48 protein-coding genes and 1 tRNA gene (1 of these 49 only partly in view) are annotated in these 57279 nt (G+C 62.2%); 26 read left to right on the top strand and 23 right to left on the bottom strand.

The features are described 5' to 3' along the window. The 7 genes from GTA51_RS20810 to GTA51_RS00210 form a co-directional block, all read left to right on the top strand. Positions 1-444, top strand: the 3' portion of a protein-coding gene (locus GTA51_RS20810; protein WP_246197864.1) for a hypothetical protein. It extends 45 nt beyond the left edge of the window; only the last 444 of its 489 coding nucleotides appear in the window; its start codon lies off the left edge, out of view; it ends in the stop codon at positions 442-444. Positions 445-447: 3 nt separating this feature from the next. Beyond that, positions 448-717 (top strand): hypothetical protein, encoded by a 270-nt coding sequence (locus GTA51_RS20535; protein ID WP_170300311.1) that lies wholly within the window; start codon positions 448-450, stop codon positions 715-717. A gap of 343 nt (positions 718-1060) precedes the next feature. Beyond that, a complete protein-coding gene (locus GTA51_RS00230) occupies positions 1061-1276 on the top strand; it encodes a helix-turn-helix domain-containing protein (RefSeq protein WP_160957707.1) in 216 nt (71 codons plus the stop codon). A gap of 9 nt (positions 1277-1285) precedes the next feature. Next, on the top strand, positions 1286-3421 hold the full coding sequence (locus GTA51_RS00225; protein ID WP_160957706.1) for a type I restriction-modification system subunit M: 2136 nt from the start codon (positions 1286-1288) through the stop codon (positions 3419-3421). Beyond that, positions 3418-4749 carry a restriction endonuclease subunit S gene (locus tag GTA51_RS00220; RefSeq protein WP_160957704.1) on the top strand — a complete coding sequence of 444 codons (1332 nt, stop codon included), beginning with the start codon at positions 3418-3420 and terminating at the stop codon, positions 4747-4749. Before GTA51_RS00225 ends, GTA51_RS00220 begins: the two co-directional genes overlap by 4 nt. Continuing rightward, positions 4746-6212, top strand: a complete 1467-nt coding sequence (locus GTA51_RS00215) for an ATP-binding protein (protein ID WP_160957703.1) — start codon at positions 4746-4748, stop codon at positions 6210-6212. The genes GTA51_RS00220 and GTA51_RS00215 overlap by 4 nt, the downstream gene beginning before the upstream one ends. Positions 6213-6348: 136 nt before the next feature. Then, on the top strand, positions 6349-9396 hold the full coding sequence (locus tag GTA51_RS00210; RefSeq protein WP_160957701.1) for a type I restriction endonuclease subunit R: 3048 nt from the start codon (positions 6349-6351) through the stop codon (positions 9394-9396). A gap of 96 nt (positions 9397-9492) precedes the next feature. On the opposite strand, the gene GTA51_RS00205 is transcribed toward GTA51_RS00210, so the two are convergent. The 3 genes from GTA51_RS00205 to GTA51_RS00195 all read right to left on the bottom strand — a co-directional run bounded on the left by GTA51_RS00205 (position 9493) and on the right by GTA51_RS00195 (position 11375). Beyond that, entirely contained in the window at positions 9493-10488 is a 996-nt protein-coding gene (locus tag GTA51_RS00205) for a site-specific integrase (protein ID WP_160957700.1), read from the bottom strand. A 25-nt stretch (positions 10489-10513) separates the two neighbouring features. Then, entirely contained in the window at positions 10514-11137 is a 624-nt protein-coding gene (locus GTA51_RS00200; RefSeq protein ID WP_160957698.1) for an HAD family hydrolase, read from the bottom strand. Between the two features lie 151 nt (positions 11138-11288). Next, positions 11289-11375: transfer RNA gene (locus GTA51_RS00195), tRNA-Leu, on the bottom strand. 116 nt (positions 11376-11491) lie between these two features. On the opposite strand from GTA51_RS00195, the gene GTA51_RS00190 reads away from it, so the two are divergent. The 7 genes from GTA51_RS00190 (at position 11492) to GTA51_RS00165 (ending at position 21410) form a co-directional block, all read left to right on the top strand. After that, the gene (locus GTA51_RS00190) at positions 11492-12817 is read left to right on the top strand and encodes an alkaline phosphatase family protein (RefSeq protein WP_160957697.1); all 1326 of its coding nucleotides are present in this window, start codon (positions 11492-11494) and stop codon (positions 12815-12817) included. Next, positions 12796-15030 carry an ATP-dependent helicase gene (locus GTA51_RS00185; RefSeq protein ID WP_160957695.1) on the top strand — a complete coding sequence of 745 codons (2235 nt, stop codon included), beginning with the start codon at positions 12796-12798 and terminating at the stop codon, positions 15028-15030. Before GTA51_RS00190 ends, GTA51_RS00185 begins: the two co-directional genes overlap by 22 nt. A 39-nt stretch (positions 15031-15069) precedes the next feature. After that, the gene (locus tag GTA51_RS00180; protein ID WP_160957694.1) at positions 15070-17274 is read left to right on the top strand and encodes a SpoIIE family protein phosphatase; all 2205 of its coding nucleotides are present in this window, start codon (positions 15070-15072) and stop codon (positions 17272-17274) included. 15 nt (positions 17275-17289) lie between these two features. Further along, positions 17290-17463, top strand: a complete 174-nt coding sequence (locus GTA51_RS20530; protein WP_170300313.1) for a hypothetical protein — start codon at positions 17290-17292, stop codon at positions 17461-17463. 193 nt (positions 17464-17656) lie between these two features. Then, on the top strand, positions 17657-18076 hold the full coding sequence (locus tag GTA51_RS00175) for a response regulator (RefSeq protein ID WP_160957692.1): 420 nt from the start codon (positions 17657-17659) through the stop codon (positions 18074-18076). A gap of 12 nt (positions 18077-18088) precedes the next feature. Further along, entirely contained in the window at positions 18089-18826 is a 738-nt protein-coding gene (locus GTA51_RS00170) for a DUF2231 domain-containing protein (protein WP_160957691.1), read from the top strand. A 727-nt stretch (positions 18827-19553) separates the two neighbouring features. Continuing rightward, positions 19554-21410: a methyl-accepting chemotaxis protein gene (locus tag GTA51_RS00165; RefSeq protein ID WP_246197862.1), complete on the top strand. Its 1857-nt coding sequence runs from the start codon at positions 19554-19556 to the stop codon at positions 21408-21410. Positions 21411-21603: 193 nt separating this feature from the next. Here GTA51_RS00165 and GTA51_RS00160 read toward each other — a convergent pair whose 3' ends face one another. From GTA51_RS00160 to GTA51_RS00135, 6 genes are all read right to left on the bottom strand, one after another. Then, positions 21604-22548, bottom strand: a complete 945-nt coding sequence (locus tag GTA51_RS00160; protein WP_246197860.1) for a UbiA family prenyltransferase — start codon at positions 22546-22548, stop codon at positions 21604-21606. 4 nt (positions 22549-22552) lie between these two features. Next, complete coding sequence (gene cydB, locus GTA51_RS00155; RefSeq protein WP_160957688.1) at positions 22553-23566, bottom strand: cytochrome d ubiquinol oxidase subunit II; 1014 nt, start codon at positions 23564-23566, stop codon at positions 22553-22555. Between the two features lie 288 nt (positions 23567-23854). Beyond that, complete coding sequence (locus GTA51_RS00150) at positions 23855-25237, bottom strand: cytochrome ubiquinol oxidase subunit I (RefSeq protein WP_160957686.1); 1383 nt, start codon at positions 25235-25237, stop codon at positions 23855-23857. A gap of 18 nt (positions 25238-25255) precedes the next feature. Next, a complete protein-coding gene (locus GTA51_RS00145) occupies positions 25256-25858 on the bottom strand; it encodes a class I SAM-dependent methyltransferase (protein ID WP_160957685.1) in 603 nt (200 codons plus the stop codon). 84 nt (positions 25859-25942) lie between these two features. Further along, positions 25943-26632: a ubiquinone/menaquinone biosynthesis methyltransferase gene (locus tag GTA51_RS00140; RefSeq protein ID WP_160957683.1), complete on the bottom strand. Its 690-nt coding sequence runs from the start codon at positions 26630-26632 to the stop codon at positions 25943-25945. 13 nt (positions 26633-26645) lie between these two features. Next, positions 26646-28028, bottom strand: a complete 1383-nt coding sequence (locus tag GTA51_RS00135; RefSeq protein ID WP_160957682.1) for an MATE family efflux transporter — start codon at positions 28026-28028, stop codon at positions 26646-26648. 152 nt (positions 28029-28180) lie between these two features. On the opposite strand from GTA51_RS00135, the gene GTA51_RS00130 reads away from it, so the two are divergent. Then, positions 28181-28639, top strand: a complete 459-nt coding sequence (locus tag GTA51_RS00130; protein ID WP_160957680.1) for a hypothetical protein — start codon at positions 28181-28183, stop codon at positions 28637-28639. 14 nt (positions 28640-28653) lie between these two features. Further along, on the top strand, positions 28654-29967 hold the full coding sequence (locus GTA51_RS00125; RefSeq protein WP_160957678.1) for a ParA family protein: 1314 nt from the start codon (positions 28654-28656) through the stop codon (positions 29965-29967). Between the two features lie 422 nt (positions 29968-30389). Here the strand turns inward: GTA51_RS00125 and GTA51_RS00120 are convergent, their stop codons facing one another. From GTA51_RS00120 to GTA51_RS00095, 6 genes are all read right to left on the bottom strand, one after another. Next, a complete protein-coding gene (locus GTA51_RS00120; protein WP_160957676.1) occupies positions 30390-31232 on the bottom strand; it encodes a polysaccharide deacetylase family protein in 843 nt (280 codons plus the stop codon). Positions 31233-31306: 74 nt separating this feature from the next. Further along, complete coding sequence (locus tag GTA51_RS00115; RefSeq protein WP_160957675.1) at positions 31307-32452, bottom strand: lytic murein transglycosylase; 1146 nt, start codon at positions 32450-32452, stop codon at positions 31307-31309. A 120-nt stretch (positions 32453-32572) separates the two neighbouring features. Beyond that, entirely contained in the window at positions 32573-33529 is a 957-nt protein-coding gene (locus tag GTA51_RS00110) for a nucleoside recognition domain-containing protein (RefSeq protein ID WP_160957673.1), read from the bottom strand. 21 nt (positions 33530-33550) lie between these two features. Beyond that, the gene (locus tag GTA51_RS00105) at positions 33551-34027 is read right to left on the bottom strand and encodes a hypothetical protein (protein WP_160957671.1); all 477 of its coding nucleotides are present in this window, start codon (positions 34025-34027) and stop codon (positions 33551-33553) included. 137 nt (positions 34028-34164) lie between these two features. Beyond that, positions 34165-34509: a carboxymuconolactone decarboxylase family protein gene (locus GTA51_RS00100; protein ID WP_160957670.1), complete on the bottom strand. Its 345-nt coding sequence runs from the start codon at positions 34507-34509 to the stop codon at positions 34165-34167. A 228-nt stretch (positions 34510-34737) separates the two neighbouring features. Then, complete coding sequence (locus tag GTA51_RS00095) at positions 34738-35013, bottom strand: hypothetical protein (protein WP_160957668.1); 276 nt, start codon at positions 35011-35013, stop codon at positions 34738-34740. Positions 35014-35229: 216 nt separating this feature from the next. Between GTA51_RS00095 and GTA51_RS00090 the strand changes: the two genes are divergently transcribed. Then, entirely contained in the window at positions 35230-35448 is a 219-nt protein-coding gene (locus GTA51_RS00090) for a hypothetical protein (RefSeq protein WP_160957666.1), read from the top strand. 155 nt (positions 35449-35603) lie between these two features. On the opposite strand, the gene GTA51_RS00085 is transcribed toward GTA51_RS00090, so the two are convergent. Continuing rightward, a complete protein-coding gene (locus tag GTA51_RS00085; RefSeq protein WP_160957664.1) occupies positions 35604-36407 on the bottom strand; it encodes a DUF169 domain-containing protein in 804 nt (267 codons plus the stop codon). Between the two features lie 461 nt (positions 36408-36868). On the opposite strand from GTA51_RS00085, the gene GTA51_RS00080 reads away from it, so the two are divergent. From GTA51_RS00080 to GTA51_RS00070, 3 genes are all read left to right on the top strand, one after another. After that, positions 36869-38971 carry a PAS domain S-box protein gene (locus GTA51_RS00080; RefSeq protein WP_160957662.1) on the top strand — a complete coding sequence of 701 codons (2103 nt, stop codon included), beginning with the start codon at positions 36869-36871 and terminating at the stop codon, positions 38969-38971. A 65-nt stretch (positions 38972-39036) separates the two neighbouring features. Next, positions 39037-39474 carry a hypothetical protein gene (locus tag GTA51_RS00075; RefSeq protein ID WP_160957661.1) on the top strand — a complete coding sequence of 146 codons (438 nt, stop codon included), beginning with the start codon at positions 39037-39039 and terminating at the stop codon, positions 39472-39474. 242 nt (positions 39475-39716) lie between these two features. Further along, positions 39717-41114, top strand: a complete 1398-nt coding sequence (locus GTA51_RS00070; RefSeq protein ID WP_160957659.1) for an FAD-dependent protein — start codon at positions 39717-39719, stop codon at positions 41112-41114. A 184-nt stretch (positions 41115-41298) separates the two neighbouring features. Here the strand turns inward: GTA51_RS00070 and GTA51_RS00065 are convergent, their stop codons facing one another. The 3 genes from GTA51_RS00065 to GTA51_RS00055 all read right to left on the bottom strand — a co-directional run bounded on the left by GTA51_RS00065 (position 41299) and on the right by GTA51_RS00055 (position 44530). Next, positions 41299-42513, bottom strand: coding sequence for a GGDEF domain-containing protein (locus GTA51_RS00065; RefSeq protein ID WP_160957658.1), 1215 nt, complete (start codon positions 42511-42513; stop codon positions 41299-41301). Between the two features lie 169 nt (positions 42514-42682). Then, positions 42683-43120, bottom strand: coding sequence for a hypothetical protein (locus tag GTA51_RS00060; RefSeq protein WP_160957656.1), 438 nt, complete (start codon positions 43118-43120; stop codon positions 42683-42685). 39 nt (positions 43121-43159) lie between these two features. After that, a complete protein-coding gene (locus tag GTA51_RS00055; protein WP_160957655.1) occupies positions 43160-44530 on the bottom strand; it encodes an SH3 domain-containing protein in 1371 nt (456 codons plus the stop codon). 75 nt (positions 44531-44605) lie between these two features. On the opposite strand from GTA51_RS00055, the gene GTA51_RS00050 reads away from it, so the two are divergent. After that, positions 44606-45442: a M48 family metallopeptidase gene (locus GTA51_RS00050; protein WP_160957653.1), complete on the top strand. Its 837-nt coding sequence runs from the start codon at positions 44606-44608 to the stop codon at positions 45440-45442. 91 nt (positions 45443-45533) lie between these two features. Then, positions 45534-46847 carry a PAS domain-containing sensor histidine kinase gene (locus GTA51_RS00045; RefSeq protein ID WP_160957651.1) on the top strand — a complete coding sequence of 438 codons (1314 nt, stop codon included), beginning with the start codon at positions 45534-45536 and terminating at the stop codon, positions 46845-46847. On the opposite strand, the gene GTA51_RS00040 is transcribed toward GTA51_RS00045, so the two are convergent. Further along, positions 46844-47263: a zinc ribbon domain-containing protein gene (locus tag GTA51_RS00040; protein WP_160957649.1), complete on the bottom strand. Its 420-nt coding sequence runs from the start codon at positions 47261-47263 to the stop codon at positions 46844-46846. The two genes, GTA51_RS00045 and GTA51_RS00040, sit on opposite strands and share 4 nt — an antisense overlap. 125 nt (positions 47264-47388) lie before the next feature. On the opposite strand from GTA51_RS00040, the gene rnr reads away from it, so the two are divergent. Genes rnr through GTA51_RS00020 form a run of 4 tightly spaced genes read left to right on the top strand, consistent with a single transcriptional unit; the run spans position 47389 to position 53147 of the window. Next, positions 47389-49665: a ribonuclease R gene (gene rnr / locus GTA51_RS00035; protein ID WP_160957647.1), complete on the top strand. Its 2277-nt coding sequence runs from the start codon at positions 47389-47391 to the stop codon at positions 49663-49665. Continuing rightward, positions 49662-50075: a hypothetical protein gene (locus GTA51_RS00030; protein WP_160957646.1), complete on the top strand. Its 414-nt coding sequence runs from the start codon at positions 49662-49664 to the stop codon at positions 50073-50075. Before rnr ends, GTA51_RS00030 begins: the two co-directional genes overlap by 4 nt. 13 nt (positions 50076-50088) lie before the next feature. After that, positions 50089-50946, top strand: a complete 858-nt coding sequence (locus GTA51_RS00025) for a substrate-binding domain-containing protein (protein ID WP_160957644.1) — start codon at positions 50089-50091, stop codon at positions 50944-50946. Beyond that, positions 50946-53147 carry an ATP-binding protein gene (locus GTA51_RS00020; protein WP_160957642.1) on the top strand — a complete coding sequence of 734 codons (2202 nt, stop codon included), beginning with the start codon at positions 50946-50948 and terminating at the stop codon, positions 53145-53147. The genes GTA51_RS00025 and GTA51_RS00020 overlap by 1 nt, the downstream gene beginning before the upstream one ends. Positions 53148-53215: 68 nt before the next feature. Here the strand turns inward: GTA51_RS00020 and GTA51_RS00015 are convergent, their stop codons facing one another. From GTA51_RS00015 to GTA51_RS00005, 3 genes are all read right to left on the bottom strand, one after another. Beyond that, positions 53216-54505: an ABC transporter substrate-binding protein gene (locus tag GTA51_RS00015; RefSeq protein ID WP_160957641.1), complete on the bottom strand. Its 1290-nt coding sequence runs from the start codon at positions 54503-54505 to the stop codon at positions 53216-53218. A 129-nt stretch (positions 54506-54634) separates the two neighbouring features. Further along, complete coding sequence (locus tag GTA51_RS00010) at positions 54635-55201, bottom strand: lytic transglycosylase domain-containing protein (protein WP_246197858.1); 567 nt, start codon at positions 55199-55201, stop codon at positions 54635-54637. A gap of 42 nt (positions 55202-55243) precedes the next feature. Further along, positions 55244-56515, bottom strand: coding sequence for an L-type lectin family protein (locus GTA51_RS00005; protein WP_246197845.1), 1272 nt, complete (start codon positions 56513-56515; stop codon positions 55244-55246). Positions 56516-57279: the final 764 nt, after the last annotated feature.

The following is a 57279-nucleotide window of genomic DNA, read 5'->3' as shown; positions in this document are numbered from 1 at the left end:
ACCCGGCAGCAATTCGACGCCTTGAGCAAGAGCTTGCAGCAGTCGTCGACCGCCGCGCTGCGTACAACCGAAGCCGCTATCCAGGAAAAGCTTGGGAAATTGGAAGAGCACATCGCCTCACGCTGCCAAACCCTGAGCTGGACCTTCGGCCGCAAATGGCTGCAAGCCCTGCTCCTGAGCATGGCCCTTCTGGCGGGGACGGCCTTGGGCGGTTGGGGCGTGGTGACCCTGCTCACACACAGGGTCAAGGCATTACAAGGGGAGATTCAGAGCCTAAATGTCAGCAAAACCGAGCTGGAGAACACCGCCGGCCAATTGGAAAAGCGGACCTGGGGATTGAAGCTCCTGGAGAACCAGGAGGGCCGGTTCATCATCCTGCCGCCGAAGACTTCGGCCCACACTGGCTGGACGGTGGGCAAACAGCAAGCCGTGAAATTGGAGTAGATAATGACGGAAATAGAACGCCTCATCACCTCCACTTTGACCGCATTGGAGCAGGAACTTCGCCAGATACAGGAAGAACAGGCTCAAAAACTTACAGAACAAGCGCGGGCTCTGACCTCCCATGCGGATGCCTTGCGCCAAATCCAGCAGCAGGTTTCGAATTTAAAAGCACAGCAGCGAGAATCAATGCAGCAATTGCAGTGCTTGAACGAGCTGTCAACGAGACTGGAGCCGTTATTGACTCGCTTAAACGTTATGCTGAGCCAAAAGTAGAGGAAATTAGCAGATGGCTCAGTCGAGAAAAAAATTTTGGTCGTTAAAATTCAACGGCAAAGGGCTAATTTGCATCTGCATGCAATTTCCCATAATTCCGGCTTGAGGAAATCAGATTGCCGTTGAAACGCGATACTGCTTTCGATGGCGTCCTTGGACTGATTGCTCATCTACCGGAGCCACCATCAAACCCCTCTCATCGGCTCAAATCGGCAAAGATCGATTGACATCACACAATTCGGTTCCCTATTCTACGCCACCTGCTTGGGGAGGTCGCGGCCTGACCTCGCGCCTGTCGTCGGCGAGCGTGGGCTCTTCACCCAAACACCTTTCGGAGATTGAAATGGTCGAAATCGAAGACCGCTGGTTGTCGATGACCGAGATATGCCAGCATCTCGGCGTCAGCAACGACACGGTATACAAGTGGATCGACAAGCATGGGATGCCGGCCCACCGTATGGGGCGTCTTTGGAAGTTCAAAAAAGACGAAGTGGACGGGTGGGTAAAGGCCGGCGGCGCGGCCGAACCTGTTGAGTCGGACAACAAGCGTAAGGAGTAGTACCGGATCATGGATCATGCGATGCATAACACCATTGTCAGCTTCATTTGGGGCATCGCTGACGATGTTCTGCGGGATGTCTATGTGCGAGGGAAATATCGCGACGTCATCCTGCCCATGATGGTCATTCGACGTCTTGACGCCGTGCTTGAGCCGACCAAGGAAGCCGTGCTCGCGATGAAAAAGCAGCTCGACGCGGCTGGCATCGCCAATCAGCACGCCGCTCTTGCTCAAGTTTCCCGGGAGGCCTTTTACAACGCCTCCCCCTTTACCCTGCGCGACCTGAAATCCCGGGCCAAGCAACAACAGCTTCGGGCCGATTTCGAAGCCTACCTGGACGGGTTTTCCCAAAACGTGCAGGAGATTCTCGACAAGTTCAAATTTCGCAATCAAATACAAACGCTTGTCGACGCGGACATTCTTGGCAGCCTTATCGAAAAGTTCCTGGACACCAAGATCAATCTGAGTCCCAAGCCTGTGCTTGACGACAAGGGCAATGAAAAACTGCCCGCCCTCGACAACCATGCCATGGGCACCATTTTCGAGGAGCTGATCCGCCGGTTCAACGAAGAAAACAACGAGGAGGCCGGGGAGCATTTCACGCCTCGCGATGTGGTCAAGCTCATGGCCGACCTGATCTTCCTTCCCGTGGTGGATCGGATCGAGTCAGGGTCGTTTCTTGTCTACGACGGAGCCTGCGGCACTGGCGGCATGTTGACCGTGGCCGAAGAACGCTTGAAAGAGCTGTCGCAAAGCCATGGCAAGGCGGTTGAAACGCACCTTTTCGGTCAGGAGGTGCAGCCGGAAACCTACGCCATTTCCAAGGCGGATTTGCTGCTCAAGGGAGAAGGCGAGGAGGCCGAAAACCTGAAATACGGCTCCACCCTGTCCAGCGACGCCTTCCCCTCCCACGAGTTCGATTTCATGCTTTCCAATCCGCCCTATGGCAAGAGCTGGAAGACCGATCTTGAGCGCCTGGGCGGCAAGGGCGACATTACGGACCCCCGTTTTGTCGTGCAGCACGGCGGTGATCCGGAATTCAAGATGATCACCCGCTCAAGCGACGGGCAGCTCATGTTCCTGGTCAACAAGCTGTCCAAGATGAAGCATGCCACCAAGCTCGGCAGCCGCATCGCCGAAGTCCACAACGGGTCTTCTCTGTTCACTGGCGACGCAGGCCAGGGTGAAAGCAACATCCGTCGCTGGATCATCGAGAACGACTGGCTGGAGGCGATCATCGCCTTGCCGGAAAACATGTTCTACAACACCGGTATTGCCACGTACGTCTGGATACTGACCAACCGCAAGTCCGAGGCGCGCAAAGGCAAGGTGCAGCTCATCGACGCCACGGGCTGGTCCGTGCCGCTCCGCAAGAATCTTGGCAAAAAGAACTGCGAGTTTTCCGAGGAACATATCCGGCAAATTTGCGAGCTGATCGTCAATCCCGTTCAAACCGAACAGTCCAAGATTTTTGCGAACGAAGCTTTTGGGTTCTGGAAGATCACGGTGGACCGCCCTTTGCGTCTCGCCACCGACTTGAGCCCCGCAAGGCTCGATCTTTTTGAAAAAGTCTGCAAAGCGGCCAAGGAAGAGCCCCTGCCCAAGCTGGCGCGGCGGGTTGCGAAGCTCCTTGGCGCTGGGCCGCATCTTGATTTCAACGTCGTCATGGACGCGGTTGAAACGGACGCCGACAAGCATGGCGTCAAGCTCACGGCCAAGCGCAAGAAGCTCCTCCAGGTCGAGCTTACGGTCACCGACGCATCGGCCTCACCCGTCGTCAAGAAGGTGCATAAGCCGGGGAAAACCCAACCAGACCCGCTGCACGGTTTGTATCCGGTCGAGATGGACGGCAAGACCCGGGTGGTGGAATACGAGTCGGACACCAGCCTCCGCGACACCGAGCAGATACCGTTGCTCGAAGAAGGCGGCATCGAGGCCTTTTTCAAACGCGAGGTTCTGCCCTACACACCGGACGCCTGGATTGATCCTGACAAGATTCTGATTGGTTATGAAGTTTCCTTTACGCGACATTTTTACAAGCCTATCCCCATGCGCACACTGGAGGAGATCAAGGCAGATATCTACGCGTTGGAGCAGGAGACTGATGGATTGCTTGAACAGATTGTCGGAAAGGTGGAAAGATGAATTCCAAGCTTTACCGACAGCACAAGGACTCTGGCATCACATGGCTTCCAACGATCCCTTCGGAATGGCAGAGTGAAAGAGCCAAGAATTTATTTTCTGAATCAAACCTTCCAGTCCGCGAAGAAGATGAAATTGTTACGTGTTTTCGTGATGGACAAGTTACTTTGAGAAAGAATCGTCGTGAACGGGGTTTCATGAATGCTTTACTCGAAGGAGGATATCAAGGCGTTCGGGTTAATCAACTTGTTGTCCATGCGATGGATGCCTTTGCAGGAGCTGTCGGCGTATCTGACAGTAACGGGAAATGCACTCCAGAATATGTTATTCTTAATGCAAAACATCCAACCATTAACCTTCAGTATTATGCTCTCCTCATCAGGGAAATGGCTAGACTGGATTTTATCAGAATAATATGCCCAGCTGTACGAGAGCGAGCCCCAAGGCTTAGATATCCGAATTTGGCTCGCATGTTTTTTCCTCTTCCGAGCAAAGAAGAACAAGACGATATTGTTCAGTATGTCAATAGCTGGAAGAAGAAAATTAATTGTTTTATTCGAAGAAAACGTCGACTTATCGCCCTCCTCAAAGAGCAAAGACAAAACATCATCAATAAGGCCATCACCCGAGGAATAAATCCTGATGTCACACTCAAACCTAGCGGTGTGCCGTGGCTTGGGGATATCCCGGAACATTGGCCAGTCATGAAACTCAAGAGATTGGTTTCAATGAAAAGTGGTGATGGCATTACCTCGTTGTCAATCTCTGAGCGCGGCGCTTATCCTGTTTATGGCGGGAATGGCCACCGTGGTTTCAGCTCCTCATACACTCATGATGGTGATTTTATCCTTGTTGGGCGGCAAGGGGCCTTGTGCGGAAATGTGCATTTAGTCAATGGCCGATTTTGGGCGTCTGAGCATGCTATAGTAACAACATTAAATGGGAACGATGATATACGTTGGCTTTCAGAGCTTCTCCGCGTGATGAATCTAAACCAATACTCTGAATCCGCAGCGCAACCAGGGATATCCGTTGAGAAAATAATGAACCTACAGATTCCTGCACCTCCACTTAATGAACAGTCTGATATTGCTTCCTATTTTTGCAATGAGTCTAAGAATATTGACATTGCTATCTCGAAAACAATGCGTGAAGTAGAACTTATGCGCGAATACCGTGCCCGCCTTATATCCGACGTCGTCACCGGCAAGGTGGATGTACGAAACATCGAGCTTGCGCCGGTACCCGAAGAAGAATTACTCGCTATCGAAGATGACGTCGAATCCATAGACGATGCTGAACAGGATGACATACCGGAGACGGAAGAATGAACCTCGACCGGCAGGCCGAGTATTACGTCGGTCTGGTGCATGAGCTGCGCAAACTCCCGGCTGAAACCGAGTGGGTGGAGTTCAAGCACAACAACGACACCCCGGATATGATCGGGGAATACCTCTCCGCCCTGGCCAACTCGGCGGCGCTGCTGGGCAAGGTCAATGCCTATCTGGTGTGGGGAGTGGATGACACGACCCACGACATCATTGGAACCACATTCAAGCCCGGCGCTGCCAAAATCGGCAATGAAGAGCTGGAAAACTGGCTGCTGCGGCTGCTGGCTCCCAAAATCAACTTCCGTTTTTTCGAGATATCAGTCGAGGACAAGCCCGTCGTGCTGCTGGAAATCGGCGCGGCGTTCCGGCACCCCGTGCGGTTCAAGGATCAGGAATATATCCGGGTCGGCTCCCATAAAACAAAGCTGAAAGAGCATCCTGAAAAGGAACGGGCGTTGTGGCGCGTTTTCGACCAGGTTCCGTTCGAGCGCGGCATTGCCTCCGAGCACGTGGGCGCGGAAGAGGTGCTGCGCTTGCTCGACTACCCCGCCTTTTTTGATTTGCTGGAATTGCCCCTCCCCGATGGCCGGGCGGCGATTCTTGAGGCTTTGGAGCACGACGGCATTATCCAATCCTGTCAGGCCGGCGATTGGAACATCACCAACATGGGGGCGATCCTTTTCGCCAAGAAGCTGGACGACTTTCCGAGCCTCAAGCGAAAGGCCATGCGCGTCATCCATTACAAGGGCAAGGGGCGTGTAGAAACCCTCCGCGAGCAGGTTGGCGGCAAGGGCTACGCCAGCGGGTTCGAGGGACTCATCAGCTTCATTATGGCGCTGGTGCCAAGCAACGAGGTCATCGGTCAGGCCTTGCGCAAGACCGTGCCCATGTACCCTGAACTTGCCGTCCGTGAGCTGGTGGCAAACGCACTCATCCACCAGGATTTTTTCATTACCGGCGCGGGACCGATGGTGGAGCTTTTCGACGATCGGATGGAAATCACCAACCCCGGCGTGCCGCTGGTTTCTACCGACCGTTTCATCGATACACCGCCCAAATCCCGCAACGAGACGCTGGCGTCGCTCATGCGCCGCTTCCGAATCTGCGAAGAACGAGGAAGTGGCATCGACAAGGTCGTATCCCAGACCGAACTTTTCCAACTGCCGGCCCCACTCTTCGAAACCGTGGAGGAGCACACACGGATTGTGCTCTTTGCCCACCGCGACCTTCGGGAGATGGATAAGGGCGACCGGATATGGGCCTGCTATCTGCACGCCTGTTTGCGCTACGTGCAGCGCGACTTCATGACCAACAGCACCCTGCGGGAACGGTTCGGCATCGACGCCAAGAACAGCGCCATGGCCTCGCGGATCATCCGCGACACCCTGGAGGCCGGGCGCATCCGCTGCCATGACGACACGGTGGGGAGCAAAGCGAAAAAGTACCTTCCCTGGTGGGCTTGATGCGGCTTCCGGATTTGTTTGACCGTTGCTTGACTGGCGAGGCCGCCAGAAGCCACCCAATGGGTGCAATGCTTTTAATTCTAGCGGTTAGCTTCGCAAAATTTGTTTGACGGTTGCTTGCTCGCAGGAGAACGGCATGCCCACGGATACCAGCGAAAAGGGCCTGGAGACGTTGATTTTTCGAGCTATGACCGGCCGGTCAGGCCTTTGCCGGAAAGCCTCCGAAGAGCCCGCCGAGCTTGCCGCGCCCTCGGAAAACACCGGATGGGTTGCCGGCGATCCGGGTGATTTCGACCGGGAACATGCCGTTGACCTGGCCAAGCTGCTCGCGTTTCTTAATGCCACCCAGCAGGATGTGGTCGAGAGCCTGGGAATTGGCGTTGAAGGCCCCAAGCGCGTCCAATTCCTGCACCGATTACAGGGCGAAATCGCCAAGCGTGGCGTGGTGGACGTGCTGCGTAGCGGCATCAAGCACCAATCAGCCAGCATCGAGCTTTTCTACGGTACGCCAAGCCCGGGAAACGCCAAAGCCGTCGAGCGGTTCGCAGCGAACATCTTCAGCGTCACCCGTCAACTCCGCTACAGCCGGGACGAAACCCAACTCGCCCTCGACATGGCCGCCTTCATCAACGGCCTGCCCGTCATCACCTTTGAACTGAAAAACAAGCTCACCAAGCAGACCGTAGACGATGCGGTGCAACAATATAAGCTCGATCGCGACGCAAGAGAGGTCTTGTTTCAGTTCGGACGCTGCCTTGTGCATTTCGCTGTGGACGATCACGAAGTGCGGATGTGCACCTATCTCAAGGGCAAACAGTCATGGTTTCTCCCCTTCAACAAGGGCTACAACGATGGCGCGGGCAATCCCCCAAATCCAGACGGCATTGCCACCGATTATCTTTGGAAGGAAATCCTTACCAAGGAAGGGTTGACCGACATTCTTGAGAACTATGCCCAGGTGGTGGTGGAAAAGGACCAGAAAACCGGCCGAAAGAAGCATAAGCAAATCTTCCCCCGCTACCACCAGTTAAAAGTGGTCCGTATGCTCTTGGCGGACGCCGAGACGTCAGGCCTCGGGAAACGCTACCTGATTCAGCATTCGGCCGGCAGCGGCAAGAGCAACTCCATTGCCTGGTTGGCGCATCAACTCGTTGGCCTGGAGAAGGCGGGCAACACGCTCTTCGATTCCGTCATTGTCGTTACGGATCGGCGCGTGCTCGACAAGCAGATTCGGGACACCATCAAGCAGTTTGCCCAGGTCTCGGCCACAGTCGGGCACGCTGAACACTCCGGCGACCTGCGAAAATTCCTCAAGTCCGGAAAAAAGATCATTATCACCACGGTCCAGAAGTTCCCCTTCATCCTCGACGAGATCGGAGACGAGCATCGGCGGAGCCATTTCGCCATCATCATCGACGAAGCGCACTCCAGCCAGGGAGGCCGGACGGCTGCCATGATGAACATGGCCCTGGCGGAGGGCCAGGAGACTGCCGGCACGGATGAGGAGGAGACGACCGAGGACAAGATCAACAAGATCATGGAAGGTCGCAAGATGCTGCCCAATGCCAGCTACTTCGCCTTCACCGCCACGCCGAAGAACAAGACCCTGGAAATTTTTGGTGAGCCGAGGCCGGAAGGCGACAAGGTCAGACACCTGCCGTTTCACGCCTACACAATGAAGCAGGCAATCCAAGAAGGCTTCATCCTGGATGTGTTGCAGCATTACACCCCGGTGGAGAGCTACTATCGTTTGGCCAAAAAGGTAGAGGACGACCCGCTTTTCGATGCAAAACGAGCGCAGAAAAAGTTGCGTCGCTACGTGGAGTCGCACCGGCACGCCATCCGGGAAAAGGCCGAAATCATGGTGGACCATTTCCATGAGCAGGTGGTCGGCCATCGTAAAATCGGCGGCCAGGCCCGAGCCATGGTCATCACCAACGGCATTGAGCGGGCCATCCAGTATTTCCATGCCTTTCAAGAATATCTCAAGGTGCGGAAGAGCCCGTACCAAGCCATCGTGGCATTTTCCGGCGAACAAGAGTACGGCGGGAAAAAGGTGACCGAAGCGACACTGAATGGGTTTCCGAGCAGCCAAATTCCGGACATGGTGCGCCAAGACCCATACCGCTTTCTAATCGTCGCTGATAAGTTTCAGACTGGCTACGATGAGCCCCTATTACATACAATGTATGTAGACAAGGCGCTATCCGGCATCAAAGCTGTGCAAACGCTCTCGCGCCTCAACCGAGCCCATCCATTAAAGCACGACACTTTTGTACTGGACTTTTATAACGACGCCGACACGATACAAAAATCGTTCTCCGATTATTACCGGACAACCATCCTCTCGGAAGAGACTGACCCGAACAAGCTGCACGACATCCGAGCTGACCTGGAAGGCCATCAAGTCTATTCCCAGGAGCAGGTTGGTAACTTCGTGAGTCGCTATCTTGCCGGTGCGGATCGCGACGCTCTTGACCCGATCCTGGATGCCTGTGTCGCCGGTTACAACGCCGACCTGGATGAAGATGGCCAAGTGGACTTTAAAGGGAAAGCCAAGGCCTTTGTGCGGACATACGGTTTTTTGGCTTCGATTCTTCCCTACAATAATTCAGATTGGGAAAAACTTTCGATTTTTCTGAACTTTCTCATCCCGAAGCTCCCCGCCCCCAAGGAAGATGACCTGTCCCGAGGCATTCTGGATGCCGTCGATATGGATAGCTACCGAGTCGAGGTGCAATCCGCACTGCAAATCGCACTCCCCGACGCGGACGCGGAGGTTGATCCCGTTCCCACCAGTGGCGGAGGCAGGATGCCGGAACCGGAGCTAGACCAACTCAGCAACATCATAAAAGCGTTCAACGATCAGTTCGGAAGCGTTGAATGGAAAGACGCCGACAAAATCCGCAAGGTCATCGCCGAGGAAATTCCCGTCAAGGTGAGCGCTGACATTGCCTACCAGAACGCGATGAAGAATTCCGACAAGCAAAATGCCAGGATAGAACATGACAAGGCCTTGCAACGTGTCGTCATCGATCTACTGGCAGACCATACAGAGCTTTTTAAACAATTTAGCGATAATCCTTCGTTCAAGAAATGGCTGGGTGATACGATTTTTGGGGTCACCTACCAAACATCAATACCTGTAAACGCAATAAGCACTATTGGGGGCCAATCTCAATAACTATCCAACGACAAGTGATTTGATTCCCAATACACACAGACACACCTTCTGACGCTTGTCGGATAATAGGCTCTGATCTTTAGGTTATTAAGATGTTCATCCTCGCTTCATCCCAGCCAACCTATCCGCCAGCCGTGCCGTTCTCAAATGCGTGTACCGTGCCAACATTTGCAGCGTTTTGTGTCCGGTGATGGCCTTGATTTCCATAACGTCCAAATCCGTAAGTTCAAAGAAACGGCTGGTGGCTTCGTGCCGCAGGTCATGAAAACGGAGATTCTCAAGCTTTGCCCTCTTGCACGCATATCTCATTGACGCCGTAATCTGCTCCGCTAAAAGGCCAAACACAGGCCCCTGATCCAAGCTTCGTGGCAGCTCGCGTAGGACAGCCAAGGCCCCTTCTGCAAGGGGGACTGTCCGGGCCTCGCTGTTCTTGGTTTCGGGTAAGAGGACGTATCGCCCTCGAATATTGACGTTCTTCCAGTGTAGGCTGGCGATTTCCTCCCGGCGCATAGCGGTTTCCAGAGCAAAGAGGATGACCGGCCTAAACCTGGGCGCAGCCGCAGCCAAGAGGCGCTCTTCCTCGCCATCTTCCAGGCGTCGGTCGCGGCCTTTGGCAGGCCTGGGCTTGGCGGCCAGCTCCACGGGGTTCTGCAGGCTTTCCATGCCCCAATCCGAGCGGGCGTAGTTGAAGAGCTTGGAGAGCAGGGCGAAATCCAGACGGATGGTGTTACCGCTCACCCCTTCGGCCTCGCGTTCCCGCCGGAAGTCGGCAATGTCCCGGGCGCGGATCGTGGCCATGATCCGATGGGCGATGGTCCGCTTCTGGAGGAACCTAGCCCGGTCGGTTTCCCGCTTAGCGTGCTTCAGGCGCGGGATATACTCCTCAATGTAGCGCTCAAGGCACTCGCTCAGCGTATATTGCTCGGCCTCCTTGGCGGACACGAAGAGGCTCTTGTTCATGGTCGTTTCGATGTCCTTGGCCCAGGCTTCGGCTTCCACCTTGGTGTCAAAGGTCTTGCATGTCGTGGGATAGCCCCGCTTGCGAATCCGGGCTTCCCACTGCGCTGCACCGCGTTTGCGTATGGTCGCCATGCTGCCTCCTTGGAAAATTCTAATCTCAACCGATCCCCAGGTAGCCAAGGACGCCCTGAAGGGAATGGACAACATGCCCATTTTCGCTCTCAAGCGAGCCGGCCTTTCGATCAAGCCATAAGGCGTGAAGCCCAAGATCACGGGGAGCCTGATAATCGTTTTGTAGCGAATCGCCGACCATAAGGAGCGCATCTGGGGCACAGCCGAGCCTTTCCCAGGCATATCGGTAGATGGGCACCTCGGGCTTGCGCGCGCCGACCTCGTAGGAAAAGGCGCACGCATCCAGGTCGAAAGGCAGGAGCTTGAGAAATGGCGCGCCGTAGGGCTTGGCGAGATTGGAGACCACCGCGATCTTGAGGCCATGTCCACGGAGCGCTTGCAGCGTTTGCGGGACCTCGGGGAAAAGGCGCATGGAGTCCGTTTCCTCGGCCACATGCGCTTCAAAGAAAGCGGCTTCCTCGTGGGACAACCCCGCTTCCCCGGCGAACTCCGCCAAGGAAACATCCCGCGTCATGATGGCTTGATAGCAATCGGCCGCCCCTTTCCCCCATCGCTTCATGATCAAGCGGTAAGGGAGCCGGGGGGATTCGATGTGACACAAGGTGCCGAAAGCGTCGAAAAGCACGCCCTTGATGTGCCGTTGCTCCATGCTCGCCCCCCGGGCATGCCCCTGGACCAAAAGGGTTTTCCAGACGGGAATTCCTGAGACATTTTCTGGAGCGAGTGGAGCAAAATTGGAGCAAAAAATCAAGATAACGAAAAATGGGCTACCGACAGAGTCAGTAACCCATTGAAATTTATGGTGCCCGAGGCCGGAATCGAACCGGCACGTCCCGAAGAACAAGGGATTTTAAGTCCCTGGCGTCTACCAGTTCCGCCACTCGGGCACCGAGACGGCTTTCTTGCCTTGAATCCGGCCGCACGTCAATTCCGCGTCTCCCAATGCACCGCACGCCCACCCACCGCGTAGCCAGACCCGCCCTTTCCTGTTACACACCCGGCCATGCCGCACGAACGAAAACAACTCGTTGTCCTGGGCCTCGACGGACTGCCGCTCTCCCTGGCCCGAACCCTGGCCGCCTCCGGCAGACTCCCCAACCTCGACCGGCTGCTCGCCATCGACGCCGCCAGCATCGAGGCCGAACTGCCCGAGCTCTCACCCGTCAACTGGACCTCGTTTTTAACCGCCGCCGGCCCCGGCCGACACGGCATCTTCGGCTTCGTCGGCATCGATCCGGCCAGCTACCGCCTCGGTCCTGTGGACGCTGGGACCATCGCCGCCCCGACCCTCATGGAACGCGCCAGCGCCGCCGGCCTTGTCGCCAAAATGATCAACATCCCCTGCGCAGCACCGGTCAAGCCCCTTAACGGAGCCATCATCGCCGGCTTCCCGGAAACCGACTTCGACCGGGCCGTCTATCCGCCGGAGTTGGCCCAAAATCTCAAGCTCGCCGGCTACCGCCTCGAAGCCGACACCAGCCGGGGCGCCGCCGATTTCGACGCACTGGCGAGAGGGCTTCGCGCCACCCTGGCCTCGCGCCGGGCCGCCCTGGAAATGCTCTGGGCCGGCGGCGACTTTGACCTCTTTATGCTGGTCGCCACCGAAACCGACCGGCTGTTTCATTTCTTCTTCCCGGCGGTTGCCCATCCCGAGCACCAGCTCCATGGTGCTGCCCTTGATCTGCTCACCGACTGGGACAAGCTCATCGGACTCGTTCTGGACCGCTACGAAGCCCTGCCCGGCCCCAAGCGCTTCATTGCCCTGGCCGACCACGGTTTTGTGGAGCTTGAGACCGAATTTGATTTAAACGTCTGGCTGGCCTCCAAGGGCCTTTTAAAGACCGAACCCGGGGCCAGCGGCGAATACGACGCCCGCATCGTGCCGCACCACACCGCTGCCTTTGCCCTGGACCCAGGCCGCATCTACATCAATATCAAGGAACGCTTCGCCCGGGGCGTCTTTCATGAGCACATAGCCGAACGGCTCGCCAACGAATTGCGCGACGAGTTGTTAACCGTTGTCCTTGACGGCCGGCCGGTCTTTGAGTCCATCCATCTGCGCGGTGAAATCTATGCCGGTCCGCAAGTGCGCCGTGCCCCGGATCTCATCTGCGTCGGCCGGGCCGGTGTCAGCCTCACCGCCAAATACAACCGCACGGAACTGACCGGACGCTTCGGCCGCTTTGGCTGCCACAGCCCCCATGACGCCCTGTGGTGCGACAGCGAGGGCTCCCGCCCGGCCCGCACCTCCGACGCCGGGGCCGTCGTTGCTTCGTATTTCAATCTCCCCGAACCCAAAGAGCATCCATGGATTTCGAGCGCGAGCTAAACTCCGCCCAGCACCAAGCCGTTGTCACCACCGAAGGTCCGGTCCTGGTCATCGCCGGAGCCGGCAGCGGCAAGACCCGCACCATCGTCTACCGGCTGGCCCATCTGGTGGCCAGGGGGGTGGAGCCGGCCTCCATCCTGCTCCTGACCTTTACCCGCAAGGCGTCCCAGGAGATGCTGACCCGGGCCGGGCTGCTGCTGGCCCTTGGTTCCCAGGGCATTTCGGGCGTGGCCGGCGGCACCTTCCACGCTTTTGCCTTTGCCACGCTGCGCCGCTACCACGAGGCCGCCGGTTTCCCCACCGGCTTTACCTGCCTGGACAGTTCGGACTGCGAGGATATCCTGGGCCAGTGCAAGACCAAGCTGGGCCTGGGCAAGGGCGACCGCTCGTTTCCCCGCCGCAGCGCCATTTTGGGCATGCTCTCCAAGTCGCGCAACAAGGAGCTCGATGTCGGCGACATCATCTCCCGCGAGGCCTTCCATCTGCTCCCCTACGCCGAGGGCATCGACAGCCTGGGGCAGGCCTACACGACCTTTAAAACCCAGCACAATCTCCTGGACTACGACGATCTGCTCTTCTCCCTGGAACGCATGCTGACGGAGTCGCCGGAACTGGCCGAGCATCTGCGCCAGCGCCACCGCTACATCATGGTGGACGAATACCAGGACACCAACAAGGTCCAGGCCCGGCTCACGCGCCTTTTGGCCCCGGCCTCGGGCAACGTCATGGCTGTTGGCGACGACGCCCAGTCCATCTACGCCTTTCGCGGCGCGTCCGTGGAAAACATTCTCGATTTTCCGACCTATTTTCCCGGTACCACGCTGATCAAGCTGGAACGCAACTACCGCTCCACCCAGCCGATTTTAAATCTCACCAACGCCATTCTGGACGGGGCGGCGCGCAAGTTCGACAAGCGGCTCTATACCACCCGCGAGGACGGCCCCACCCCGGAGTGCATGCGGCCGTTTTCCGATCTCACCCAGGCGGCCATGGCTGCGGCCAAGGTGCGCGAACTGACCGCCACCTATCCGCTGCATGAAATCGCCGTGCTCTTTCGGGCCGGCTACCAGTCCTATCCCCTGGAAGTGGAACTGGGCAAACTCGGCATCCCGTTTCAAAAATACGGCGGCCAGAAGTTTTCCGAGGCCGCCCATATTAAAGACGTGTTGTCGTATCTGCGGCTGGCCCGCAACACGGCGGATTTTCCGGCCTGGTCCCGGGTGCTGGCCTTTGTGCCGGGCATTGGTCCCAAGACCGCCACAAAGATCTTTGAGGCCATCCGGGCCGGCGACCGGGCGGTTTTGGGCAAGCTGGCGGCCAAAACAGCGGAATTTAAGGCGCTGATCGAATTTCTCGACGCTCTGCGCGCCTTGCCGCCCCATCCGGCCGAACTGCTCTCCAAGGTCATCGAGGCCTATGCACCGCTTTTGGCCGAAAAGTACCCCGAGGACTATCCGCGCCGCCAGGCCGGCCTGGAGCAGCTCGAACAGATCGCCGCCAGCTACGCCGACCTCGACGCCTTCCTGGCCGATCTGGTCCTGGAAAACCCGGACCAGGACCATAAAAAGGCCCGCGAAGACCATCTGGTCTTATCCACCGTGCATTCGGCCAAGGGCCTGGAATGGTCGGCGGTGCTTTTAATCGACCTCGTGGACGAGCGTTTCCCCTCGCGCCACGCCTTGTCCCGGGCCGACGATCTGGAAGAGGAGCGCCGACTACTCTACGTGGCCTGCACCCGGGCCAGAGAGTATCTGGGCCTGTTTGCCCCGGAGACGATTTACCAGCGCCAGGGCGGCGGCTGTACCCCGGCCATGCCGAGCCTGTTTTTGCGCGAACTCCCCACCGACGTCCTGGACGAACGCCGCGAACGCTTAGGTGGCAACCGGGCGGCCAGCTTTGCGGCCTGCCCCACGCCCCGGACCGGGGCCAGCGCCGGCCAGACCTCCCAGCCACCGCTGCGCCAGCCCATCCGCCGGGCCACCTCGGCCCCGCTTTCAGCCAAGGTCGCGGCCCCGGGCACCGGAGCGGGTGGCGGGTCGAGTGCCGGGTCGCCCGCCACCTCGGCTGCCGCCATGGGCTATTGCCAGCACAAGATTTTTGGGCGCGGCAAGATCATCGCCATCCTGGATGACGGCAAATACCGCATCAATTTCCCCAATTTCGGCCCCAAGGTCATCCTTGCCGCGTATTTGAAAATGGAGGATGCTTCCTAACAACGCACATCCCGCCACCTGTCGCCCTTTGGAGTCGCCGTGCGCATCCGCTGGAAACTGTTTTGGCTCTTGGCCGCCCTTTCGCTCGTGCCGCTGCTGGCGCTGCGCGTCAACAACCAGCGGGCTCTCTCGCATCTGGCCGAGCGTCTGTCCGCCCGGGTCGGCGCGCATCTGGTGGCCGAGGCCCAGTCCCGCTTGCAGCGCACCGTGGAAGACCACGCCCGGCTGCTGGCCGCCCGCCGCCAGACCCTGGTCCTGGCCGTGGCCATGCAGGCCGACGTGGTGCGGCAAGCCCTGGCCGCCGCCCCCAACGACACTCCCCCGGACCTGTCCGAAGCCGTCGTCATGCCCCCCGAGAGCCCGGGGATGGGGATGGGCCGTTTCCAGCCGCCCCCGGCCGAGGCCGGTTTCAGCGAAACCCCGGACTATTTTCGCATCCTGCCCGACGGCCAACGACTGCCCCTGCCCATTGCCGCCGAGCGCCTTCTGCTGCGCCTGCCCCAGGGAACCGACGCGGCCAAGGCCCCTCCCCAGGCCGTTGCCCTGGCCGCCCTGGCCAAACCTATGCGCCGCATCGCCGCCCTGGCCGGCCCACTCGTCCATTTCCAAACCACCGTGCTGGCCGATGGGCTGACTGCCGTCTTCCCGGCCATCCCCGGCTTTCCCCGGCGCTACGACCCGACCCAGGCCCCGTGGTATCGGGCCGCCCTGGCCGCAACCGGCCCGGTCTGGACCCCGCCCCAGGCCGAACCCGGCACAGGCCGCATCGCGGTGGCCGTGGCCTGTGCGGTGCCGGCCCCCAATGGCACCATGGCCGGGGCCACGGCTGTCTTTACGCCGCTCGATGACCTGCTCGCCTCGGTCTCCAGCCCGGGCCACATTGCCGGCGACGTGGAAACGCTGCTTGTCCTGGCCGAGCCGGGCGGGTCTGGCCCGGCGCGCCTGCTGGTCGAAGCCGGCGAAGTGGCCCGAAACCCGCGCCACGGCGGGCACGGCTGGCAGACCTTCGTCACGCCCTCGCCCCTGGCTTCGCCCGATGCCGAAGTCCTCTCCGCCATGGCCGCCGACGTGGCCGCCGGCACTCCCGGCGTGCGGCGTCTGACCTACAACGACCGCGACTGTCTGGCCGCTTACGCCCAAACCGGCGAGGGCGAGGCGCTGTTGCAGATCGCCCCGGTGGCCGAGCTTTTGGCCGAAGCCACGGCCGTGGCCGATGACGTCAAAGCCAGTATCCAACAACTCTACATCTTCGGCACCGTCATCGCCCTGGCCGTCATGCTGGCCCTGGCCTTTATTTCGCTCTACGCCTCGCGCGCCGTCACCCGGCCCATCCTGGCCCTGACCGACGCCGCCAGACGCCTGACGGCCGGCGATTTTTCCGTGCGCGTGCCGGCCCGGGGCAGCGACGAGATCGCCGCGCTTGGCCGGGCATTCAACACCCTCGCCCCCACCCTCGACGCCCATCTGCGCCTGTGCGAGAGCCTGTCCCTGGCTAGCGAAATCCAGCGCAGCCTGCTCCCGGCCCACCCGCCGGCCGTCCCCGGACTGCGGCTTGCCGCCGTGTGCCGCTACTGCGACGAAACCGGCGGCGACTATTTCGACTTTTTGCCCTTTGACGGCCCCAAAGCCGGCCTCGTCGGCCTGACCGTGGGCGACGTCACCGGCCATGGCCTGGAAGCCGCCCTGCTCATGACCACCGCCCGGGCGCTCTTGCGCCCACGCGCCGCCGCAGCCGGCACGCCGGCCGACGTACTCGTCGACGTCAACCGGGAACTGGCCCGCGACACCCTGGGCACCGGCCGGTTCATGACCCTTTTTTATATGGAGATCGATCCGGCCGCCCGCACGGCGGCCTACGCCCGGGCCGGACACGATCCGGCCCTGCGCCACAATCCGGCCACCGGCCAGACCACGGAACTGACCTGCCGGGGCATGATCCTCGGCGCCACCGACGACGCCCGCTACGAAACCGGCCACGTCGCCGGGCTGGCCCCGGGCGAAATCCTTTTGATCGGTTCCGACGGCCTGTGGGAGGCGCGCAACGCCGCCGGCGAAATGTTTGGCAAGGCGCGCACCCGGGAAGTCCTGGCCGCCGCCGCCCCGCACGGCCCCCAGGCCGTATGCGATGCCCTCATGGCCGCCCTGGACGCCTTTCGGGGCGACATTCCCCTGGCCGACGACGTCACCCTGCTCGCCGCCACTCTGGCCGAATCCGGCCCAACCACTCCAACCGGCACCGCCTGACACAAGGAAAACGCCATGCTCATCAACGAAAACGACGCCAAATTCAAATACTGTCCGCTACTCAAAACCCACGACGACAAGATGAAATTCTGCCAGGGTGCCATGTGCATGCTGTGGCGCACCGCCGAACCCGACACCGGCTACTGCGGTCTGGCCGGACCGCCTGCCGCCCTGGCCGCCAAAGCCTGAACCCGGTCTTCCCACGGCCTGGGCCGCCCGCGCCACGACTTGGTCGTGTCGCGGGCCGGCCGTTCACGGCGGGAAGCGGCGCTATTAAGGAGCGAAACCGTCGGAAATACCCGGAAGAAGTTGACGCGAAGGGCTTTTCTGGTAGGCTTTGACAATTGCTGCGCCTTTAAACGCTCCAACAGAAGTATGGTCCATGCTGCGTGCCCTTATTGTCGATGACGATCCCGTCAGCAAACGCTTCCTGACGGAAATCCTTGCACCCTACGCCGCCTGCGATATCGCGAACAACGGCCGTGAAGGGCTTGATGCCTTCGGCCAGGCCCTGGCCGACAACCGGCCCTACGATTTCATCTTTCTCGATGTCATGATGCCCGGCATGGACGGCCACCAGGCCCTGGAAGGCATGCGCCATCTGGAACGCCAGCAGAGCATCGGCGTGACCGACGCCGCCAAAGTCATCATGATCTCGGCGTCTGACGACTCCCGAAACATCTACCGGGCCTTTTTCCAAGGCCAGGCCATGTCGTTTCTGTCCAAACCCTTCTCCAGCGACTCCGTCCTTAACGAACTGCGCCGCTTCGACATCATCGAGCCCGAAGCCCTACGTCTCTAAAGGAACCTCCCCATGAGCCAGACCCCGGACAAACGGTTTACCCCCCAGGAATTGGCCGCCTTTGACGGCAGCGACGGCAAGCCCGTCTATCTCGCCTACAACGGCATCGTCTACGACGTCTCCACCAGCCGCCTGTGGAAAGCCGGCAAACACATGAACCGCCACCACGCCGGCGGCGACATGGGCCTCGAACTCTCCCAGGCCCCCCATGATCCCGCCGTCCTCGAACGCTTCCCCCGGGTCGGCGTCCTCGACGCCGAAGTCCTCAAGCCCGAGCCGGCCGCCGAACGCGTGCCGCCCTGGCTCGCACGCTTTATCAAGCGCTTCCCAATGCTCAAGCGCCATCCCCACCCCATGACCGTCCACTTTCCCATCGCTTTTTGCGTCGTTGCGCCGCTGACCCTGCTGCTGGCCCTGGCCACGGGCTGGCCGGGCTTCGCCGCCGCCTTGCCCGTGCTCCTCGGCGCGGCCCTGCTCTTTACCCCCGTGGCCATCGCCACCGGCCTTTTCACTTGGTGGCTCAACTACGCCACAGCCCGCATCCCGCCCATCCTGATCAAACTCGCCGCCACACCCGTGCTGTTCCTGGCCGTGCTGTGGGCCTTTATCGAATGCGTCAAAACGCCCGATATCGCCGCCCACCCCGGCGACCACCTCGGTTTCGTGCTGGTCGTGCTGGCCCTGCTGCCGCTGGTGTCCCTCATCGGCTGGTTCGGCGCAGCCCTGACCTTCCCGCCCCACGACGACTAGGGGGGAGAAGAGAAGACAGAAGGCAGAAGATGCCTCCGGCGGCCGGGGGGGATCATCCCCCCCGGACCCCCTGGAAGTGAGAAGTATTTCAAGGGAGTATGGGCGTTGGCTGGCAGGCTGGCCGGCTACGGGCTTGGCCAGCCGCGTTCGTGCTTGACGGGAATCACCGTTAACCGGCTCAGGGGAAGCCCCAGGCACCAGAAGAGTTCCGGTCTGATCCGATTCACCGTGACCATTCCCGCATCCCCCGCCACGCGCTCGGGGTATGCAACGCGCGCGATACCCTGACGCGACCGGCGCAGCAAGCTTCGCCATGGCCGTCGGGACAGACCCAGCGTTGCGGATTCCCATTCCGCCCGCCAGGCGGCGAGGGGCTTTCATTTCGATCTGAAGCCTTTCGGTCCCCGCCTTGGGCAACTTCAGGAAAATCCGTGCCGTGCCGCAGCCGCCAGCACCGTTTCCCGTTGTTCAAATTTCTTTTCTTCGCGCTATTGCGGGTTCAACAACAGCAGTTTTTTCCCTGCAACGTCGCATCACGCAATTCTTCCATCCACTCTTGGGCCGCATCAGAGCACGCGTGACACTCTCCGGCCAAAAGCGCTCACCCCTGTCAATTTGACATATTTGTGACGATCAGGCACCATCCCATTTCTATAACCCGCACATATAAAAAAGAATTCGGTTGGAACAGTCTCCAACGGAAATATTTACAAGAGGACAGATATCCATGCACATCACAAATTTCAAGATCAGCAGCCGTCTCTTTGCCTTGGCCGCAATTGCCATCATATCTTTAATAGTCGTTGCATGGTATGGTTTTTATAGCGTATCCGTATTTGAAAAATCCTACTCCGTAGCGCTTAATGATTTAAAACTTGCACAAAATGCCACCGATCTCGCCAGATCGTCACAGGTTTCCTTTAAAAAACAAGTCCAGGAATGGAAAAACATCCTCATCCGGGGCAATGATCCCAAAAAATTTCAGCCGTATCTTGATCTCTTTAAGCAAGAGCACACTGCCGTCGTCAATGACTTGACTCGTTTGAAAGCAACCATGCAGCAGTTGAGACTTCCGGCCACTAAGCTAGACGACGCTATTTCCATTCATACGCTGCTACTCGACAAATACTTCGCTGCTTTAGAAAAATTTGACAAAAACGATAGCAACGCAGGCAAAATTGTGGACGCCCTAGTCTCCGGAATCGACCGCGAACCGACCAAAGCTATCGATGATATCGTCAAAGACATCAACACTGACTGCGATAAAATATTGCAAACAACAACAGAAAAAGTTAACGCCACAAAAAATGACATATTCCTTGCATTTTCCGCCATCATTTCTGGCGTAATAATTTCTATTTGCGTTTTATCTTTTATCATCATTCGCTCAATTACCATCCCCTTAAATAAATGTGTCGCATTTTCAAAATCTGTAACAGCTGGGAAGTTTGATACCATTTTAGAAGTTGCAAGCACTGATGAAATTGGGATTCTGGCAGACGCGCTCCGATCCATGGTCGCGGATTTAAAGACCCAAATTGACATCGCCAAGCAACGATCCGACGAGGCGCTTGCAGAGTCTGAAAAGGCCAAGCAGGCTATGGAACAAGCCGTCTTTGAGGGAAAGTTGGCCGAGCAGGGACGGAAAACCATGCACCAGGCAGCGCATAAAATTGATGGCGTCGTTGCCATAGCCACCGCAGCCTCGGAAAAGCTTGCGGCGCAAATCGAACAATCCAGCCGAGGGTCCGAAGAACAGTCCCGCCGCGTCGGCGAAACCGCGACCGCCATGGAGGAAATGAACGCCACGGTCCTGGAGGTTGCCAGAAACGCTGCCCAAGCCGCCGCAACGTCCACCCAGGCCAAGCTCAAGGCCGAAGAAGGTGCCAGGATCGTCGGGCAGGTCGTCGATTTCATGACCCAGGTCAAGGAGCAGGCCCGTCAATCGCTTACGGATATGGGAGCCCTTGGCAGCCAGGCCGAAGGAATCGGGAACATCCTCAGCGTGATCTCCGACATCGCTGACCAGACCAACCTGCTGGCGCTCAACGCGGCCATCGAGGCCGCCCGGGCCGGCGATGCCGGACGCGGCTTTGCCGTTGTCGCCGATGAGGTGCGCAAGCTCGCGGAAAAGACCATGACCGCCACAAAGGAAGTGGGAGAAGCGATTCGTGGTATCCAGCAGGGGACGAAAATGAATTATTCCAGCGTGGAACAAGCGGTCCACGCCATAGAGGAGATGACGGTTCTGGCCGGAAAGTCGGGCGATGCCCTCAGGGACATCGTCTTGTTGGTCGACCAGACTTCGGATCAGGCCCATTCCATCGCCACGGCTTCCGAAGAGCAATCCTCGGCGAGCGAGGAAATCAATCGCTCCATCGAAGAGGTCGCAACCCTCTCGGCTGAAACCGCCCAGGCCATGGGGCAGGCGGACCGGGCTGTTTCCGATCTCGCCGCCCAGACGCAGGTGCTGCAAAACCTCGTCGCCGAAATGACCACACAGAGCACGACGGCCGATGCGGCGTCGCCAAAGGCCATTGCTTCTGCCGGGAAACCCGCCCTGACCCAGCGGCGCGCTTCTTAACAAACGGCCGTATTCCTGACGCAAGAGCGTTGTATTGCAGTTTGCCGGCCCGCTTCCATACAGACGCGAACTGCGGCTACGCCATACGCGTCAGACGCCGCGCCCCCGCAGCGCGCAGGACAACGCAGCCCGGGCCGGCGGTCCAGGATCGCCCGGCCGCTCGTGTTGACGGTGACGCGGGACAGTTGCGGGCTCAGCCTGTGAGCAGGGCGACGACCAGGACGGCCAGCACCAGGGCCGGGTAGGCGCTGGCCCGGTTAAACAGCGCCGCCGCCTGGGCATCTTCGAGAGTTGCGGCCAGGGTCAGGGCCGGCGGCAGGACGAGCCAGGCCCCGCCCAGGCCGGCGGCCAGGACCAGGGGCGCAGACACCCCCAGCGGCGAGAGCGCCAAAAGCGGCACGGACAGGATGAGGCTTACCGCCAACAGGACCACGGCCAACCGGCTGGCCCGGGCATAGCCCAGGACCACCGGCATGGTGCGTGCGCCGGTGATGGCGTCGCGGCTGGCATCGTGCCAGTCGGCCGGGATGTTTTGGCCGCCGATTTCCCAGGCAAACACCCAGGCCACCAAGCCGGCCAGAAACCAGGGAGAGGGGTCCGGGACCACGGCATAGGCAGCGGCCAGCGGCCCCAGAGCCTTGACCAGGCCGTTTATGAGCGCCCGCAGATGGGTGACGGTGAGCAGCAGACAGTAGGCGGTTTCCAGGACACAGCCAAGAACCAGCAGGACAGCGCAGACGGGATTTAAGGCATAGGCCCCGATAAAGGCCACCACGGCCCAGCCGAGAAACCAGGCGATGGCCCCAGGCAGGGACAGGCAGCCCCGGGCCAGGGGATGGCGGATAAAGGCCGCGTCGAGGTAGTTGACGCGCTCGTCGGCCCCGCTCGCTTCGAGCTGGCGCTTGTCGGATCGGTAGTCCACGATGTCGTTTAAGGCATAAACAGCGGTGTAGCCGGCAAAGACGACGACGATGCCCAGGGCCACGACCGGCAGCGGCGGCAGGCCGCCCCGGCACAGCAGGGCGGCGCAAAACGGGCCGGCCAGATCCAGCAGGCCATGCGGCGTGCGGGACAGGGCCAGATACACGGTCAGGGCAAAGCCCCGCTTTCCAGATGCGGCGCACGAAACGTCTTTCAAGCGGCTAGGCCTCGTTCTCCGGGACCGCCTTGCCGCGAAACACCCGGTACTGGTAGGCGTTGTAGAAAAGGACCACCGGCAGCATGCCGCCAACAACATAGAGCATGATGCGCAGCATTTCCGGCGGCGAGGCGGCGGACGCGGCAGTCACTGCGGGCGGCACGATCAAGGGGAAAAGGTTTACGCCAAAGGCCAAAAAGACAAAGAGCAGCATGACGGCGCAGTAGAGCAGCGGCCGGCGTTCCCAGCCCTTGCCCAGCGCCCGGAAATACAGGGCGGCGTTGAGCACCGCCACCACCAGCAGCAAAATAAACAGTGGCCCCAGGCCCCCTTGGCCCGGCCGGCCGACCAGATGGCCCAGATGGCCGTCGAGTGCGATGCAGCCCACCAGCAGCACCAGACAGCCCACCGCGCCCGAGCCGAAACGCAGCCCCCACAGCCGGGCGGCGTCCTGGACTTCACCTTCGGTCTTAAGGACCAGCCAGGCGGCGGCGAACATGGGATAGAGGCACAAAAGCGTGGCGCACACCAAAATGACAAAGGGCGAAAACCAGTCCCACATCCCGCCCAGATAGCGCAGACCGTCAAAGGGCATGCCTTGCAGAATGGCCCCGAGCAGGATGCCGTGGGCAACAGTCACGGCCACACTGCCCCAGCCAAAGGTCTTGGTCCAAAAGCCCTTGGAGCCTTCGACCTCGGCCCGGTATTCAATGCCGATGCCCCGGGCCATCAGCGCAAACAGCAAAAAACCGGCCGGCAGATAGAGAGCAGCCAGCACCGTGCCGTAGACCAGCGGAAACGCACCGAAAAGCACCCCGCCCAGCATCACCAGCCAGGTCTGGTTGGCATGCCACACGCCCTCGATGGTCTCGATCATGACACTTTGCCGGGCTTCGCCTTTCTCCAACAGACACAGGATGCCGACGCCCAGGTCGAACCCGTCGGTGAAGACATAGAGCCACAGCAGCAAAGCCATAATCCAGTACCAGACATCGGCCAGGCTTGTTTGTCCGTCCATGTTCGCCGCCTTTCTCCTTGCTCGCGGTTCCCCAAACGAGCGGTGCTCCACATGTTGCGTCTCTTGCGATGAGAAGAGTGCCTCCGGCGGCCAAAGGGGTGGCCCCTTTGGAATCCCTCCTGGAAGGCAAGGGGGGGGCTGCCGCCCTTGCGCGCTCACGCTGGCTGTCCGGGCCGGTAGCCGGCCAGTCTGCCAGCCAACGTCCAATACCCCTTGAATACTTTTCCCGATGGGGGGTCCGGGGGGATCATCCCCCCGGCCGCCGGAGGCATCTTCTGCCTTTTCTTCTTACGCTCCAAGCCGCCTATGGGCGGGCGGGGGGAGTTCTTCCATGTTTGGCCCTTTGCGCAGCAGTTTGCCCATGAAATAGACGAAGGCCAGGGAAAGCAGCGTGTAGGCCAGGACGAAGCCGGCCAGGGACAGGCCGACCTGCCCGGCGGTCAGGTTGGTCGAATGGCCATCGCTGGTGCGGATCAGTCCGTAGGCCAGCCAGGGTTGCCGCCCCACTTCGCGGGTGACCCAGCCCATGACCACGGCCAGATAGGCTCCGCCGGCCATGGCCACCCAGGCCAGATAGAGGAGCTTATTTTCCGGGGCGCGCTCCAGGGTCAGCCGGCCGCGTTTCCAGCACAAAAGCGTCCAGGCCATGACGGCGATCATGATGCCGCCAACGCCGGCCATGACGCGGAAGGAGTAAAACGGCAGCACGATGGGCGGCCGATCTTCCTTGGGAAAATCTTTAAGCCCCGGCACGGTTCCGGTCAGGGAATGGGTGATTAAAAGGCTGAGGCCGTAGGGAACGGATATCTCGAAGAGATTGCGTTCATTTTCCGGATCAGGCCAAGCCAACATGTGCCAGGCCGCGCCCTGGCCGGGTTTGTTGGTTTCCCAATGGGATTCGATGGCCGCCACCTTGGCCGGCTGGAGATGGCCGATCTCCTGGCCGTTTAAGTCGCCGACCAAGAGTTGCAGGGGGGCGACGACCAGGGCGGCCACGGCGGCAAATTTAAATGAGCGCAGGAAAAAGGCCGTATGCCGTCCCAGCAGGATATAGATGCCCGACACCGCGCCGACCACAAAAAGCGTCACTTCCAGGCAGGCCACGTACATGTGGGAAAAGGCCAGGGGCAGATCCGGGGAGAAAACGGCGGCCAGATAATCGTCCACCACGAAGATGCCGCCGGCCAGATGGCCGCCGGCCGGGGTCTGCATCCAGGAGTTGGCCACGAGAATCCAAAAGGCCGACAGTGAAGCGGCAAAGGCCACCATGATGGTGGCGAAATAGTGCATTTTCGGCCCGACCCGCTTCCAGCCAAAGAGCATGATATAGAGGAAAGCCGATTCGAGCATAAAGGCCATGGTCCCCTCGAAGCCGAGGATCTGGCCGAAGAAGTTGCCAACCGTGGCCGAAAACGGTCCCCAGTTGGCTCCGAACTGAAACTCCAGCGGGATGCCCGAGACCACGCCCACGGCGAAATTGACCGCGAACAGCCCGGACCAGAAGCGGAATTGGCGAAAATAGGTCAGATCGCCGGTTTTCAGCCACAGCCCTTCCAGGACCACGAGATAAACGCCCAGGCCGATGGTCAGGGTCGGGAAGGTGATGTGAAAGGCCGTGGTGAAGGCGAATTGCAGCCGGGACAGGAACAGCGGATCGGTCAGGTAGTCCATGGCGGCTCCAAGGTATGGTTAGGGGCGCGCGGTTTTGATGGCGACGCCGAGAATGAAAAGGCTCGATTCATGGTAGCCCGGCCGCAGGCTGAGGCCCTCGTCGGCCAGGGCGGCCCGGAACTCGGGGCCGTGAAACCGGTTTTCCCTCGGGTGGGCCAGGATACGGCGAAACAGGGGATTGGCATAGAGCGGCGGGTAGATTTCCTCGAAATAAAACACCCCGCCCGGCCGCAGCACCCGGGCCACCTCGGCCACGCCCCGGCGCCAATCGGGCAGGTGGTGGATGATGCCGAAATTGACCACCGCATCGAAGGCGGCGTCGGGGTACGGCAGATGCTCGGCGTCGCCCAGCACAAACAGGCGGTTGTCCCAGGCCGGCCCCTTGCGGCGGCCGGCGGCGATGGTGACCATGGCCGGGTCCACGTCCAGACCGTGGTAGAGGGACGGGGCAAAGCTGCGGGCAAAGATGGCTGCCCCACCGCCGTCGCCGCAGCCGATTTCCAGGACTTTGGCCCCGGGCGGGATGGGGTGGGCGGCGCGAAAAAAGGACACTTCGCGCCATTGGGCGATCTTTCGCACGAAGCTGCGGCAATAGAAACGTTCCGGCCAGTTGACTTCCATGGTTCCCCTCTGCGCTGCTGCGGTCAGTCTCCCAGGTTGCACCAGACAGACGGGGGCGCTGTCAAGGACAATCTCTATTATCGGCTAGAGTTTGCGCCCGGTAAAGATCCGGGCCACGCCGAAGGTGAGGTCCGTGACCCGGCATTGGCCAAACCCGGCCTCGGCCATCTGGGCCAGGAAATCGCGGTCGCGCGGGAAGGCGTCCACCGATTCGACCAGATAGCTGTAGGCGTAGTCCGTGCGCGACAGGAAGTTGCCCACCGGCGGCAGGATGCGGTCGAAATAGAAACGATAGAGGGCGGCGGCCAGCCCGTTTCGGGGCAGGCCGAATTCCATAATGTGCATCTGCCCGCCGGGTTTGAGCACCCGGTGAAACTCGCTCATGACCGCCACCCGCTCGGCGATGTTGCGGATGCCAAAGGCCATGGTCACGGCCTCGACGCTGGCCCCGGCCAGGGGCACGTCCCGGCAGTCGGCCACGCCCAGGTGATAGCCTGAAACGTGCTTGCGGGCGGATTTGGCCGCAGCCACGGCCAGCATGGCCGGGGAAAAATCCAGGCCGATCACGGTCAGCCGCGGCCGGCGGCGGCGGATGGCCAGGGCCACTTCGCCGGTGCCGGTGGCCGCATCAAGCACGAGGCCCGAAGTGGGTTCCAGCAGGCCGACCAAGACCTTGCGCCACCAGATATCGATGCCCAGGGACAGGGCGCTATTTTGGAAATCGTAGGAAAAAGCGATGTCTTCAAACATCCGCCGCACGAGGGTGTCGCGCATGGGGGCTCCTGTGTTACGGGCCGCTGCCAGCCGGTTTGACCAGCCGCAAGGTTTGCCACGTCCCGCCCCGGTAGCGCAACCACAAGACCACGGCCATGACAGCAGCGTAAAAGGCAAAAAAGCCCCACAGCCCGACCACCCCGACCCAGCCGTAGGCCACGGCGCAGGCGGCCGGGATCACCAGGGCGAAGACAGAGACCGCTGCCGCGGCCCACATGAGGTAGCGGGTGTCGCCGGCCCCGCGCAACACGCCAAACCCCATGTGGATGACGATGTCGCAACAGCCGAGCACGGCGGCCCAGGCGAAAAGCGGCCGGCAAAATGCCACGGCGTCGGCAAAGGAGGCATCGGGATCGTTTGGCGCAAAGATGCGGGCCAGCTGGTCGGGCACGGCCAGAAAGATCACGGCCATGATGGCCATGTAGACGGCCATGACACGCGCGGCGCTGCCGGCGGCCCGCACGGCCTCGGCCGGTTTCCCGGCCCCCATGGCCTGCCCGACAATGACGGCCAGCCCCTGGGACAGGCCGATCAGCGGCAAAAAGGCCGGCGTATTGGCCGAAAGCACAATGCTCGTGGCGGTCAGCTCGGCCCGGCCAAGTCGCCCGGACAGGGCAATAAAGACCATGGCCGCAAAGACATCCAGAAAGACCTGGGCACCACCCGGCATCCCCAGCCGCACCAGCCGGGCAAACAGAGCGGTATCGAACCGAAAGCCGCGAAAGACGCCGTAGAGCCGGTCGTTGTCCCGGGTGAAAATCAGCACCCCGTAGGCGGCGGCCATGGTTCCCCAGGCCGTGGCCGTGGCCAGGGCCGAACCGGCCACACCCAGGGCCGGCAACCCGAGCTTCCCGAAGATCAGTATATAATTGAGGGGAATATTGAGCAGCGCGCCGCCGAAATTGACGAACATGATGACCCGGGTCAGCCCCCGGCCGCTGAAAAAGGCGGCCAGTGAGGCCTCCAGCACCATAAGCCCGGCCCCGAACATCAGCACCCGGTAATAGACGACCTCCAGCCGGCGCACCGGCGGGGCATGGCCCATGGCCTCAAAGATCGGCTCGGCGGCCAAAGCCAGGAGCAGCAGCGGCACAAAGGACAGCACCGCGAAATAGATGCCCTGCCAGACCACCCGGCCAACCATGGCCGACAGCCCGGCCCCGACATGCTGGGCCACCAGCACCCCGGCATAGCCGGCCGTGCCCAGGAAAAACGAGGTCAAAAGGAAAAAGGTCACGCCGGCCGGCAGGGAGGCGGCCAGGGCGTCCTGGGAATACCAGCCGAGGAAAATGCGGTCGGTCAGGTGCATGGCGGTCAGCGACCCCATGCCGGCCAACAGCGGCAGCCCCAGCCGCAACACATGGGCGATGCCGCCCGGGCCGTGCCAGCGTGTCATAACGCATCTCCGCTGGCCCCGAAAAAGCGGGAGCCGGGTTTGGCGGCCGGGTCCGGGACCGGTCGTTCGTTGCAGGGTGCGGGTTCTGGCAAAGTTTTTGCTTGGCGTCAAGGAGGCGGACCACTGTCCGCAGCCAAACCCAGGAGCCGACCATGTCAAGCGCACCACCGGCCGCCGTCGATATCATGGACGCCTTGCTGCGCGCCACAGACGAGACGCCCTACCCCGGCCACGAAGGCCTGGAGCGCCTCATCCGCCGGGCCGCCGTCCCCGGCCCTGCCCCCAAGGCGGCCCCGGTCCCGACGCCCGAAGCAGCGGCGATCCGGCCCATCCTGCGCCCTGTGCCGCCAAAAGCCAAGCGTCCGTCCAAGCGCAAGGCCACCCACTATATCGAGGTCGGAGCCGCCATCCGCCTGGACGCGGCCCGGGACGCCCTGGCTGAAATGGCCCGGGACAGCGCCCCAACCGCCCGTCGCATCAGCAAATCCGCCATCCTGGAAGCCGCCCTGACCCTGGCCTGCGACGCCTTTGAAGCCACCGGGCCGCAAAGCCCGCTGGCCCGTCGCCTGCTGGGCCAGCCCGGCCAAAGCGCTCCCAAGACGCCCGCCTGACCCCGGAGGAAACCATGATTTCCATTTGCCCCTTTTGCCGGGCCAGACAAACGCTTCCCGCCGATGCCGATGCCGCTGGCGCGACCTGCAGCACCTGCCACCGCCGTTTTCGCGTCAACCGGCCGGAACCGGCCCTGGCCGAAGCTGCCAGCCCGGTACTGCGCCTGGAACGGCCCCACGGCGCGTTCGAGCGGCCGACACTCATCGAACGCCGGCTCCAGGCCGTGGCCAGACCAGCTCTGGCGGCCGCAACGCCAGCTCCTGCCCTGGCCGACGGGCCAGCCGCCGCCCAGGCTGCCGCCCAGGCCGTGGCCCAGGCCACCCAGTCGGCCGCCGCGTCCCTGACCGCGCCAAGGGCGGCACCAATCCCCCCGGACAGGGCTGCAGCAATCGCTCCACCCCAACTCGCCCCAGCCGCCCAACCGGCTGTTGAACTTGAGGAAGAGGCCGGTCCGCCGGTCATGGCCGAACCCGACGCGGCCGAGGAACGGGCCGCCGCTGCTGCTCTATCGGCCATCAAGCACCAGCTTGCCGCCGACCCGGCCCCGGCTCCTTCCAGGCTGCCGGCTCCCGGTCCGGGCACAGCCCGGCGCATCGGGGTCATGCTCAGCAAGGGCGGGGTCGGCAAGACCACCACGGCCGTCAATCTGGCCGCCGGCCTGGCCGCCCTTGGCCAGCGGGTGCTCCTGGTCGATGCCGATACCCAGGGCCAATGCGCCTATGCTTTAGGTGTCGCGCCGGCCAAGGGGCTGGCCGAACTGGTCGAAGGCTCGGCCGATGCCGAAACCGCCCTGTTTATGGCCCGGGAAAACCTGTGGCTGCTGGCTGGCGGCAAATCGCTGGCCGGCCTTAAACGCCTGATCAGCCGCAAGGATTTCGGCGGCGAGCGCACCCTCGACGACGCCCTGGCCCCGCTCGATGACCGTTTTGACATCATCGTGGTGGACAGCGCCCCGGGCTGGGACGCGCTGACGGTCAACGTGCTCTTTTATGTGCGCGAAGTGCTGGTGCCGGTGGCGCTGGAAGCCATGTCGCTGCAAGGTTTCTCGGAATTCTTGCGCAGCTTCGCTGCCGTGTCGCGCTACCGGCCGGAACTCTCCCTGGCCTACATCGTCCCGACATTTTTAGATAAGCGCGTGCGCGGTCCGGCCGCCCTGGCCCAGGAGCTGGCAACGCTCTACCCCGAGCGCATCTGCCCGCCGGTGCGCTACAACGCCAAACTGTCCGAAGCCCCGGCCGAAGGGCGCACCATCTTCGAATTCGCCCCGCGCTCGCCCGGAGCCAAGGACTACCAGACTCTCGCCCATCGCGTCGCGGCCGGCGTGTAAGGGCGATGCGGAGAAGAGAGTAAGAGAAGAGAAGGCAGAAGAGGCCTCCGGCGGCCGGGGGGGATCATCCCCCCCGGACCCCCCGAACGGAGAAAGTACTTTAAGGGGTTCGTGTGGCTGGCCCCCGGAGCACATTATTTTCTCCTTATCTCGAAAAAAAACCACATTCCAAAAACAAAAAAGAACGGCCGCTCCACGTATTGTGGAAAACGGCCGTCCAAATCATTTTTTCAGAGATCACCAGCTACGCCAGGAATACGGCACAGTTGCCACTTCAGGGCGGCGCGCCTCCTCCACATTGCGTGGAATCCGGCCGGCAGTGGCGGGCAGATTCCCCCGGCAGCCAGACGGCTCGGCTACTCCACGGCGTGGGGCGCTCGCCGGCAACGGCGGGAAACCCCCTGGCAGCCAGCGCGGCGCGGCTACTCCACGTTATGCGGAATCTGCTCGGCCGCCTTGGTGGCGCTGACCAGGGTCGTGTCAGTTGCCGGGGCAGCCGGAACCGCAGCGGGCGCGGCCTTGGCCATCATGGCCCGCTGATTGCGCAGCACCGAGGCCAGCACCGGCAGCGACATGCGGTGGGCGGCGATGCGCGGGATGGCCTGGATTTTGGTGGCGGCGGATACCGGACTCTCGCCGGTGACGAACAGGTATTCGTAGCCGGCCTCGCGCAAAAGCCGCGTGTAGGCCTCGCTCACCGCGCCGTAGGGATAGACGAAATATTTGGTGTCAAAGCCGAACACCTGCCGAAAACGTTCCCGGCTTTTGCGGATGTCATCCCGGGCAAAGTCCTCGCTTTTGGCCAGCTTGGGGGAGTGGCTGAAGGAATGGTCGGCAAAAACCACTTTGGGATAGGTCTTGATTATGTCGATATCGGCCTGGGACAGGGTGGCCTTGCAATAGGGGTTGGCCGTGTAGGCCATGGGCAGCGACAGGCTAAACGGCAGATTGCGGCGCTTTAAGATCTCAAAGGCCTGCATCACCGTGGCCCAGCCGTCGTCGATGGCGATGACCACCGCCCCGTCCGGCGGGTTTTGCCCCGCTGCCACGGTGCGCACGAGTTCGTCGATGCCGATGACCGTGTTGCCGTTTTTCTCCAGGAAATCCAACTGGGCTTCAAAGGCGGCCAGGGAAATGGACATGGAGGTTCGCACGCCAAAGCTGTGGTACACCAGGACTGTGGCAGCCCGAGCCGGCAGCGCCACGCCAAGGATAAGCAGGCAGACCGCCGTCGTAACGGCGCAAAAAAGCCCTCTGGCGCGCATAAGCACCCCCGATGCTGCGAACCGACAGACGCTCGATCCACCGGCCCAACGCCGGCGGCGCGCCCCAGGTCGCCTTATGGTTTTGTCGTACCAGAGGCGGGGGCTTCACGCAAACGCCGCGCCGCATCCATAATCGTATTCACGTACACCTGGCTATGATTATAGCCGTAAAAAACCTTGCGCATGGCCTCTTCCGACATGGGCTGCTTCCAGCCCATGGCCCGCAGGATGTTGCCCAGGCTCGCCAGGGCGTCCGGGACATCAAACAGATCGGCCTTGCCGTCGCCGTTGCCGTCCACGGCGTACTTGAGCGCATTGGAGGGCATGAACTGGCAGATGCCGATGGCCCCGTAGATCGATCCCGGGATGGAGAGCGGGTCGATGCCCTGGGCCTCGGCGTAGCGCAACAGCGCCCGCAGTTCGCCGTAGGCCCATTCGCCCTTTTCCAGGGCTTTTTTATTGAGCCAGGCCTGCCGGTCTGCGGCGGGTTTTTCATAGGCAAAGGCCGGGGCCAGCCGGGCCGGGTCTTCGCCGGCCACCAGCGAGGCCAGATTGACCACCGCCACCTCGTCGCCCAGATACCGCCCGACGCGGGTTTCCACGGCGAGCAGCGCCACCAGATATTCCTCGGGAACGCCGTAGGCCTCCCGGGTCCGGGCCAGGGCGGCTCGGTTTTGGGCGTAAAACTCCCGGGCTTCGGCCATTCGCTCGGCCGAGAGCACCACTTCGTGGACCTCGGCCGTGGGGAATTCGGGGAAAACAAGGCCGGCCGGGGCGCGCCGGGGGGTCGTCCCAAGTTCGCGCAGCAAGGCTTCGGTGGCGACAGGGTCCGGGGGCAGGCCCACGGCGGACTGATACGTTTTGATCGACCAGCGGGTCATCCGGTCGAGCTTGCCATCGACCGGACCGGGATACCAGCCCAGAGCGGCAAGCCCGGCCTGGACATCGGCCACCAGCCGCAGGCCATATTTGCGCATATACAGGGCGGTCAGCTTGTCGGCCATGGCCCTGGGCGAAAAGACCAGCTCGGCCCGGGCGAACAGCCGGCGCAGCTTCGATTCGGGCAGCCCGTCGGCGGCAAGGCGCCTGAGGATCGGTTCAAAAGCCGGGTCCACGGTGGAAGCGGCCAAGGCCCCGCCAAGGGCCAGGGCCACCACGGCCAGACTGGCGGCCAAAGCACACCAGCGCCGCAGGCGCATCATGGAAAACGCAGTCTTCATAAGCAAACAAACGTCCCTGCAGTCGTAGCGGCGCAAAACGCCAACGCCGCGTCCTAAAATAGGATCATGCCGTGCCTGCGCCCGGCCGGCCCGCTTGGCCCAACCAAGCCGGGCACGGTGTCAGACGGCCGCTTGCGGCCGGGCCAAAAGAGCCATCAGCCGCGACAACACGGCCACCACCACCAGGGAAAAGGCCAAGCGGCCGACAAAGGTGCCCCACATGGTGGCCCCGATAAGATACATCAGCAGCGTGTCCTCAATAAGCGCATGGGACAGGCTCATAAGGCTTATGGCGGAAAAGACGTCGCGCTGTTCCACCTTGCCTTTCTGAACGTCGTGCAGAATAAGCCCGCCGCCGTAGGCCAGTCCCATGACCAACCCGATGACGGTGATGGTGGCCGCCCCGCCGCCGATGCCCATGAGCCGCAAAAAAGGCATGAGCGCCTTCTCGAACAGCCGGGTGACGCCCAGGGCGTCCAACACCCGCATGGTCCCCACCAAGGCGGCGATGACGCAATAGATCAGGCCGAGATTTTTGACTTCGCCCAAAGCCCAGGTGGCAAGCGTTGCGTCGTCGGACGACGGGCTGAAAAGCAGCGGGGCCGGAGCAGTGAAAAGGCCCAACCCGGAAAAGACGCCGTTTAGGAGCATGCCGCAGGCCAGCCCCCCGGCCAGACGCAAAATCGCCTGCCCCCAAAACCCCACGCCGCAGCGCTTGGCTATGGCCCCTTCCACGAAAAGATTGTGGGCAATAAGCATCATGGTGGCAATGACGGTGGCCTGGGCCACGGTCAGCGGGGCCATGTCCGGGACCAGGGCGGCGTGGACGGCCAGGGCGGCATAGAGATTGTTGGCAATGGCCGTGGCCCAGGTCAGGCCGCATTCCGCCGGCAGGCCCACCAGTTGCATCAGCGGTGCCAGCGGCTTGGCCAGATAGGTGATCCAGCCGAGTTCTTTTAAGATCTTAACGGCAATAAGGATCGGCACCATGACCTTGAACAGATCCAGGCAGATCCGGCCAGCATCGACGACCACGGCCCGGGCGGCCTGGGGCAGGGAGGAAAACGTGCGTTCCATAGGTGCGACTATCCGACCCGCCTAGGGCAGCACCTTGCCGCCCCGGGCCATGTCCACATAGCCGGCGTAGGCGGCGTTGGTCATGATGCCGGAGCCGACATAGACGGCCTGCCAATCCTCGGCGGAAAGGGTTTTTCCTTCCATGGCTGTTTGCAGCTGGATGTCATAGACCATGATGACGAGGTATTCCCGGGCGGTGGAATTGCCGGCCTTGGACTGGGCCAGGGCCGTTTCCGTGGTGGCGGCGGCATCGTATTGGCCGGCCCAGGAGGCGACATAGACGCTTCGGGCCAGCCGGACGTAGTCGTCGCGGCTTTCGACCCGGGGAGCCTTGGCTTTGGCCGCAGTCACACTGGCGCGCACCTTGGCCACGTTGTCCGGGGTCAGGGGCATGGCTGTCGTGGCGGCACCGGGGCTTGCGGCCTTTGTACCAAGCGAGCCGCAGCCGCCAAGGAGCAGGGCCAGGGCCAGGGTGAGGAAGAGTGCTTTTGCCGCCATCTACGCCTCCGGGAACGTCTGCGTTTGCCCTGGGTCGGGCAACCGGTCGCGACAAAATCATTTTCCCGAAACTTTGTCCATGGCAGCAAGGCGGGGGCGGTCTGGCCGCCCCCCCCCGGGAACTGGGTTTTGCGCCGTTATTTTTTGGAGAAGGCGTCGAAGGCTTCCAAAACGCGCGAGGAATAGACAAAGGCCGCGCCGGAATTAAGCGTGATGGCCACGGCCAGGGTTTCGAGCAGTTCCTCGCGGCTGGCTCCGGCTTCGGCTGCGGCCTGGGCATGCACGGCGATGCAGGTGTCGCAGCGGGTGGTGGCGGCCACAGCCAGACTGATCAGCTCCCGGGTTTTGGCGTCCAGGGCGCCAAAGGCGCTGCCGGCACCGTCCAGGCCTTTATACCCTTCCATGATGCCCGGATTGCCCTTGGCCAACCCACCCAGCGTCTTGACGGCTTCGCCCAACATTTCCTGCCAATTGACAACCATTGCGGCCTCCTGCTGTTTGCCGTCGGCGACGGCGTTGGCCGGGAACACGGACCCCACCGCTCCCGGTCCGATTGTGGTGGCCGAGATTGCCGTCCCGGTCAAGGCGGCGGCGCAGGGCGGGCGCAGCCAGTGGGGGAAGCAGACGCCCCGGTCGCCCCCCCCTTTCCGGCCCGCCCTGCTTTTTGTGTTGGCGTAGAGCGCAGCATCAGGCTGTGCCGGCCGGCAATCCTATCTGGCCCAGTACGGCCTCGGATAGTACGGCCTCGGATAGACCGGCCTCGGGTAGACCGGCGGCGGCAGATAGGCCGGCCCCACATAGACCGGTTGCGGGGCATAGGCCGGTGCCACATACACCGGCGGCCCCACGTAGACCGGCGGCGGCGGGGCGGCGTAGAGGGGGACGCTTATGGCAAAACCCGGCGTCACCACGGTAAAGGCCTCGACCGAACCGGCCAGGGCGGCCACCCAACAGGCCGTGGCCAGGATGATAAAGAGTCGGCGCATACAAATTCCTCCTTATGGGGAACAACACAGCTCGCCGGGAGAAAGCCAGAAGCGTGCCAATGCGCCTGGCTGGCCGCTTTCCGGGCATTTGCCCGGCCTTGCCCGGCTGGCCGCCCACAGCCCTGCTGCCCATTTCGCCGAAATATCCGAAAATCCCTTGCCGAGCGGCGGCCGGCGCACTATTTTTATATCCAAGCAGCAGCCCAGGGAGCGGACATGGCCATATCCGACCGCATGTGGGAACGCGCCCAATTCCTCACCCGCTTCGATCTGACCTCCTCGGCGGATCTGGTGGCCTCCCTGGCGGCCAGCCATTTCGCCGCCCAGCGTCAGGCCCCGGACATGGGTTCCAATGTCCCGGACAACACGCCCGCGCTTTTTTCCACCCACTTTCTCGACACCGGACTTGGGGCGATTATCCGCACCGCCGTCTGAACGGCCCGGCCGGACCGGCTCCGACGCCCCCGGCCGCGTCACGTCACGTCAAGACGGGCCGGACTGACAGCCCGCCGCCCCGCCCCTGCCCACGCAACGCAAAAAAAGCGGCCCCGAAGGACCGCTTTTTGTACGTTGCCTGTGGCCAGCCCGGATCAGGAGGCGGCGTTGGTATCGGCGGCATTGCCCTTTTTGAAAACGATCAGCGGACAGTTCTTGCAGATGTCGGCCCCGGGGAAGGGCTCGCCCGAGCGCGTCACCGACGCGCCGCCGGTGGCAGCCTTGCGCTCGGCCAGACGGGCCACCACTTTGCCGATGTCGGCCCCGGGAATGGCCACGTTTATTTCGCCGCGCTCGGTCTTGCCGGCGTTGTAGCTGCCGCTGCAGGCCAGAAACACGTTGGCTTCGCCGGTGTTAAAGCACTGGACGTTGCCACCGCAGGCCGCCGAATTCATCGTCATGTTGGGGCGAAGGGGATGGTGGTCCAGGGCGGACATCCAGTCCACCACCAGATGGTAGGCCTGCATGTTGTCGCAGTAAAAATGCACCACGTCGGGCGGGTAAACAGTCTCGGCCAGGGGCGAAACGGCAACAGCCAGCAGTTCGCCGGCCAGACGCGGCTTGCTGCGCACAAACCGCTCGGCCTGCTCCAGATCGCGCACGTACTTCAGATGCCCCTTGATCTCGGCGGCGTCGATTTCCTTCCAGCCAAAAACGCACTTGGCGTTGCCGCAGCCAAGCTGCTCCCGGCCCATGAGCACGGTCAGGCCTTCCATGCGCGCCCCGAGCTCGGCCTGGCAAAAGGTCAGGGCCTTGGCCGACTGGTAATACTCCGCCTTGGCCTTAAAGGCATCCAATTCAGCCTGATCAAAAAAGTATTTGATGGCGATAGGATAGTGCATAAGACGCAGCTCGTCCATCAGTACGCGCTGCATTTCCTGATAGGTCATTGTTTCCATGACGGCTCCTTTTTCCCGGCGTCAGACACACCGATAAACACCCGTCGAAAACACCGCAATGGACGTTTCATCGGCTGATCCAGTCGCCAGATAGACGCTATGCTAGAAATTTTCCAAAGGACTTGTCAACTTCAAATACGAGAAGGAGGTACAACAAAGACTGCTGCCCGCGACAACTGCAATCATGCCTTCGGTTCGATTCGTGAAGTTGCGGTGCATTTTGATCCAATTTCCCGTTTTTTGCACAAAACTTGCCTCTGCGTTTCAGACGGTATCGGCCGCTGCGACCGTGCGCCCCACCGCCGGCTGCGTGTTCATAACGCTGCCGGCCCAGCCGGGCAAGCCCGCCGCAGCCCTCCTACTGTCAGGCTGACACCGCACAGTCTGACACTTGCCCCGGGCGGCCAAAGGCCATAAGCTGTTTGAGTGTTATCGCCTCCCGTGAAAAAGCACAGAACGCCATGACGCAACAACAGCCCCCGCCAACGACTGAAGTCACCCCCGACGCCGATCGCCTGCGGGACGCCCTGCTGGAGTCGGCTGGCGACGTGGTCGTTGTGCTGACTGCCGCCGGCCGGGTTGCCGCCATAAACGAGCGGGGGTTGGCCTTTCTGGGGCGCACGCGCCAGGAGATGCTCGACCAGGATTTTTTCGGGCAGACCCTGGCCGCAGCCAACCGGGAGCAGGGGCGGGCGGCGTTTCACGCCTGCCTTGCCGGCGACAGCGCCCCCCGGCCCGGCCAGATCGATCTCGACGCCCTGGTTGCCACGGGCGGCCACCGACGCCTGAGCTGGCTCTTTACACCCCTGGCCGGGCCGGATGGCAACGGGGCCACCGTCCTTGGCTGCGGCCGCGACAACTCCGGCATCCAGGCCGCCTGGGAGTGCCTGCGCGACACCCAGGCCGATTACCGCGCCATTTTCAATGCCGCCAGCGACGCCATCATCATCCAGGACGCTGCCACCGGCGCGTTTCTGGACGCCAACGACCAGACCGTCTCCCTGTACGGCTATCCCAGAGAGGCCTTGCGCAGCCTGACCGCCGGCCAGCTCAGCGCCGGCTATCCGCCCTACGGCGCAACCGAAATCATGGACAGGCTGCGGCAAGCCGCCAGTGGCCAGCCCCAACTCTTCGAGTGGCTGGCCCGGGACAAAAACGGACGGCTGTTCTGGGTGGAGGTCAACCTGCGGGCCATGGAGACCGGCCGGCCGGGACGGGTCATTGCCGTTACGCGCGACATCTCCGAGCGCAAGATGGCCGAACGGACCCTGCGCAAAAGCGAGAAAAAATTCCGCCAACTGGCCGAGACCATCGGCGAGGTATTCTGGCTTGGCTCCACGGACTTCAAACGCATTTTTTACATCAGCCCGGCCTACGAGCGCCTCTGGGGCCGCTCCACCAAAAGCCTCTATGAAGCCCCCCTGTCCTGGATCGACGGCGTGCACCCCGAAGACCGTCCCCAGGTGTTTGACTACATCGCCGCCCTGGCCGGCCGGACCATCGCGCCCGGGGCGTTCCCGGAATACCGGCTGCAGCGTCCCGACGGCAGCCAGCGCTGGGTCCAGGCCCGCATTTTTCCCGTGGCCGACGAAAGCGGCCTCGTCTACCGGGTGGCCGGCATTGCCGAGGACATCACCGACCGGGTGCTGGCCCGCCAGGACCTCGAAAGCGTCAATGAGCGCCTGGAAGTCATGGTGCGGGAACGCACCCGGACACTGAACCGCATGAACCAGGAACTCATCCGCGAAGTGGGCGAGCGGCGCGAAGCCGAGGCGGCCATGGCCGTGGCCAAAGAGGCGGCCGAAGCGGCCAGCCAGGCCAAATCGGAATTCCTGGCCAACATGAGCCACGAAATCCGCACCCCCATGAACGGCATCATGGGCATGGCCCAAGTGCTGGCCGCGACCGAACTTGACCCCACCCAGCAAAGCTATCTAGCCGACATCATGGATTCTTCCGCTTCCTTGCTCTCACTTATCAACGGTATCCTCGAATTTGCGACCATTGAGGCCGACCACCTGGAACTGCGCTGTGCTCCCTTGAGCCTGCGCGCGTTGCTGACCTTTATCGAGACCAACCCGGGAGCCCAGGCCCGGGAGAAAGGTCTGGGGCTGGCCGTGGAGGTGGACGCCGACGTGCCTGACGCGCTGCTTGGCGACGCGGACCGGCTGCACCAGGTGCTGGCCAATCTGGTCGGCAATGCCGTCAAATTCACCGCCCGCGGCGGCATTGTCGTCGGCGTGCGCCGCGGCCGCGACCTGCCCGACGCCCCCACCGAGCTGGAACTCGTCTTCACCGTCAGCGACACCGGCATCGGCATCCGGCCCGAGGACACCCGGCGCATCTTTGAGGCCTTTACCCAGGCCGACGGCTCCTATACCCGCCGTTTTGGCGGCACGGGCCTGGGGCTGGCCATCACGCGCCGGCTGGTCGAACGCATGGGCGGGGCCATCACCGTTGCAAGCGAACCAGACGTTGGCTCGGTCTTCACCTTCACGGCTGTTTTGGGCCAGGACCTGACGCCCCAAGCAGCCTCTGGCGACCCGCCCCTTTCGACCTCCTAACGCCACGCGGCATCTTCCTTGCATCTCGACCCCTGATCGCGCCAAGGCGCGATCAGGGACAGACCATGGCACAAACAACGCCTCTGCGCCGCTCCGCCGCCTTCCTGGCGGCCTGTCTGGTCGTCATCTGGGTCGGCGGCTCGTTTTTAACCGCCCTTTTCAAACTCGCCACCCGGCTCTGGTTCGGTGCCTGGCCCGACACCCGGCTCTACGGCCTCGTTCCCGAGGGGTGGACGCCCGGGGCCGCCGCCCTGCTCCAGGACGGCCTGCCCGGCCGGTTGTGGGCGGCGCTGCTTGGCTATGACGTCCTGCTCTGCCTGCTGGCCCTGCCGCCGCTGCTCCTTGTGCCTTGCCTGCTGCTACTGCGCGCCGAGCACGGCGGCCTGCTCCCGGCCCTGCGCCGTTCGGCCAAACCCTTTGCCCCGCCAGGGCCTGCGCCTTCCCGGATCATCCCCCCCATGCACCGGCCGGGACGCTTCGCCTCTTCCACAAAAAATCGATAGCCCATCGCCAGCCGGCACCGTTTGTGGATCGCCGCCCTGTGGCGCGTTGCTCCCCCAGCCCCGCTCCCTGGACCAAGGCTCCAGCAAAGGCGCGAGGCCGGGCGGTTGGCGGTTGGCGGCAAAGGGGCTGGCGACGCTACCGGGGCAAGGCGGGCGGCACGGCTCCTTGCCAGACACCCCGCCCTCCGGGTATGTCGTAACTATGCCCCGCCAGCGTGCGGGGCTTTTTGCGGAGGTTCCCCGTGACCCACAAAGCGCGCACCAGTTTCGACGTCATCATCGTCGGCGGCGGTCCGGCCGGCCTGTTCGCCGCCTATTGGCTGAGCCTGCACAGCGACCTGTCCGTTTTATTGCTCGAAAAAGGCAAGGCCCCGGGCAAACGCCGCTGCCCCATAAAGGGCCGCACCGACTGCATCAAATGCTCGCCGTGCAACATCCTTTCGGGCATCGGCGGGGCCGGGCTTTTTTCCGATGGCAAACTCAATTTCATCCCCAAGCTCGGCAAGACCGATCTGACCCAGTTCATGCCCCTGTCCCAGGCCGCAGCCCTTATCGATGAAACCGAGGCCATCTTCACGGCCCTTGGCATGGACGGTCCGGTCTATCCCACGGACATGGACAAGGCCCGGGCCATCCGCAAGGAAGCCCGCAAGCTCGGCATCGAATTGCTCCTCATCCGCCAAAAACACCTGGGCAGCGACCATCTGCCCGACCATATCGCGGCCATGGCTAAGGGGCTTGCCGCGCGCGGCGTGACGATACGCACCGGCGAAACCGTTGGCGATGTTATCGTTGCCAACGGGCGCGTCACCGGCGTGACCACCGACCAGGCCGATTATGAGGCCCCGGCCGTGATCCTGGCCCCGGGCCGGGTGGGTGCGGAGTGGATGGGGCAGCTCGCCCGACGCCACGGCCTGCCGTATAGCCAGCGCGGCATCGAGGTGGGGGTGCGCGTGGAGGTCCACAACGAGATTCTGGCTGATCTGACCGACGTCATCTATGATCCGACCTTTTTCGTGCGCACGCGCAAATACGACGACCAGACACGGACGTTTTGCACCAATCAGGGCGGCTTTGTGGCTCTTGAGAACTACCAGGATTTCGTGTGCGTCAACGGCCACGCCTACATGGACGCCAAATCCGACAGCTCCAACTTCGCCTTTCTCTCCAAAGTCGTTTTAAACGACCCGGTCTCCGACAATCAGGCCTACGGCGAAGCCATCGGCCGGCTGGCCACCATGATCGGCGGCGGCAGCCCCATCCTGCAACGGTTTGGCGATCTCAAACGCGGCCGGCGCAGCACCTGGAGCCGCATCCGCCGGGGCAGCGTCGAGCCGACGCTGACCTCGGTCACCTGCGGAGACATCGCCATGGCCCTGCCCGAGCGCATCGTGGCCAATCTGGTGGACGGGCTGGAACAGTTAAACGCCGTTGTGCCGGGCGTGGCCAACGACGAGACGCTGCTCTACGCACCGGAGATCAAATTCTTCGCCACCCAGATCGACACCACGTCTGATCTGGAGACGGCCATTGCCGGCATGTACGTGGCCGGCGACGGTCCGGGCGTGGCCGGCAACATCGTCTCGGCCGCCACCACCGGGCTTATTCCGGCCAAGGCGATTATCAAGGGCAAGGGGTAGGGGAGAAAACCTCCCTCAATCGGGGTGCCGGGCCGTATGCGCCACGCCAACCCGGCCAAGCTTGCCTGCCCTGGCGTCTCGTGTCGCGTTCGGCAATTGCTGTCATGGCTTACCTGGCGTCAACACTCTGCATTTATTATTCTTATTCACTAAAAAACATAAATGTTTTTTAGTGAACGCTGCACTAGTCCTTGACCGCCTGGCACTGCACGCAATTGCGGCCAGAGGATTTGGCTGCATACAAGAGCTTGTCCGCCGCCGCCACTACTTCAGAAAAGGTCCGGTCCTTGGTGCAGCGCATCGTGGCGACGCCAAAGCTCGCGGTGACAACGCCTGCCGTACTTGATCCCTTATGGGGAATGGCCAGGGCCTCAAAGGCCCGGCGGATCTGTTCCGCTATGGCGCAGGCCCCGTTAAGGTCAGTCATGGGCAGGATGCAGGCGAATTCCTCGCCGCCGTAGCGGGCCGCCAGATCAGTGGCCCGGGAGGCGTTGGCGGCCAGTAGGCCACCGATGCGGCGCAGGCACTCGTCCCCGGCCACGTGACCGTAGCAGTCGTTAAAAGCCTTGAAATGGTCGACATCGGCGAGAATCAGCGACAGCACCTCGCCAGACCGCGTATGGCGGGCATATTCCCGGGCCAGCACCGCGTCGAAATGCCGTCTGTTGGCAATGCCGGTCAGATCATCGGTCTTATTGAGCCGTTCCAGCTTGCGGCGGTACTGCTCGTCCTTGTTGCGCAACGATGCCTGGGCCGCCTCCAGCTCGCTGTCGCTTTTGTCCTTGGCTAGAAGCAGCATGCTAAAGCCGCTCACGATCAGGATACCGTAAATCGAGGGCACCATGACGGCATAGATGATCGCGCCGAAGCGTTGCCAGCTCTGGGCCACGTCAACGGCCAGCCACAGGACTTGGGCCAGAAACAGCAGGGACACCAGCAGATAGCTCGCCCCCAACACCCAGCGCAACAGGGAGCCGGCCCGGTTTTGCCGCAGCAGGACCACGGCCGGCAGGGCGTAAAAAACAGTATGGACGGCAAATACCACTTGGGCCCGGTTGGGCGGTGCCAGGCAAAAGGTCGCCAGACACACGGCGACGATGGCCAGGGCCACGGGCACATGGACCCGCCGGCCAACCCGGTAGCCGACCAGATAGCAGACCGCCCAGGCTTCGTAGGCGCAGCCGAGCAGCAGCAGGGTGTTGGCGCTGGCAATGGTCGCGAACTCGGGCGTTGGTCCTCGCACAAAGAGAATGAGGGAGCCGACGGCCTGGAGAAATTTCGCGCCGGCCCAGTAGGGAATGCGTTGCGCGGGTGCTTTGCGGAACTGGTCAAGCAGCAGCAACAAAAAAAAGAGGAACGAGCCAATAGCCAACAGCAGGATGATCGTTCTGGTGTCCATCGAGTACGTCATGACGGATTCTGGTCATCGCTCCAAGCCGGGCAAAAAAGACGGCTCACGGTTTCTGCCACTCTGTCCACAGGGGCAACACGGCGCTCCTGCTTCCCACGCCCCAGCCGACGAGTTTTCAGGCCCCAAGCAGACCTCCCCCACACGCCAGCCGGCCGCTCTAGCGCAATCGCCGGCTATACATGTGGCGGTCTTCGTCAGCCATGAGAATCCACACGGCGGCGGCCCAGCCCCAGACGGCGTTGGCGAGAACGACCACCAGCGGCGTCAGGTTGCCCAGATCAAGACCGAGATACCCTTTGTCCAACTGGTTGGGGAACACAATGAGCAACTGGACCAGCGTCGGCCCCAGACTCACGAGAAGCCCCCGCCAAAAAATGGAATTGGGCATGAAACGCGGCATAAAAGCCAGCCCCCACAACCCGCCCCAGACGAGCCGCTGGTAGAGCCACGGCCGGGTCCACTCCGGGGCCAGGGTCACGCCCAGAGCCGCTGTCCAGCCGTAAGCCCCGGCCATCCACAAAAACACGCTGTTGGCAAAAGCGCCAAAAGCGCCGCCGGTCACACAAACACTGGCCCAGGCGAAAAGATTGCGCATGCTGTTCTCCGCTTCCTGCCGTCGCGCGCGACGTCAGGGTCAGTAGGGTCTGCTTAAAATCGAGAGCGAACGCACCCGGTTGAGCAGGATGTGGCTTGGCCCCACGGCCGGCACTTCCTCGCCGGCCCGAAGCGTTGTAATAACGGCCCGGCCAATGACCAACCGGCCGTCACGCCCGTTTTCGCCAAAGGTCCGAAATCCCCACATGTTGTGAAAAACCACCGGCCGCCCCTTGTACTGGCCCACATAGACCATGATGTGGCCCTGCATCCAGACCAGGGTGGCAAAAGGCACGCCCTGGCTGATGACGGCGGCCTCCTTCTGGTCCCCGGGCATATCGCCAAGGGGCACGGAACCGCCATAGGCCGCCTGGCTGGCCGAGTTGCGGGGCAGATAGAAGCCAAATGGCACGTAGAGATCATGGGTGAGGGCCGAGCAGTCGCGCCGGTCGTCAAGGCCGCCCCAGCCGTAGGGCTGGCGCAGCATCACATTGCCGACGGTGGCCACGTTTCGCGGCGTCATGGGCATGGGCATGGCAACAGCCGTGCCGGCCGGCAGCCGCACCCGGCGCAGCTCGGCCAGACCCGACGCGCCGCGCACCGGCACCGACACCGTCACCCCCCCGGAATCCGGCGGCCCGGCCAGGGGAAAAACCGCGCCGATGTCCACGCCCTGACCGATTTCAGCCACGGGCACATTGTCGCGGACAACCGCCGCCAGACGCGGGGTGGAAAATTCGCGGATAACGGCGTCGTCCACAGAGGCCACGTCGGCGGCCGGCACCCAGCCATGGGTCAGGCTGGATTCGGTATACAGCCACGAGCCGTCCCGGCTGGCGTGGATGACCAGGAGCGGCGTGCCCGGCGGCAGCGATGTGTGCTGCAGATAATCAAAGGGATAGCCTTCGCCGGGCTTATTGGGATCGAGAAAGCGCGGTTCAGTGGTTGGCATGCCGCGCTGGCTGGTGTTTTTAATGGTTATGGCCCTGCGCATGGCGTTGGGGAAGGTGCGCAAATCGGCTCCGGCCAACAGCGCTGCCGCCGAACCCGGCTCATGTCGGACGTTTCGCGGGCCGAACCCCGGGTTCTTCTCATAGGCCTGAAAGATTTTTTCCACATCCCGGCGCTGGGGTCCGGGCCTGGTCAGATTCCAGGGCTTGAGCCACTCCTGCAGGAACCCTTCCATACGCAGCGTCGTCTGTTCTTTGGGGACCAGTGGCCGGTCGGCGGTGTCCGGGCGCAGATAGGCATTGAGATCCTGGGGCAGGACGCGGATATCCTCGACTTCACCCGGTCCCGTGGGGACGGGCGCAACGGGCGGGGCCGGCGGCGGCGGTTTGGCGCAGCCAAAGGACAGCAAAAGGGCCAAAAGCAAGGCATAGGCGGGAAAACGCTTGATCAAAACACGCATGGCGGCTGGCTCCCCTGACCGGCTTGACGGCCGGTGCGTCGGCCGATTAACCGGCCCTGCGGAGGGTAGACGTTGATGCAGGCGAAAACAAGCCCCGAACAGGGGTGCGACACGGCCAAGAGAGCCCTGGCCCGGCAAAAAGCGGTGTTCGACCCGCTGGAAACCGCTGCTTTGCTGGCCAAGGAGCTGCCCCTGGAGCTGCCGGTGACGGTGCGGGTCAGTTCCCGGGCCAAAAATGTGGTGCTGCGGCTGCGGCCGGGCCGGGGGCTGGAAGTGGTGGCTCCGGCCGGTGTCAGCGTCAAGACCCTGCTCGCGGCGGTATCCAACCGGCGGGACTGGATCGCGGCTGCCGTTGGCAGACTCGCGGCCGAGGGTCTGGCCGCCCGGCCGGCCCGGGAGTTCGTGCGCCCGACGCGGCTGGTGCTGACGGCTTTTGGCCGGGAATGGGGCGTGTCCTATGCCGCCCGGGAGCTTGACGGCTGCCGGCTGACGCTGCGGGGGCCGGGGGAAGTGGCGGTGACCGGGGCGGTGGAGCAGCCACGCGCGGTGGCCGGGGTGTTGGCGGCCTTTTGCCGCGACCGGGGCGGCGCTCTGTTGCGCCAGGCGCTTGGCGAGGTCAGCCGGGAATCCGGGCTGGGCTTTACCGGCCTGACCATCCGGGCCCAGCGCACCCGCTGGGGAAGCTGCACCCTGCGGGGACGCATCAGCCTCAATTTCACCCTGGCCTTTTTGCCCTGGGAGCTGTGCCGGCTGGTCCTCTACCATGAATTGTGCCACACGGTGGAGCTCAACCACTCCAAGCGCTTCTGGGATCTGTTGGAGCGGCATGTGCCGGGCTGCCGGGCGCTGGACGCGCAATTAGCAACGGCGCGCCATCATCTGCCGGGCTGGCTGGGCGCTGTGGCTGACTAGTCGTGTTCGGCAATTGTTGTTATGCGTTACCGGGCAAGGACACGCCCACGCGATAACTTCGCGCAACAACGCGAGCAAGAGAGGGGCAGGCATGGATTTTGACGCATATTGGCAGGAGAAGCAAGTCGTTGCACACGCTCAAGAGGTCCAGGCGAATCCAAAGGACACGGACTGGCCGACAGAGTATCAACGGCTTGCCGATGAATATGAAAAACTCTACCTCTCCCTGCAGCGGCTTGTCCGCATCAGCGACAAGATGGGTGAATCCATAAAGGAAGCGCATACAACCATACAGAAGCAGAAAAAAACACTTGACAAATCCAATAAGAATCTTCTCTTACGAGAGAAAATGCTTGAAGAAAAAATCTGTGAATTTGAGAACGTCTTTAATAACAGCTCTGTCGGCATTGCCCTTGTGGATGAGAGTGGAAAAATTTACAGACACAACACCCGTCTGGCCTCTCTACTCGGATACACAGCACAAGACATTGTTTATAACGAAATTGAATCGTTTCTTGTAACGAGCGCCAACAGCTGTATTTCGGAACAGCAAAAACTTCCCAAGCCAAGCGGTTCGGAAATAATCAGCCTGGAATGCCCGTTTGCCACCAAGACAGGCGACCCCTTCTGGGGCCACCTGTCCGGGAAACTGCTCAATCCCAACAGCAAAGATTCCGGATTCATCTGGACAATTCAAGATATCTCATCTCGAAAAGCACTCGAATATTTACGCGAAGACGTTATCCGCATCATGCAGCACGATTTGAAGTCAAACCTCAATGCCATCGTGAATTTACCCGGCATCATTTCTGCCGACGGCAACCTCTCGCCTGAGCAGCAAAAAAGCTTAAACTACATAGCAAACGCCGGCGAGCAGATGTTGCGCCAAATAGATTTTTCCAAAGACATTTTCCATATGGAAATGAACACGTACAAGCTCATCCCTGTTCCTGTTGACATCATCACCATAGCAAAACAAGTTGTCCAGGATATTACGCTCTCAAAAAAAACAAAGCCGACATTCGCCATGACGTACGAAGATCGCACCTTGCATCTCGGCGACCTCCTTCTGGTCACGGGCGATCACCTGCTCTGTTACAACACACTCATGAATATTGCCAAAAATGCTGCCGAGGCCGCGACCGAAGAGGAATCCATCAAAATCAATTTTTACGCAAAAGACCTTATTGAGATTCACATCACGAACACAATGCCTATCCCACAGCATATCCTTCCAAAGTTGTTCCAAAAATATGTCACCCACGGCAAGATTGGCGGCACCGGGCTTGGCGTCTACAGCGCTCGGCTTATGACTCTGGCCCAGCATGGTTCTCTTGAAGTGTTCTCCTCACCGGAAGCGGGGACAACCGTTGTGGTCAAGCTGCCGCGTAGTGTCGCCGGCTAGGTCTCTGCGTCCGCCGTGTCCGCTCCGTCCGCATCGTCCGTCCCGTCCGCATCCATAATACCGCAGCTCGGCTGCTCCACCGTCACTTCGTCCAAATTTTCGCCGCAAAAATAAAACACCGACATCGGCTCATCGGCTGAACGCAGCACCACCAGCCGCCCCAGCGGACCGTCGCCGGCCAGCGGCATAAGCGCCTCGCACACCGAAGACCCCTCTTCGGGCGAACAGGCATCGCAAAAAACCTCAAAGCGCAGTGACTCCGGCCCGGGCGCAACTTCCAGCCGGGAAACGCCCAAAGCGGCCAACGCCTCTTCCAACGCCGGCCCGGTTTCGGCCTCAAGAGCCGCCACACGCTCAAAAGCATAGTCCTCGGGATAACGAATCTCCCCCAACAACCGACAGGCAAACTGGTCCATGTCCCCTCCTGTGGCGAACAAACACCCGGGTAGCATGCTCCAAATACGGCGGCAATGGGCCGTCGGACTTGTGCGCCGGCCGCCAGGAGGGTACATGGTTGGAAGCGCATTGCGCTGGAGGTTTCATGACAGCCAGAAAAAGAAGATCCCGGGCCAAAACCGGACCGGGTACGGATAGCGACACGACTGACGCAGCCAAGAAGTCCCGCCCCAAAAAGACCCCGGCTGAAGGCATTGATGCCGCCGCCGTGGTGCGGGTTTTCCGCGAAAGCGGCAAACCGCTGGCCGAAAAAGACGTCTTGCATCATCTTGGCGCGCCGCGCGCCAAGATGCACGAACTGCTCGCCATTCTCGACGATCTCCAGGAAGCCGGCAAGATCATCCGGGTCCGCCGGGGATTTGGTCTCGTGGAAAGCATGCGCCTGGTCACCGGGGTGCTGGAAATAAGCCGCTCGGGCGTGGGCTATGTTTTGCCCGAAGACAAACGCCGCAAAGATATCTTCATTCATCCCAAGGATATCGGCGATGCCTGGCACGGCGACCGGGTCGTTGCCGCCGTCACCCGGGAACGCAAGGACAAAAATCACGAAGGCCGCGTGGCCCGCGTCATCGAACGCGGCGTCACCACCCTGCCCTGCCGGGTGGTCAAACGCATGACCGCCGATCTGTTCCTGTGCCGCCCAACAGACCCGCGCCACACCATGAGCTTTATGGTGGACTATCTGCCGCCCACCGAAAGCGATCCCGTGCCCCAGGCCGAGGACATCTTAAACGTCGAAATTGATGAAAAGCTTGAATACAAGCTCTATTCCGGCCGGGGCCTTGCACTGCTCGGCGCCCAGGGCGACGTGTCCGTGCAGGAGCGCCTCGTCAAGCTCAACCATTTAATCCCCGGCCCCTTTGCCCCCAAGGTGCTGCGCGAGGCCGAAGCCTTGCCGGATCAGCCGGGCGAGGCTGATTTCGCCGGCCGCAAGGATCTGCGCCACCTCGATTTCGTCACCATCGACGGGGTCAAAGCCAGGGATTTTGACGACGCCATTTACGTCAAAAAGCGCGGCCCGGCCTACACCCTGTGGGTGGCCATTGCCGACGTGTCCCACTACGTGCCCGAAGGCAGCGAACTGGACAAGGAAGCCCTTGAGCGCGGCAACTCGTATTACTTCCCCCAATCCGTGGAGCCCATGCTGCCCGAGCGTATCTCCAACGGCCTGTGCAGCTTAAATCCCCATGTGCCGCGTCTGGCCATGGTGGCCGAAATCGACTTCACGGCCAAGGGCGTGCCAGGGCGCACGGATTTCTACACCGCCGTTATCGAGAGCAAGGCGCGGCTGACCTATTCCCAGGTCAACCGGGCGGTCATCCTCAAGGAGGAGGCCGAGCGGGCCAATGTCACGGCCGTGCTGCCCATGCTGGAGACGGCCGAGAGTCTGGCCCGGGCCATCAATGCCGTACGCTCCGACCGGGGCAATCTCGACTTCGATCTGCCCGAGCCGGAAATCCTTTTTAATCTCCAGGGCGAAGCCGAGGACATACGACCCAAGTCCCGGCATTTCGGCCACCAGATCGTTGAGGAATTCATGATCGCGGCCAACGAGGCCGTGGCCCGCTTCCTCACCGAACGCGAGGCCCCGGTGCTCTACCGCGTCCACCCCGAACCGGACCCGGCCAAGCTGGAGGGCTTTTTCAAGCTGCTCGGCACCACCGACATGGCCACGAAACTGCCGGCCACCCCTGGCGCCAGCGATCTGGCTGCCGTCCTTCGCGACGCGGCCGGTTCGGACATCGACTTTTTGGTCAGCCGGATGGCGCTTCGCACCATGATGCAGGCCTCCTATTCCCCCAAAAACGACGGGCACTTTGGCCTGGCCTCCACCTGCTACTGCCACTTCACCTCGCCCATTCGCCGCTACGCCGATCTGGTGGTCCACCGCTCCATGAAAACCGCCATCGCCGGCAAACCGGCCTCGCAAAAGCTCGTGGCCAAACTGCCCAAGGTGGCCGAGCACATCAGCCGCCGCGAACGGGTGGCCATGGAAGCCGAACGCGAAATCCTAAAACGCGTCACGGTGCTCTTTTTGTCCGACAAGGTGGGCCGCAACTTCACCGGCGTCATCGGCTCCATCGCCGATTTCGGCTTCTGGGTGGAGCTTAAAGAGGTCATGGCCGAGGGCATGGTACGCTTATCCAGCCTGTCCGACGACTATTACCAGTTCATTCCCGAGCGCCACGAGTTGCTCGGCGAACGCACCGGCCGGCGGCTGCGGCTGGGCCAGCCCGTGGATGTGGAACTGTCCGGCGTGGATCTTGGCCGGCTGGCCGTGGATCTCAATCTGATCGAAGGCGGGCAGACCCAAGAGGCCGCGCCTGCGCCCAAACGCAAAAGCCGAAGACGGCGGCGATGACCCCCGTTTCCTCGCGCACCCGGCTGGGGCTGGCCCTTGCCCTCGCCTGGCTCCTGGTGGCGGTGGCCGCCGCCGCCAGAGACTGGCCCACCCCGGCCAGACTGGCCGAAGAGCGGTACCGCACGGCCTTGCTGCTGGCCAACGCCGTGGACAAGACTTTTTTGCCAACGGTTGCGGTCAGCGACGACGACTGGCAAGGTCCGTACCACTTGCTGGTCAACGATTTCACGGCCCGTTTCGGCCCGCGCTTTGATGTTGCCGCCATCGAGGCCCGCCATGACCAGGCGTTGCTCAGTTTGACCACCGAGCGGGTCCGCATTGTCGTGTTCACCCTGCTCGCCACAGCCGCCATCTGGTGGCTGCTGGCGACCATCTGCACGGCACTCGGCCAAACACCGCACCGCACCTGACCCGGAGCATACCATGCACCCAGGCCTGTGGAGACGACAGACACTTGGCGTCATCCTGCTCGTCGTTCTCTTGCTGCCGGCCCGACTGCTGGCGGCTGGAGAAGGCGAAGCGGCCGCACCCCTTGTCGTGGCCGGCACCGGGGACAGCCAGGAACTGCTGCGCCTGCTGGCCCAGGCCTTTACGCGGGATAATCCGGGCATCCGGGTGGATGTGCCGGAATCCGTCGGCACAACGGCCGGCATCCGGGCCCTTGTCTCCGGCCAGGCCCAGCTGGCCCGCACAGTCCGGCCCCTGCGGGAAGACGAACGCGCCGCCGGGCTCACGGAAATCGTTTTCGCCAGGGTACCCGTGGTCTTTGCCGTCCATCCGTCCGTGACCGGCGTCACCGGCCTGACAACGGACCAGACCCTGGCCCTGTTTTCGGGAAAAATCAAAAACTGGTCCGAACTCGGCGGTCCCGATCTGCCCATTGCCCGGGTCTGCCGGGAAACCCCGGAAACGAGCCGGGAGCTTTTAAACGCCGCCATCCCCGGCTTTGCAGCCGAGGGCTGTCGCGGCCAGGCCGTGGCCTATACCACCCCCGAGGCCGTGGCCCTGACCGCCGAAAACCCCGGAGCCATAGGCTATTTTTCCCTGTCGGCCATGGCCGGGACCGCCCTTGTTCCCCTGGCTTTTGACGGCGCGCGCCCAATCCCCGGGCAACAACCCGGGCAGGCAGACTATCCGCTGACCATCCCCCTGGCCCTGGTCGGCAAGCCCCCCCTGGCCCCGGACGTCGCCCGGTTCCTGCAATTCCTGGCCACTCCCCAGGCCCAGGCCCTGCTGCTGCGCCAGGGCTGCTTCCCCACCCCGCAACCGCGCGCACCCTGATGTCTCGTTCCATCAAAACCCAGGTGTACGCGGGCCAGTTGGTCCTGGTGGTCCTTTTGACCCTGGTCCTTGGCGGCGGCATGTTCCAACTGGCCGCCGACATTCTGGAACGCAAAGAGCTTGAGATTCTGAGGCTTTTGGCCGACAGTCTGGCCCGGGAAACCGCCATGACCGCCGCCCAGGGCGAAGACCGGCTGCGCCAGATGGCTGCCAGCCCGGCGTTGGAGCAATTCGGCCGCAACCACGACTACCACCTCTTCCAGGCGCTTTTCGACCGCTACAGCGACACCTTTGCCGCCCTGGCCTACATCAATCCCGAAGGTGTCCAGGAATACGCCGGCAGCGGTTCAAACTACACCGACCACCCCGTCTCCGTGCGGCCCGATCCCCTCGTGGCGGCAGCCCTGGCCCAACCCGAGACGGTCGTTTCCGATTTAGAGCCATCCCCGGACGCGAGCGCCCCCCCCCGCCTTATCATGGCCCTGGCCCGCCAAAGTCCATTTGGCCGGTTGCTGGGGGTTTTTCGCGTGGCCTTGCCTGTTGCGGCAATCGCCAGACCGATCACGAACCTGCACCTGGAACACGGCGGCTTTGCCGTGCTGGCCGACGCCAAGGGCCTGCTGCTGTCGCCGGCCTCCCCCACCGACACGCCGCTTGGGCCAGTGGATGCACCGCGCCTTGCAAACGCCCTGGCCACGGGTTCCCCCCAGCTTCTGGACATCGCCTTTGGCGGCGTGCCAAGTCTTATTGCCACCGCCCCGGTGGGGCTGCACGGCCTGTCGGTGCTGGTGGTGCAGCCGCGCGCTTTGGCCATTGACGCCGAGATGGCCCGGCTGCGGCGCTGGGCCTTGGCTGTGGCTGCGGGAGCGGCCTTTGTCGCGTTGTTAAGCGCCCTGGTCTGGGCGCGCGGCGTGGTCCGCCCCCTGGCCCGGCTGGCGGATGCGGCCCGGGCTGTGACCGGCGGCGATCTGACCGTACGCGCCCCCACCACCGGACCGCAGGAAACCCGCGATCTGGCCGTGGCCTTTAACGCCATGACCACCGGGTTGGCTTTTTCCCGCCAGGGCCTGACCCGGGCCAAGGAATCCCTGGAGCGCATCCTGGCCAACGTCAACGAGGCGGTGTGGGTGGTGGACCACCACGGCCGGGTGAGCCTTTGCAACCGGGCCGGCTGCGCCATGCTGGGCTACGACGAGGTTGCCATTCTGGGGCAGCCGGCGACGCGTTTTTTTGCCCCGAATGATCCGCTCGGCGAACTGCTGGAATCCCCTCCCATCCAGCATCTGCTGGCCGACGGCGGCATGACGGGGATGGAAAAGACGCTCTACGGCAAGGACGGCCGCCGCACGGCGGTGCTGCTGTCGCTGGCTCTGCTGCGCGGCCCCCACGAAGCTGATGCGGGCGTGGTCTGTCTGGCCATGGACATCTCCGAACGGCAACGGGCCGAAGCGCTTGTCCGGGCGCGCAAGGCCGCCGAGGCCGTCAGCCGGGCCAAGACCGAATTTCTGGCCGTACTCTCCCACGAACTGCGCACGCCGCTCAACATCATGCTCGGCATGCTCGAGCACGTCCAAAGCCTGCCCCTGCCCGGCCAAACCCAGTCCGGGGTGGGCCAAGCCCTGGCCTCCGGCCAGTCCATGCTCGACGTCATCGCCGCCATGCTCGATTACGCCAGCCTCGAAGCCGACCGGGTGTTTCTGCGCCGCCAGTCGTTTGCCCCGGGGCTGTTGGCCCGGGAGGTGGCCAGCCGTTTTGCCGCAGCGGCCCGGGCCAAAGACGTGGCCCTGGTCGTGGACCTGTCGCCCCGGCTGCCGGCCGCGCTGCTGGGCGATGCCGAGCGGCTGGGGCAAGCGCTTGGCAATCTGCTCGGCAATGCCGTGCGGTTTACCCTGGACGGCGAAGCCCGGCTGTATCTGGGCGGGCAGCCGCACCTGACCGCAGCCGGTCCGGTCTGGCAGCTTCTGGCCATCATCTCGGACACGGGCATAGGGGTGTCGGATGCCAAGCTGGAGTATATTTTCGAGCCGTTCACCCAGGAGGACGGTTCCTCAAGCCGCCGTTTCGGCGGCCTGGGCCTGGGTCTGGCCATCGCCCGCCGCCTGGTGGGGCTTATGGGCGGCTCCATCTGCCTGGACAGCCAACTCGGCCAGGGCACGGCCGTTTACGTGAGCCTGCCGCTGGAGCTGGACGCAGCGGGGTAGGACGGCAAACGGCCCGCCCCAGTCTCCCGGGGCGGGCCGTCGTCACTTGGCCTGCGGCGCGTGGCCGGCTATTTCGACTTGCCGGAGCTGAGAAACAATTCCTTGGCCGTGCCCGGCTCGAACTGGTAGCGGGCTGCCTTTTCCCAAAAATACTTGCCGGTTTCGCTGCGCAGCACCCAGAAATCAAAATCCCAGTCCTCGCGCCGGTCGCCGTGCTCATTCAGGGCCAGCCAGCCCGTCACCCCGTACATGCGCTCGCAGGTCGCAACGAACGCCTGCTTGAACCGGGCGAAATCCGTGGCCCCGCCCGCGGCCTGGGCCGTAAAAAACGCTGCCCAGGCCGCGTCATACGCCACCACACTCTGGGTATCGACAAACATATCAGCCTTATCCTGGATGCGCTTTTCGAGCAGCCCGTACACATTGGCCCCGCCTTCGCCGTAGCGCGGGCTGATCAGCCGGGTCTTTAACGCCGCCGCTGCACTTTCGGGGTCTTTGGCAATGGCGTCGAGCATGGCCGTGCCGCTTGAGCCGTACCAGCCCACGCCGACCAGCTCGGGGCGCTTGGCCGCGGCTTTCAAGATGGGCACGATCTCTTCGCCGCCGGCAAAATAGACGGCCGCCTTGGGGGATTTGCCGCTGCGCCCGGCTTGCGCCAACTGCTTGGCCAGATCGTCGAGGATGGGGCTGAAATCCTTGCGATCCGGGGCGTAGCGGCTACCGGGCAGGGCTTCGCCGCCAAGCTGCTTGAAACGTGCCTTGACATGCACCACCATGTCGTCGCCAAACCGGTCGCCGCGCCACAAAGGCACGATGGCCGTCACCCCTTCCTGGCGCATCAGCCCGGTCACCGCCTCGGCCTGGTAGGTGTCGGACGGTGACAGGCGAAAGAGATTATCGCCCTTTTTGGACAAAAACGGCCCGGAACTGCCCTGGCTTATGAGCACGATGTTGTTCTTCTCGGCAAATTCCAGACAGGCCTCGGCTTCGTCATCGGAAAAGGGGCCAAGGACCACGCGCACGCCGCGCCCGGCCAGGGCTTTGAGCTTTTCCGCAGCCTGCTCGGGGCTGCTGCCGGTATTCTCGATCTGGAAGGTGACCTGGCCGCTCTGGCCGCCGGCGGCCAGATAGGCGTTGATGTCGGCCTGGGCCAGATCCAGGGCGATCTTGGATGTCTTGCCGGACTCGGCCAGGGAGCCGGTCAGCGGCAACAAGACGCCGAAGGTCATGGCTCCGCCCTTCTGGGCCAGGGCCGCCCCGGGCACCAGGGCCAGCAGGAGCAGGCAACCGGCGAGCCAGCGCCGCCCGGACCGCAGACCGTTATTGCGCCAAAAACCGCCCAAACCGTGACCGTTCATATCGGCTCCTTAAGCCCAACCGGTGGCCGGGCATGGTGTACTGGCATATGCGCCCAGCCATACGCGCAATGCGGCCAAAAGGAAACCGCCGGCCGACCGCATCCGAAACAGTTCTTGCGCGGCCCAGGCTCAGCGCCCGCCCGTGCGGGCCAGCACCTTGTCCACATAGGCGCGGGTTTCGGGGATATCGGGTACCGTGCCGCCTTTTTTCACCCGGCCGGGACCGGCGTTGTAGGCGGCCAGGGCCAGACGCACATCACCGTAGGCATCGAGCAGGGCGCGCATGTAGCGGATGCCGGCTTCAAGGTTGTTGGCGCCGTCGAAGGCGTCGGCCAGCCCCAGATCGCGGCCGGTGCCGGGCATGATCTGCATGAGACCGGCCGCGCCCTTGGGCGATACGGCCCGCACGGCAAAGCCCGACTCCACTTCCACCATGGCCCGCACCAGGGCGGGGTCCACGCCGTGGCGGCGGCAGTAGTAGCGGATAAAGGGCACGATCTTGCCCTGATCCGTACCCGCCGGCAGGCGCATGTAGTCGTAGGGCTGAAAATTCTGGTCGAGCTTTCGATTGCTTAGATGGAGGCTGCCCTTGGCGTCGCGGTATTGATAGATAGGCTCGCCAGCCATGGCCGCAACCGGCGGCACAGCGAGCAGCAGGGCGAGAGCGAGGGCGAGGGCGAGACGGACGCTTGGCATGGGGCGATTGTGCTTGGATGCACGGATTTTGGCAACCGCCGGTCAGTGCCTGAAATCCAGCGAGAAGTTGGCTACGGCCACGGTCTGGGTCTGGCCGCCGGTGCCTTCGGTCCAGCCGAAGCGTATGGTCTTTAGGCCGGCATGATCGGCCTCGGACAAGGTGGCGCTGTGGTCGAGCTGGGGGGGCTCGGCGGCATAATCGGCAGTCACATCGCTGTTGCCCAGGCCTTGGGGATCGATCCACGTCTTTACCCGGTAAACGCCGGCACTTGTTCGGTGGATCTCCAGCCGCAAGGCATGGAGTAGTCCGTCTTCCAGTCCGTTGGCACCAACAGCCGTTTTGGGCATCTCGTAGTAGCCGCTGCTGTTTTTACCAGGATTGCCGGGCTTATTGCCTGCGCTATGGGTGTTGTCGTCGTAGGAGTTGGCGTTACCGCCCCAATACAGCACCGCCACGTGATTGGCGTTGCTGGCATCGGCCCGGCTGTTCGCCTCGCTCGGCTTCCCGTTTCCGGTGTTGGGGTAGATGTCCACTTCCACGGCGATCTTTGGCGGCGCTATGCCAACGCCTGCCGGCCCCGGCCCGGCATAGCCGAGGTATTCGCCCCGCGATCCTGAGGCCGGACCGCCGCAGGCCGTGGCTGGATCGTTGGCCGCTGTGACCACGGCAAAGGTGAAACCGTCGGCGCAGCGCGTGGAGTCCGCACTGGCGTCGTAATCGGAAAACGCAAAGCGGAAATAGGCGCGCAGCCCTTGTCCCAGATTGCATGCGCCGTCTTTGCACGCCCCGTCCGGGCACACGCCCTGCGGGCAGAGACCATAATCGCCGCCATACCAAATCGCACCGGTGGAATCGCCCAATCCGCTGCCGAACCGCATCCATCCGCCGGCATAGCGATCCACATTCGTGGCCCACAAGGTGGCCCAGTCGCTTTGGGAAACGCCGGGCGGCGCATCGGTCAGATCGCGGTCAAACACCAGTATGGATCGGGCGTTGTTGGTCGTTTCGCCGACTTTCGGCAGAATGAAATCGTCGATATTGTCTTCAAACGTGATGGGCTTTGCGGATTTGCGCCGTGCGCTGATCGTGTGGTTGGCCTCGCTGGCCTTGCCTGGATCGACGCAGCCAAGGGATGTGACTGTGTAGTAGCCTGAGGCGTCCGGGCCGGTTTGGGACAGTGTGAAGGAACCGTCGGCCAAGGAGTAGGTTCCGGTTGTGCCTGCAGACCAGACATTGAGGCCGGAAAGGGCCATGTAGTAGGCGCGGGTTTCATTGACACCGGCCAGTTTGGTCTGGGCGGCACTGGGAGACATGCGGGCGATGGAGGCGGCCAGGGAAGCAAGAACGGTTATTCCAAAAATAGCAAAGAGGACGCTACTTCCCCCGGAACCAAGAGCGGCATGATGCAAGTATTTTCGCACTACAACGCGAACGATGCAACCATCCACCGCAGACACACCTCGTCTCCACGCACTGGGTTGAACTGAAAACCCATTCAAGTGGGCGAATAGCTATAAATTGCTCCATACACTGTTTCCTGTGAATTGCAATTCAACCAAAGTTAGATCATTATATATTCAAATATTTATCTAAACATGCATTTTTATCTATCAATAAATAGAAAAAGCGCCGCCCGAATACGGACAACGCTTCGTTGTGCTGTTTTTCGGGAGGCGCAAAGGCAGGGAAAGGCTGATATTTCCGAAATCGATTTGCTGGGTAGACACGCCTGAACCACTAGTGATGCCCTATAAATCCTTCACTAGGGCACCTTGAAAGACTTTGATGAAATTACATCTTTGGGTTCATAGCCAACTCATGGTTAAATTTGCTAAGGACTTGCCTTGCAGATTGTCTCCTTGGAATGCGAACCCTTACAGTATTCTGTTCGGGTAGTAGTGAAATATGTTTTAATTTCTGCAGCAGAAAGAGCCCTATTGTAAATTGATAAGTCAGCTACCCCCGGCAAAGCCGGGGGCATGCAAGGCAGTTAACCGCTCAAAGCGGTGAGAACTGGAGCCGCCTGAAGGCGGCAACCGCTACATCAATTTGAGCTGATCGAGTCTACGGTCTTCAT

It is taken from the genome of Solidesulfovibrio aerotolerans, from assembly GCF_009856865.1.
Classification (GTDB): domain Bacteria; phylum Desulfobacterota; class Desulfovibrionia; order Desulfovibrionales; family Desulfovibrionaceae; genus Solidesulfovibrio; species Solidesulfovibrio aerotolerans.
This window is presented reverse-complemented; position numbering and strand designations above follow the sequence as displayed.

What these genes read in the sequence shown, in the direction of transcription:
- GTA51_RS20535 (WP_170300311.1), top strand. Translation starts at nt 448, where the DNA reads ATGACGGAAATAGAACGCCTCATCACCTCCACTTTGACCGCATTGGAG.
- GTA51_RS00230 (WP_160957707.1), top strand. Translation starts at nt 1,061, where the DNA reads ATGGTCGAAATCGAAGACCGCTGGTTGTCGATGACCGAGATATGCCAG.
- GTA51_RS00225 (WP_160957706.1), top strand. Translation starts at nt 1,286, where the DNA reads ATGGATCATGCGATGCATAACACCATTGTCAGCTTCATTTGGGGCATC.
- GTA51_RS00220 (WP_160957704.1), top strand. Translation starts at nt 3,418, where the DNA reads ATGAATTCCAAGCTTTACCGACAGCACAAGGACTCTGGCATCACATGG.
- GTA51_RS00215 (WP_160957703.1), top strand. Translation starts at nt 4,746, where the DNA reads ATGAACCTCGACCGGCAGGCCGAGTATTACGTCGGTCTGGTGCATGAG.
- GTA51_RS00210 (WP_160957701.1), top strand. Translation starts at nt 6,349, where the DNA reads ATGCCCACGGATACCAGCGAAAAGGGCCTGGAGACGTTGATTTTTCGA.
- GTA51_RS00205 (WP_160957700.1), bottom strand. Translation starts at nt 10,488, where the DNA reads ATGGCGACCATACGCAAACGCGGTGCAGCGCAGTGGGAAGCCCGGATT.
- GTA51_RS00200 (WP_160957698.1), bottom strand. Translation starts at nt 11,137, where the DNA reads ATGGAGCAACGGCACATCAAGGGCGTGCTTTTCGACGCTTTCGGCACC.
- GTA51_RS00190 (WP_160957697.1), top strand. Translation starts at nt 11,492, where the DNA reads ATGCCGCACGAACGAAAACAACTCGTTGTCCTGGGCCTCGACGGACTG.
- GTA51_RS00185 (WP_160957695.1), top strand. Translation starts at nt 12,796, where the DNA reads ATGGATTTCGAGCGCGAGCTAAACTCCGCCCAGCACCAAGCCGTTGTC.
- GTA51_RS20530 (WP_170300313.1), top strand. Translation starts at nt 17,290, where the DNA reads ATGCTCATCAACGAAAACGACGCCAAATTCAAATACTGTCCGCTACTC.
- GTA51_RS00175 (WP_160957692.1), top strand. Translation starts at nt 17,657, where the DNA reads ATGCTGCGTGCCCTTATTGTCGATGACGATCCCGTCAGCAAACGCTTC.
- GTA51_RS00170 (WP_160957691.1), top strand. Translation starts at nt 18,089, where the DNA reads ATGAGCCAGACCCCGGACAAACGGTTTACCCCCCAGGAATTGGCCGCC.
- GTA51_RS00165 (WP_246197862.1), top strand. Translation starts at nt 19,554, where the DNA reads ATGCACATCACAAATTTCAAGATCAGCAGCCGTCTCTTTGCCTTGGCC.
- cydB (WP_160957688.1), bottom strand. Translation starts at nt 23,566, where the DNA reads ATGGACGGACAAACAAGCCTGGCCGATGTCTGGTACTGGATTATGGCT.
- GTA51_RS00150 (WP_160957686.1), bottom strand. Translation starts at nt 25,237, where the DNA reads ATGGACTACCTGACCGATCCGCTGTTCCTGTCCCGGCTGCAATTCGCC.
- GTA51_RS00145 (WP_160957685.1), bottom strand. Translation starts at nt 25,858, where the DNA reads ATGGAAGTCAACTGGCCGGAACGTTTCTATTGCCGCAGCTTCGTGCGA.
- GTA51_RS00140 (WP_160957683.1), bottom strand. Translation starts at nt 26,632, where the DNA reads ATGCGCGACACCCTCGTGCGGCGGATGTTTGAAGACATCGCTTTTTCC.
- GTA51_RS00135 (WP_160957682.1), bottom strand. Translation starts at nt 28,028, where the DNA reads ATGACACGCTGGCACGGCCCGGGCGGCATCGCCCATGTGTTGCGGCTG.
- GTA51_RS00130 (WP_160957680.1), top strand. Translation starts at nt 28,181, where the DNA reads ATGTCAAGCGCACCACCGGCCGCCGTCGATATCATGGACGCCTTGCTG.
- GTA51_RS00125 (WP_160957678.1), top strand. Translation starts at nt 28,654, where the DNA reads ATGATTTCCATTTGCCCCTTTTGCCGGGCCAGACAAACGCTTCCCGCC.
- GTA51_RS00120 (WP_160957676.1), bottom strand. Translation starts at nt 31,232, where the DNA reads ATGCGCGCCAGAGGGCTTTTTTGCGCCGTTACGACGGCGGTCTGCCTG.
- GTA51_RS00115 (WP_160957675.1), bottom strand. Translation starts at nt 32,452, where the DNA reads ATGAAGACTGCGTTTTCCATGATGCGCCTGCGGCGCTGGTGTGCTTTG.
- GTA51_RS00110 (WP_160957673.1), bottom strand. Translation starts at nt 33,529, where the DNA reads ATGGAACGCACGTTTTCCTCCCTGCCCCAGGCCGCCCGGGCCGTGGTC.
- GTA51_RS00105 (WP_160957671.1), bottom strand. Translation starts at nt 34,027, where the DNA reads ATGGCGGCAAAAGCACTCTTCCTCACCCTGGCCCTGGCCCTGCTCCTT.
- GTA51_RS00100 (WP_160957670.1), bottom strand. Translation starts at nt 34,509, where the DNA reads ATGGTTGTCAATTGGCAGGAAATGTTGGGCGAAGCCGTCAAGACGCTG.
- GTA51_RS00095 (WP_160957668.1), bottom strand. Translation starts at nt 35,013, where the DNA reads ATGCGCCGACTCTTTATCATCCTGGCCACGGCCTGTTGGGTGGCCGCC.
- GTA51_RS00090 (WP_160957666.1), top strand. Translation starts at nt 35,230, where the DNA reads ATGGCCATATCCGACCGCATGTGGGAACGCGCCCAATTCCTCACCCGC.
- GTA51_RS00085 (WP_160957664.1), bottom strand. Translation starts at nt 36,407, where the DNA reads ATGGAAACAATGACCTATCAGGAAATGCAGCGCGTACTGATGGACGAG.
- GTA51_RS00080 (WP_160957662.1), top strand. Translation starts at nt 36,869, where the DNA reads ATGACGCAACAACAGCCCCCGCCAACGACTGAAGTCACCCCCGACGCC.
- GTA51_RS00075 (WP_160957661.1), top strand. Translation starts at nt 39,037, where the DNA reads ATGGCACAAACAACGCCTCTGCGCCGCTCCGCCGCCTTCCTGGCGGCC.
- GTA51_RS00065 (WP_160957658.1), bottom strand. Translation starts at nt 42,513, where the DNA reads ATGGACACCAGAACGATCATCCTGCTGTTGGCTATTGGCTCGTTCCTC.
- GTA51_RS00060 (WP_160957656.1), bottom strand. Translation starts at nt 43,120, where the DNA reads ATGCGCAATCTTTTCGCCTGGGCCAGTGTTTGTGTGACCGGCGGCGCT.
- GTA51_RS00055 (WP_160957655.1), bottom strand. Translation starts at nt 44,530, where the DNA reads ATGCGTGTTTTGATCAAGCGTTTTCCCGCCTATGCCTTGCTTTTGGCC.
- GTA51_RS00050 (WP_160957653.1), top strand. Translation starts at nt 44,606, where the DNA reads ATGCAGGCGAAAACAAGCCCCGAACAGGGGTGCGACACGGCCAAGAGA.
- GTA51_RS00045 (WP_160957651.1), top strand. Translation starts at nt 45,534, where the DNA reads ATGGATTTTGACGCATATTGGCAGGAGAAGCAAGTCGTTGCACACGCT.
- GTA51_RS00040 (WP_160957649.1), bottom strand. Translation starts at nt 47,263, where the DNA reads ATGGACCAGTTTGCCTGTCGGTTGTTGGGGGAGATTCGTTATCCCGAG.
- rnr (WP_160957647.1), top strand. Translation starts at nt 47,389, where the DNA reads ATGACAGCCAGAAAAAGAAGATCCCGGGCCAAAACCGGACCGGGTACG.
- GTA51_RS00030 (WP_160957646.1), top strand. Translation starts at nt 49,662, where the DNA reads ATGACCCCCGTTTCCTCGCGCACCCGGCTGGGGCTGGCCCTTGCCCTC.
- GTA51_RS00025 (WP_160957644.1), top strand. Translation starts at nt 50,089, where the DNA reads ATGCACCCAGGCCTGTGGAGACGACAGACACTTGGCGTCATCCTGCTC.
- GTA51_RS00020 (WP_160957642.1), top strand. Translation starts at nt 50,946, where the DNA reads ATGTCTCGTTCCATCAAAACCCAGGTGTACGCGGGCCAGTTGGTCCTG.
- GTA51_RS00015 (WP_160957641.1), bottom strand. Translation starts at nt 54,505, where the DNA reads ATGAACGGTCACGGTTTGGGCGGTTTTTGGCGCAATAACGGTCTGCGG.
- GTA51_RS00010 (WP_246197858.1), bottom strand. Translation starts at nt 55,201, where the DNA reads ATGCCAAGCGTCCGTCTCGCCCTCGCCCTCGCTCTCGCCCTGCTGCTC.
- GTA51_RS00005 (WP_246197845.1), bottom strand. Translation starts at nt 56,515, where the DNA reads ATGTCTCCCAGTGCCGCCCAGACCAAACTGGCCGGTGTCAATGAAACC.